Origin of the sequence: Mycolicibacterium madagascariense (genome assembly GCF_010729665.1) — a bacterium.
GTDB classification, from domain to species: domain Bacteria; phylum Actinomycetota; class Actinomycetes; order Mycobacteriales; family Mycobacteriaceae; genus Mycobacterium; species Mycobacterium madagascariense.
The window spans coordinates 5477031-5533106 of record NZ_AP022610.1 but is presented as its reverse complement, the minus strand read 5'-3'; the positions used below and the strand labels follow the sequence as shown (position 1 = coordinate 5533106).

59 protein-coding genes (2 of these 59 running past the window's edge) are annotated in these 56076 nt (G+C 70.1%); 35 read left to right on the top strand and 24 right to left on the bottom strand.

What is annotated here, in order from left to right; all coding sequences use genetic code 11:
• Positions 1-1895 carry the 3' portion of an alpha/beta hydrolase family protein gene (locus G6N60_RS26325; RefSeq protein WP_163742920.1) on the top strand. Its footprint begins 562 nt before the window's first position, so only the last 1895 of its 2457 coding nucleotides appear in the window; its start codon lies beyond the left edge, outside the window; its stop codon occupies positions 1893-1895.
• Positions 1896-1938: 43 nt separating this feature from the next.
• Positions 1939-2370, top strand: coding sequence for an SRPBCC family protein (locus tag G6N60_RS26320; RefSeq protein WP_163742917.1), 432 nt, complete (start codon positions 1939-1941; stop codon positions 2368-2370).
• 1 nt (position 2371) lies between these two features.
• Here G6N60_RS26320 and G6N60_RS26315 read toward each other — a convergent pair whose 3' ends face one another.
• A complete protein-coding gene (locus G6N60_RS26315) occupies positions 2372-3655 on the bottom strand; it encodes a PQQ-dependent sugar dehydrogenase (protein WP_163742914.1) in 1284 nt (427 codons plus the stop codon).
• Positions 3636-4397: a pirin family protein gene (locus tag G6N60_RS26310; RefSeq protein WP_163742912.1), complete on the bottom strand. Its 762-nt coding sequence runs from the start codon at positions 4395-4397 to the stop codon at positions 3636-3638. Before G6N60_RS26310 ends, G6N60_RS26315 begins: the two co-directional genes overlap by 20 nt.
• Positions 4398-4467: 70 nt before the next feature.
• Here G6N60_RS26310 and G6N60_RS26305 point away from each other — a divergent pair, with 70 nt between their 5' ends.
• Together G6N60_RS26305 and G6N60_RS26300 are read left to right on the top strand one after the other, a co-directional pair.
• Positions 4468-4929, top strand: a complete 462-nt coding sequence (locus tag G6N60_RS26305; RefSeq protein WP_163744597.1) for a MarR family winged helix-turn-helix transcriptional regulator — start codon at positions 4468-4470, stop codon at positions 4927-4929.
• 9 nt (positions 4930-4938) lie between these two features.
• Positions 4939-5715 (top strand): SDR family NAD(P)-dependent oxidoreductase, encoded by a 777-nt coding sequence (locus G6N60_RS26300; protein WP_163742910.1) that lies wholly within the window; start codon positions 4939-4941, stop codon positions 5713-5715.
• 4 nt (positions 5716-5719) lie between these two features.
• On the opposite strand, the gene G6N60_RS26295 is transcribed toward G6N60_RS26300, so the two are convergent.
• The gene (locus G6N60_RS26295) at positions 5720-6580 is read right to left on the bottom strand and encodes a hypothetical protein (RefSeq protein ID WP_179969747.1); all 861 of its coding nucleotides are present in this window, start codon (positions 6578-6580) and stop codon (positions 5720-5722) included.
• Between the two features lie 116 nt (positions 6581-6696).
• Here G6N60_RS26295 and G6N60_RS26290 point away from each other — a divergent pair, with 116 nt between their 5' ends.
• The 14 genes from G6N60_RS26290 to G6N60_RS26225 all read left to right on the top strand — a co-directional run bounded on the left by G6N60_RS26290 (position 6697) and on the right by G6N60_RS26225 (position 19105).
• Entirely contained in the window at positions 6697-8538 is a 1842-nt protein-coding gene (locus G6N60_RS26290) for a CocE/NonD family hydrolase (RefSeq protein WP_372511075.1), read from the top strand.
• 102 nt (positions 8539-8640) lie between these two features.
• Positions 8641-9480 carry an alpha/beta hydrolase gene (locus tag G6N60_RS26285; RefSeq protein ID WP_163742905.1) on the top strand — a complete coding sequence of 280 codons (840 nt, stop codon included), beginning with the start codon at positions 8641-8643 and terminating at the stop codon, positions 9478-9480.
• Positions 9477-10544: an alpha/beta hydrolase family protein gene (locus tag G6N60_RS26280; protein WP_163742904.1), complete on the top strand. Its 1068-nt coding sequence runs from the start codon at positions 9477-9479 to the stop codon at positions 10542-10544. Before G6N60_RS26285 ends, G6N60_RS26280 begins: the two co-directional genes overlap by 4 nt.
• An 88-nt stretch (positions 10545-10632) precedes the next feature.
• The gene (locus G6N60_RS26275) at positions 10633-11382 is read left to right on the top strand and encodes a DUF2786 domain-containing protein (RefSeq protein ID WP_163742902.1); all 750 of its coding nucleotides are present in this window, start codon (positions 10633-10635) and stop codon (positions 11380-11382) included.
• 6 nt (positions 11383-11388) lie between these two features.
• Complete coding sequence (locus G6N60_RS26270) at positions 11389-11877, top strand: TIGR04338 family metallohydrolase (protein WP_163742900.1); 489 nt, start codon at positions 11389-11391, stop codon at positions 11875-11877.
• Positions 11878-11897: 20 nt separating this feature from the next.
• On the top strand, positions 11898-12566 hold the full coding sequence (locus G6N60_RS26265; protein ID WP_163742897.1) for an O-methyltransferase: 669 nt from the start codon (positions 11898-11900) through the stop codon (positions 12564-12566).
• Between the two features lie 2 nt (positions 12567-12568).
• On the top strand, positions 12569-13276 hold the full coding sequence (locus tag G6N60_RS26260) for a dienelactone hydrolase family protein (RefSeq protein WP_163742895.1): 708 nt from the start codon (positions 12569-12571) through the stop codon (positions 13274-13276).
• A gap of 63 nt (positions 13277-13339) precedes the next feature.
• Positions 13340-14266: a DUF4129 domain-containing protein gene (locus G6N60_RS26255; protein WP_246241057.1), complete on the top strand. Its 927-nt coding sequence runs from the start codon at positions 13340-13342 to the stop codon at positions 14264-14266.
• The gene (locus G6N60_RS26250) at positions 14263-14748 is read left to right on the top strand and encodes a hypothetical protein (RefSeq protein ID WP_163742893.1); all 486 of its coding nucleotides are present in this window, start codon (positions 14263-14265) and stop codon (positions 14746-14748) included. Before G6N60_RS26255 ends, G6N60_RS26250 begins: the two co-directional genes overlap by 4 nt.
• Positions 14745-15710 carry an AAA family ATPase gene (locus G6N60_RS26245; protein ID WP_163742891.1) on the top strand — a complete coding sequence of 322 codons (966 nt, stop codon included), beginning with the start codon at positions 14745-14747 and terminating at the stop codon, positions 15708-15710. Before G6N60_RS26250 ends, G6N60_RS26245 begins: the two co-directional genes overlap by 4 nt.
• A gap of 26 nt (positions 15711-15736) precedes the next feature.
• The gene (locus G6N60_RS26240) at positions 15737-16969 is read left to right on the top strand and encodes a DUF58 domain-containing protein (protein ID WP_163744591.1); all 1233 of its coding nucleotides are present in this window, start codon (positions 15737-15739) and stop codon (positions 16967-16969) included.
• Positions 16970-16973: 4 nt separating this feature from the next.
• Positions 16974-17405, top strand: coding sequence for a hypothetical protein (locus G6N60_RS26235; protein ID WP_246241055.1), 432 nt, complete (start codon positions 16974-16976; stop codon positions 17403-17405).
• A 27-nt stretch (positions 17406-17432) separates the two neighbouring features.
• Positions 17433-18236, top strand: a complete 804-nt coding sequence (locus G6N60_RS26230) for an acyl-CoA thioesterase (protein ID WP_163742888.1) — start codon at positions 17433-17435, stop codon at positions 18234-18236.
• Positions 18237-18265: 29 nt separating this feature from the next.
• Positions 18266-19105, top strand: a complete 840-nt coding sequence (locus G6N60_RS26225) for a rhomboid family intramembrane serine protease (protein WP_163742886.1) — start codon at positions 18266-18268, stop codon at positions 19103-19105.
• On the opposite strand, the gene G6N60_RS26220 is transcribed toward G6N60_RS26225, so the two are convergent.
• Complete coding sequence (locus tag G6N60_RS26220) at positions 19102-19497, bottom strand: heme-binding protein (protein ID WP_163742884.1); 396 nt, start codon at positions 19495-19497, stop codon at positions 19102-19104. The genes G6N60_RS26225 and G6N60_RS26220 overlap by 4 nt on opposite strands.
• Positions 19498-19800: 303 nt before the next feature.
• Between G6N60_RS26220 and G6N60_RS26215 the strand changes: the two genes are divergently transcribed.
• Together G6N60_RS26215 and G6N60_RS26210 are read left to right on the top strand one after the other, a co-directional pair.
• Positions 19801-20742 carry an esterase family protein gene (locus tag G6N60_RS26215; RefSeq protein ID WP_246241326.1) on the top strand — a complete coding sequence of 314 codons (942 nt, stop codon included), beginning with the start codon at positions 19801-19803 and terminating at the stop codon, positions 20740-20742.
• Positions 20743-20787: 45 nt separating this feature from the next.
• The gene (locus G6N60_RS26210; RefSeq protein ID WP_163742879.1) at positions 20788-21216 is read left to right on the top strand and encodes a type II toxin-antitoxin system Rv0910 family toxin; all 429 of its coding nucleotides are present in this window, start codon (positions 20788-20790) and stop codon (positions 21214-21216) included.
• Here G6N60_RS26210 and G6N60_RS26205 read toward each other — a convergent pair.
• From G6N60_RS26205 to G6N60_RS26195, 3 genes are all read right to left on the bottom strand, one after another.
• The gene (locus G6N60_RS26205) at positions 21179-21787 is read right to left on the bottom strand and encodes an SOUL family heme-binding protein (RefSeq protein ID WP_163742876.1); all 609 of its coding nucleotides are present in this window, start codon (positions 21785-21787) and stop codon (positions 21179-21181) included. The genes G6N60_RS26210 and G6N60_RS26205 overlap by 38 nt on opposite strands.
• Positions 21788-21851: 64 nt before the next feature.
• Complete coding sequence (locus G6N60_RS26200) at positions 21852-22787, bottom strand: LysR family transcriptional regulator (protein WP_163742874.1); 936 nt, start codon at positions 22785-22787, stop codon at positions 21852-21854.
• Positions 22788-22845: 58 nt separating this feature from the next.
• Positions 22846-23397: a hypothetical protein gene (locus tag G6N60_RS26195; protein WP_163742872.1), complete on the bottom strand. Its 552-nt coding sequence runs from the start codon at positions 23395-23397 to the stop codon at positions 22846-22848.
• A 175-nt stretch (positions 23398-23572) separates the two neighbouring features.
• On the opposite strand from G6N60_RS26195, the gene G6N60_RS26190 reads away from it, so the two are divergent.
• From G6N60_RS26190 to G6N60_RS26175, 4 genes are all read left to right on the top strand, one after another.
• Positions 23573-24562: a LacI family DNA-binding transcriptional regulator gene (locus tag G6N60_RS26190; RefSeq protein WP_163742870.1), complete on the top strand. Its 990-nt coding sequence runs from the start codon at positions 23573-23575 to the stop codon at positions 24560-24562.
• A gap of 82 nt (positions 24563-24644) precedes the next feature.
• Positions 24645-25859 (top strand): cytochrome P450, encoded by a 1215-nt coding sequence (locus tag G6N60_RS26185; RefSeq protein WP_163742868.1) that lies wholly within the window; start codon positions 24645-24647, stop codon positions 25857-25859.
• 59 nt (positions 25860-25918) lie between these two features.
• Positions 25919-26188: a hypothetical protein gene (locus G6N60_RS26180; RefSeq protein WP_163742866.1), complete on the top strand. Its 270-nt coding sequence runs from the start codon at positions 25919-25921 to the stop codon at positions 26186-26188.
• Positions 26189-26248: 60 nt separating this feature from the next.
• Positions 26249-27142: a DMT family transporter gene (locus tag G6N60_RS26175; protein WP_163744587.1), complete on the top strand. Its 894-nt coding sequence runs from the start codon at positions 26249-26251 to the stop codon at positions 27140-27142.
• 143 nt (positions 27143-27285) lie between these two features.
• Here the strand turns inward: G6N60_RS26175 and G6N60_RS26170 are convergent, their stop codons facing one another.
• Positions 27286-28212, bottom strand: coding sequence for a class I SAM-dependent methyltransferase (locus G6N60_RS26170; RefSeq protein WP_163742864.1), 927 nt, complete (start codon positions 28210-28212; stop codon positions 27286-27288).
• Between the two features lie 186 nt (positions 28213-28398).
• Between G6N60_RS26170 and car the strand changes: the two genes are divergently transcribed.
• Positions 28399-31890, top strand: a complete 3492-nt coding sequence (gene car, locus G6N60_RS26165) for a carboxylic acid reductase (protein WP_163742862.1) — start codon at positions 28399-28401, stop codon at positions 31888-31890.
• A 66-nt stretch (positions 31891-31956) separates the two neighbouring features.
• On the opposite strand, the gene G6N60_RS26160 is transcribed toward car, so the two are convergent.
• The 3 genes from G6N60_RS26160 to G6N60_RS26150 form a co-directional block, all read right to left on the bottom strand.
• A complete protein-coding gene (locus G6N60_RS26160) occupies positions 31957-32814 on the bottom strand; it encodes a hypothetical protein (RefSeq protein WP_163742859.1) in 858 nt (285 codons plus the stop codon).
• Positions 32815-32967: 153 nt separating this feature from the next.
• Positions 32968-33384 (bottom strand): TIGR03668 family PPOX class F420-dependent oxidoreductase, encoded by a 417-nt coding sequence (locus G6N60_RS26155; RefSeq protein ID WP_163742857.1) that lies wholly within the window; start codon positions 33382-33384, stop codon positions 32968-32970.
• Positions 33381-33998: a hypothetical protein gene (locus tag G6N60_RS26150; RefSeq protein WP_163742855.1), complete on the bottom strand. Its 618-nt coding sequence runs from the start codon at positions 33996-33998 to the stop codon at positions 33381-33383. The genes G6N60_RS26155 and G6N60_RS26150 overlap by 4 nt, the downstream gene beginning before the upstream one ends.
• Positions 33999-34141: 143 nt before the next feature.
• Here G6N60_RS26150 and G6N60_RS26145 point away from each other — a divergent pair, with 143 nt between their 5' ends.
• From G6N60_RS26145 to G6N60_RS26135, 3 genes are all read left to right on the top strand, one after another.
• Positions 34142-35029, top strand: a complete 888-nt coding sequence (locus G6N60_RS26145) for an ABC transporter permease (RefSeq protein WP_163742853.1) — start codon at positions 34142-34144, stop codon at positions 35027-35029.
• Positions 35030-35097: 68 nt separating this feature from the next.
• Entirely contained in the window at positions 35098-35787 is a 690-nt protein-coding gene (locus tag G6N60_RS26140) for an ABC transporter permease (RefSeq protein WP_246241324.1), read from the top strand.
• Positions 35784-36830 carry an ABC transporter ATP-binding protein gene (locus tag G6N60_RS26135; RefSeq protein WP_163742849.1) on the top strand — a complete coding sequence of 349 codons (1047 nt, stop codon included), beginning with the start codon at positions 35784-35786 and terminating at the stop codon, positions 36828-36830. The genes G6N60_RS26140 and G6N60_RS26135 overlap by 4 nt, the downstream gene beginning before the upstream one ends.
• Before the next feature lie 10 nt (positions 36831-36840).
• Here G6N60_RS26135 and G6N60_RS26130 read toward each other — a convergent pair whose 3' ends face one another.
• Both G6N60_RS26130 and G6N60_RS26125 read right to left on the bottom strand, forming a co-directional pair.
• Complete coding sequence (locus G6N60_RS26130) at positions 36841-37410, bottom strand: orotate phosphoribosyltransferase (protein ID WP_163742847.1); 570 nt, start codon at positions 37408-37410, stop codon at positions 36841-36843.
• 24 nt (positions 37411-37434) lie between these two features.
• Complete coding sequence (locus G6N60_RS26125) at positions 37435-38247, bottom strand: HugZ family pyridoxamine 5'-phosphate oxidase (protein ID WP_163742844.1); 813 nt, start codon at positions 38245-38247, stop codon at positions 37435-37437.
• Between the two features lie 103 nt (positions 38248-38350).
• Here G6N60_RS26125 and G6N60_RS26120 point away from each other — a divergent pair, with 103 nt between their 5' ends.
• Complete coding sequence (locus tag G6N60_RS26120; protein WP_163742842.1) at positions 38351-39652, top strand: maltokinase N-terminal cap-like domain-containing protein; 1302 nt, start codon at positions 38351-38353, stop codon at positions 39650-39652.
• A 1-nt stretch (position 39653) separates the two neighbouring features.
• On the opposite strand, the gene G6N60_RS26115 is transcribed toward G6N60_RS26120, so the two are convergent.
• Positions 39654-40727 (bottom strand): cellulase family glycosylhydrolase, encoded by a 1074-nt coding sequence (locus G6N60_RS26115; protein WP_163742840.1) that lies wholly within the window; start codon positions 40725-40727, stop codon positions 39654-39656.
• Positions 40728-40885: 158 nt separating this feature from the next.
• Between G6N60_RS26115 and G6N60_RS26110 the strand changes: the two genes are divergently transcribed.
• Positions 40886-42700 carry an ArnT family glycosyltransferase gene (locus tag G6N60_RS26110; RefSeq protein WP_246241052.1) on the top strand — a complete coding sequence of 605 codons (1815 nt, stop codon included), beginning with the start codon at positions 40886-40888 and terminating at the stop codon, positions 42698-42700.
• On the opposite strand, the gene G6N60_RS26105 is transcribed toward G6N60_RS26110, so the two are convergent.
• The 3 genes from G6N60_RS26105 to G6N60_RS26095 all read right to left on the bottom strand — a co-directional run bounded on the left by G6N60_RS26105 (position 42680) and on the right by G6N60_RS26095 (position 44764).
• A complete protein-coding gene (locus G6N60_RS26105; protein ID WP_163744585.1) occupies positions 42680-43420 on the bottom strand; it encodes an ABC transporter permease in 741 nt (246 codons plus the stop codon). The genes G6N60_RS26110 and G6N60_RS26105 overlap by 21 nt on opposite strands.
• A gap of 73 nt (positions 43421-43493) precedes the next feature.
• Positions 43494-44312 carry an ATP-binding cassette domain-containing protein gene (locus tag G6N60_RS26100; RefSeq protein ID WP_163742836.1) on the bottom strand — a complete coding sequence of 273 codons (819 nt, stop codon included), beginning with the start codon at positions 44310-44312 and terminating at the stop codon, positions 43494-43496.
• The gene (locus tag G6N60_RS26095) at positions 44309-44764 is read right to left on the bottom strand and encodes a MarR family winged helix-turn-helix transcriptional regulator (protein WP_163742834.1); all 456 of its coding nucleotides are present in this window, start codon (positions 44762-44764) and stop codon (positions 44309-44311) included. The genes G6N60_RS26100 and G6N60_RS26095 overlap by 4 nt, the downstream gene beginning before the upstream one ends.
• A 73-nt stretch (positions 44765-44837) precedes the next feature.
• Between G6N60_RS26095 and G6N60_RS26090 the strand changes: the two genes are divergently transcribed.
• Positions 44838-45203: a hypothetical protein gene (locus G6N60_RS26090; RefSeq protein ID WP_372510958.1), complete on the top strand. Its 366-nt coding sequence runs from the start codon at positions 44838-44840 to the stop codon at positions 45201-45203.
• A gap of 72 nt (positions 45204-45275) precedes the next feature.
• Here the strand turns inward: G6N60_RS26090 and glgX are convergent, their stop codons facing one another.
• From glgX to G6N60_RS26055, 7 genes are all read right to left on the bottom strand, one after another.
• Entirely contained in the window at positions 45276-47384 is a 2109-nt protein-coding gene (gene glgX / locus G6N60_RS26085; protein WP_163744583.1) for a glycogen debranching protein GlgX, read from the bottom strand.
• 280 nt (positions 47385-47664) lie between these two features.
• Positions 47665-48216 (bottom strand): isochorismatase family protein, encoded by a 552-nt coding sequence (locus G6N60_RS26080; RefSeq protein WP_163742829.1) that lies wholly within the window; start codon positions 48214-48216, stop codon positions 47665-47667.
• Between the two features lie 7 nt (positions 48217-48223).
• Complete coding sequence (locus G6N60_RS26075) at positions 48224-49540, bottom strand: hypothetical protein (protein WP_170312604.1); 1317 nt, start codon at positions 49538-49540, stop codon at positions 48224-48226.
• A 16-nt stretch (positions 49541-49556) separates the two neighbouring features.
• Complete coding sequence (locus G6N60_RS26070; protein WP_163744581.1) at positions 49557-49982, bottom strand: hypothetical protein; 426 nt, start codon at positions 49980-49982, stop codon at positions 49557-49559.
• Positions 49983-50032: 50 nt separating this feature from the next.
• Complete coding sequence (locus G6N60_RS26065; RefSeq protein ID WP_163742825.1) at positions 50033-50212, bottom strand: hypothetical protein; 180 nt, start codon at positions 50210-50212, stop codon at positions 50033-50035.
• 2 nt (positions 50213-50214) lie between these two features.
• Positions 50215-52047, bottom strand: coding sequence for a hypothetical protein (locus G6N60_RS26060; RefSeq protein WP_163742823.1), 1833 nt, complete (start codon positions 52045-52047; stop codon positions 50215-50217).
• Positions 52048-52212: 165 nt separating this feature from the next.
• Positions 52213-53595, bottom strand: coding sequence for an acyl-CoA dehydrogenase family protein (locus G6N60_RS26055; protein ID WP_163742821.1), 1383 nt, complete (start codon positions 53593-53595; stop codon positions 52213-52215).
• A gap of 91 nt (positions 53596-53686) precedes the next feature.
• On the opposite strand from G6N60_RS26055, the gene G6N60_RS26050 reads away from it, so the two are divergent.
• The 4 genes from G6N60_RS26050 to G6N60_RS26035 all read left to right on the top strand — a co-directional run.
• Entirely contained in the window at positions 53687-54004 is a 318-nt protein-coding gene (locus G6N60_RS26050) for a hypothetical protein (RefSeq protein WP_163742818.1), read from the top strand.
• 9 nt (positions 54005-54013) lie between these two features.
• Positions 54014-54469: a PPOX class F420-dependent oxidoreductase gene (locus tag G6N60_RS26045; protein WP_163742816.1), complete on the top strand. Its 456-nt coding sequence runs from the start codon at positions 54014-54016 to the stop codon at positions 54467-54469.
• A gap of 125 nt (positions 54470-54594) precedes the next feature.
• Entirely contained in the window at positions 54595-55830 is a 1236-nt protein-coding gene (locus tag G6N60_RS26040) for an MMP alpha-(1->4)-mannosyltransferase (protein WP_163742814.1), read from the top strand.
• Positions 55824-56076: the beginning of a class I SAM-dependent methyltransferase gene (locus G6N60_RS26035; RefSeq protein ID WP_163742812.1), read on the top strand. The gene runs 464 nt beyond the window's last position; only the first 253 of its 717 coding nucleotides appear in the window; it begins with the start codon at positions 55824-55826; its stop codon lies beyond the right edge, outside the window. Before G6N60_RS26040 ends, G6N60_RS26035 begins: the two co-directional genes overlap by 7 nt.

Genomic DNA, 56076 nt, shown 5'->3' with positions numbered 1-56076 from the left:
CGTTCGCGCTGCTGAAGATGCTGGGTCTGGACCTGGGCTGGACGCCCGCACTGCCGAATTCGGTGGCGGCCGAGATCAACGGCACCCCCTACCTTCAGCTGGGCGTCAAGGGCGCGTTGGATCTGGTGCTCGGCAAGGTCAACACCCTGCTGGCGGGCGATCCGCTGAACATCCCGCTGGCGGCGCTCTCGACGTCGCTGCAGGGTGTGGTGGACGGTCTGACGAATGGCCTGCCCGACGTCATCGACGCCCGCGTCATCCCCACCGTGGGGGTCGGACTCGGCGCATTCGCCGCAGCGATGGCCTACAAACAGGTGTTGGCGCAGTTGGCATCTCAGCCCGGCGGGGCGGCCTACACCGGAACCGATCCGGTGCTCGGCAGCTTGACCGTGCTGCCGCTGATCCTGATCAACAACCCGGGCCGTCCCGACGGCGGCGCCATTGCACGGTTCGGCGCGCTCGCGTCGCTGCTCGGCATCGACTCGGTCAACCCGACCACCCACCTGACGGGCAGCATCAACCCCAACAACCCTCTGGGCAGCGTCGACCCGCTCGGCCTCACGCTCGGCGGGGCGAACGTGCTGCCGGTGCTCGTGGACGCCACCTACGAGTACCAGCCGCTGTCGGATCTGGCGTCCTGGCCCAACGCCTTCACCCTCCTCAACAACCTGGCGGCGGGACTGTCACCCACCTACATGTTGCGCGGCCTCAGCCTCGCCGGCCTCGACACCCAGCTGACGAACCAGATCAGCACCGCGCTGGGCAACGCGACCGCGCTGAATCCGTTGGCGCTCAACCTCTACGTCACGCTGCCATCGGCGACGCTGCCCCTGCTGGAGCCGCTCTATCTCGCCTCCGACGCCCTCAACCTGGTCGGGGTCAAGCCGCTCGCCGACTTCGCCACGCACCTCGCCAATGCGCTGGCGCCTGCCCTCACGACCCTGGTCAACCTCGGCTACGCCGACACGACGTTGGATCCGCAGACCGGTCTCTACGTCCGCGACTTCAGCACGGCGGGCACCGAAACCCCGTTCCTGTCGTTCCCGGACGTCAACTTTCCCAAGGCCCTGAGCGACAGCTTCAATCAACTGGTCAGCGGCTTCCAGAAGGAGTTCTTCAGCGGCAACCCGACCCCGGGTGGACCGAACGTCTTGAAGAACCTCGTCGACGCGCTACTCAACGGCAGCCTGCTCAGCGGCGGCGTGACGACCGGCGCGGCAGGCACCTCCGGCGGCACGGTCACCAATCCCCTTGGGGGACTTGGCTCTCTGCTCGGCGGACTGCTCGGTGGACTGGGTCTCGTGCAGCACACCGCGACCACCGCGGTGACGACGGCGGCCACCACGTCGGCGAGCAGCGTCCCACAGGCCAACGCCAAGCTGCTCAGCGTCGCCCCTGCCGGAACGGAGAAGACGGCCGACACGACCCCGACGACCCCATCCACGACCGAAACCCCGTCCACGACCAAAACCACGTCCACGACCCCGTCCACGACCAAGACCCCGTCGACGACGGCCACCACAGCCGACCCCACCACGACGAAGACCGCAGAGTCGACGACCGCCACCGATCCGGATGCGGACACGTCCGCCGGGAGCACGGCCGCGGACGGCGCCGACAAGGGCACCAAGGGCCCCAAACACGCCAAGCCAGACGGAGATTCCGCGTCGACGTCGACCGACGCGTCGACGAGTCCGAAGCACGCCAAGGGACCCAAGCACGCCAAGCCGTCCGGCGGGGACCAGGACGCCACCACTGCCGGGACGTCGGCGTCCGATGCGACGTCGGGCGGCACGACGGGTGCCGGCAAGAAGGCGAAGGGCACGGGTCATGCGGACGCCGGCGCGTCGTCGGGCAGTGCGGGAGGCAGTGCGGCGGGGGGCAAGGCGGCCTGAGCGCGCTGGCTTGAGGTCCTCGGCGCGGGGGTAACCCTTCGCCATGCCCTCCGTGCAACGAACCTTCTCCGTCGCGTGCCCGCCGGACCGCGTCGTCGACTACCTCAAGGACTTCGGGAACGCCGAGGAATGGGACCCCGGCACCCAGTCCTGCACCCGCGAGGGGACCGGCCCGATCGAGGTCGGCGCCACCTGGCACAACGTCTCGAAGATCTTCGGCGTGACGGCGAAGCTGACGTACCGGCTCGACCAGCTGAGCAACCGCACGCTGGTGTTCGTCGGGGAGAACGAGTCGTCGAAGTCGACCGACACCATCACCGTCGACGCATCCGGTGCCGGTTCGGTGCTCACCTACCGCGCGGATCTGGAGATGAAGGGTGCGGCCAAACTGATCAGCCCGGCAATGAAGCTGGTGTTCGAGAAGCTGGCCAACGACACCGAGAAGCAGCTGACGTCGGTCCTCGACGCCCTCTGACTCACTTCCCCGGCGGCGCCACCCGGTAGATCGCGTCCGCGGCGTCGTCGGTGACATACACCGCGCCGTCCGGTCCGACGACGGCGTCGACAGGACGGCCCCAGCGCGATCCGTCCGCGGCCTGGAATCCGCCGACGAGCGTCTGCTGGTTGCCCAGTTGACCATTCGCATACGGGAAGAACGACACCTCGGGCGCGCGGGGCGGCTGCCGGTTCCAGGAGCCGTGCACGCCGACGAGTGCGCCGTGCGCGTAGGGCTCGGGCAGTGCGCCGTCCACGAAGCTCATCCCCAGCGGTGCGGAGTGCGCGCCGAGGCTCTGCTCGATCGGCGGCAGCGCGGCACAGTCGAGCTTGGTGCCGTCGGGGTTGTCCTGGACGTCGCGGATGAGTCGCAGATTCGCCGGCCCGCCATCGGGATTGCAGTAGGGCCAACCCAATTCGCGCCCCGGGGTCAGCTTGGCGACGGATTCCGGGGGATGGTCGTTCACGTAGTCGGGGACCACCTTGCCGTAGGACGGGCCCGGGTCGGGCACCTCGACGTTGTCTCGATTGTTGACCGCCGTCCACACCGCGCCGTCGGGGGCGACCGCGAGGCCGGTGCCGTTGCGGACACCCGTCGCGAACGGTGCGTAGGGCCCTCCGCCCGGGGGGACCCGCATGATGGTGGCGCGGGGCGGGGTGGCCGTGCGGTCGGCCGCGGAGACGTTGCCGGTCGAGCCGATCGAGAAGTACACCGCGCCGTCCGGCCCCACGGCCACGCTCTTGAGCGCGTGGGCGTACGCGCCCCCGAGTTCGGGGCTGCGCGCATCGGGGAGATTGCCCGCGACCGTACGGGGACGCAGCGCCTTCTGATCGACGTAGTCGAAGGCGTCGATCTGATCGCTCTCGGCGACGTACAGCGTGGACCCCGCGAAGGCCAGCCCGTGCGGCTGGTGCATCCCGTCGATGAGGACCTGCAGCTGAGGTCCGCCACCCGTCGGCTGCACCCTGATGACCTGACCGGTACTGGGCACCGACACCAGCAGCTCGCCGTCGGGGGCCCACACCGCCAGGCGCGGCTTGGGCACCCGTGCGAACACCGACATCGTCCAACCCTTGGGCACCAACGCCTTTCGGGGCTCGTCGAACGGGGCCGCGCCGAGGTCGTCGGGAACCTGGACCGTCACCTCCGACAATCCGGCCGGCGTGCCGGCGCTCGGACTCGACGCCTGTGGGGCTCCCGACGAGCATCCCGCCAACAGCAGGACGCCGAGGGCGCCGAGGGCCTTACGCCGCCAAGCTCGCATGCATCTCCCAGACGAGGATTTCGGAGGGTTCGGTTGCGGTGATGCGTTGTCCGCCGGATGCGGTGAGCCGGACGGCGTCGCCCTCGTGCAGCGGGCCTGCCCCCTCCAGCACGACCTCGCCGCGGGCGACGAACAGGTGCAGGTACGGCGCGTGCGGCAGCTCGGTGCCGTCGCCGGGTTCCAGCCGCGCGCCGTGCAGCGCGGCGTGGCGGTTGCTGATCGTGATGGCCGCCTGACCGGCGTGCGCGGGCCTGCCCGACGCGATGGTGACGAGCCCGCCGCGCAGTAGCTCGTCGTCGATCTCGAGCTGCTTATACCCGGGGGCGATGCCGGCCTCGTCGGGCACGACCCACATCTGCACGAAGTGCACCGGCTCGGAATGCGACGGGTCACCCGTCAGCGTCCACGCGTCGTTCTTCTCCGAGTGCAGGATGCCGCGTCCGGCCGACATCCGTTGCGCCAGACCGGGATAGATCACTCCCGAATGACCGGTGGAGTCCTGGTGCACCAGCGAGCCGCGCAGCACCCAGGTGACGATCTCCATGTCGCGGTGCGGGTGGGTCTCGAATCCCGCGCCAGCCCTCACCGAATCGTCGTTGTTGACCAACAGCAGCCCGTGGTGGGTATTGGTGGGGTCGTAGTTGCCGCCGAACGAGAACGAGTGCTTGGAGTCCAGCCAGGAGAGCGTGGTGGCGGCGCGGTCTGCGGCACGCCTGATGTCGACGATGTCGGTGGTGGTCATGGGAGCTCCTCGAGGAATGTCCGACAGCCTAGGTGGCTGCCGCTGGACACGACAACTTAGATGATGTGTCATATATTCCATGTGGCTGTCGGACGACGAACAACGCGTATGGCGCACGTACCTCTCGATGAGCGCGGCGCTGCAGACCGAGATGAACCGGCAACTGCAGCGCGACTGCGGGCTGTCACTCGCCGACTACGACGTGCTGGTCGCCTTGGACGAGCAGGATGCCTGCCGGGTCAACGAACTCGGCGAGCGGCTGGGCTGGGAGCAGAGCCGGCTCTCGCATCAGCTGCGGCGGATGCAATCCAGAGAATTGATCGCCAAACGGGGGGCCGGTGAGGATCGCAGGGGCGCGACCGTCTCGTTGACGGCGGCGGGGCGGGCGGCGCTCGCGGCCGCGGCACCGGGGCACGTCACCCTGGTGCGCGACGTCGTGTTCGCCGGTGTCGGCCCCACTCAGCGCAGAGCTCTGGAGCGCTGGATGACTCAGGTGCTGGGGCGGCTGCGCGACGTTGCCGGCGACGCTTAGTCTGTCGCCGTGGACATCAACGGAGCTAGCGCAATCGTCACCGGTGGCGCGTCGGGTATCGGCGCGGCCACCGCACGTCAACTGGCAGACAGGGGCGCGCGCGTCGTCGTCGCCGACCTGAACGCCGAACGTGGTCAGGAACTGGCCCACGAGATCGGCGGCGTGTTCGTCAGCGTCGACGTCACCAACACCGGCCAGATCGAGGACGCCGTCAACACGGCGGCCGACCTCGGTCCGCTGCGCGCACTGGTGAACTCGGCGGGCATCGGCTGGGCACAGCGCACCATCGGCAAGGACGGCGAGTTCTCGTCGGCGCACGATCTCGACGCCTACAAGAAGGTGCTCGCCATCAACCTGGTGGGCACGTTCGACTGCATCCGACTGGCGGCGACCGCGATGGGCCGCAACGAGTTCACCGACACCGGCGAGCGCGGCGCCATCGTCAACATGACGAGCGTGGCGGCGTTCGACGGTCAGATCGGCCAGGCGGCCTACTCGTCGTCCAAGGGTGGCGTCGTCGGGCTGACGCTGCCGGTGGCCCGCGATCTGTCCGCAGTGGGCATCCGGGTCAACACCGTGGCGCCGGGCCTGATCGACACCCCGATCTACGGCGAGGGCGAGGCGTCCGAGGCGTTCAAGGCCAAGCTCGGGGAGTCGGTGCTGTTCCCGCATCGCCTCGGCAAGCCGGCGGAGTTGGCCTCGATGGTCCTCGAGCTGATCACCAACTCCTACATGAACGCCGAGGTCGTCCGCGTCGACGGCGGCATCAGGATGCCACCGAAGTAGCGCCTCAACCCATCCGCAGACCGCGGCGGCGCACCCACAGCAGCGCCAGGACGGTACAGCCGAGCCACACCCCGAGCGCGATCCCGAGGTGCACGAAGCTCTTCGATTCGCGGCCGAGCACCCGGCCGACCAACGAGGGCGCCTGCCGCCAGAGGACGCGGTGCCCGACGCCGTCCATCGGATCGGCGACGTAGTACAGCGCGTACGGCAGGACGAGCGCCGAGAGCCAGCCGGCGATGCGGCGTCGGTCGCCGCGCTGGCGCCAGCGGCGCACCATCGGTTCGGCGCTGACCGGGAGCAGCACCGAGACGAGGTTGCCGACGCCGATCCAGGACACGATCGGCACCGCGACGTTGGGGATCGTGTAGGTCAGGCGCGAGACCTTCTCGAACCACAGTGTCATGCCGACCGCCGCCACCAGGGTCGGCAGGCCGACGAGCACCAGCAGGGTCAGGTTCTTGACGAGCAGGATGCGGCCCATCGACGTGCCGTCGGCGATGGCCTGCAGCACGCGGTAGTGATCGGCGCCGAGCAGGTTCGTCGTGGTGACGTCGGCCAGGATGAACGACGAGAAGTAGGTGCCGACCAGGACGACCCAATCCTGGTGGCGGCCATGGACGGTCAGCGGTTGGACGACCAGCCAGGCGGCGGCCAGGAACAGGTTGGCCACCACGCCGAGCAGCCACGTGCGCGGCGGGGTGAACGCCCAGCGGATCTCGGAAAGCACTGCGGCCCAAAGGCTTTGATTGAAGTCCCCGGCGGCTCGGATGGCCGCGGCGGGACGGGGAGCCGACGCGCGGACGGCGCTGCGCAGGGCCTCGCGCACCCGAGGGTGAGCCGCGATTCGAGGCTCCAAGGCGTCCATCCCATCAGTGCGATTGCTCCGACCTTAGCGGGGTGCAGGCTTTGCCAGCACGTTCCCAGCTTCGGCGGGTGGCCGTGCCCGACGGTCGGCGGGCGCCGTGGGGTTAGCGTGAACGGGTGCGCGCGCCTACGGTCCGGATCGCCGCGTGGGTGCTGGCCGTCGCTCTCGTCGCCGGCGCCTGCTCGTCGACGAACACCGCGGCCCGACCCTGGCCACCGGACCCCGGCCGCGGCCCGTGCCCGGTCGCCAAGCAGACCGACGTCCCCGCCACCATGCGCGACGGCACGGTCCTGCGGGCCGACGTCTACCGGCCGAAGACCTCCGAAGCGGTGCCGGTGATCCTCATGCGCACCCAGTACGGCAAGGACGGCGCCCAGGCCGGTGACCGATATCAGCCGCCGGACTGGTTCGCCTCGCACTGCTACCTCGTCGTCGTGCAGGACATCCGCGGTCAGGGCGCGTCCGGCGGGACGTTCAGCGAGTTCACCCACGACCAGGCCGACGGCTACGACTCCGTCGAGTGGGCGGCGGCGCTGCCGGGGTCCGACGGCAAGGTCGGGATGTACGGCTCGTCCTACGTCGGTGCGACGCAGTGGCTGGCCGCCGTCACCGCGCCACCCCACCTGGTCACCATCGTGCCGGCGAACACGGCGTCGGACTACTACGACGGCTGGACCTACGAGGGTGGTGAGTTCCGGCTGGCGTTCGTCCTGCCGTGGGCCATGGAGACGATCGCCACGACCGCGGCGAAGAACCGCAACGACGCCGCGACGGTGCACGAATTGGCCGCTGCGACAGCCGATCCCACGCGGTGGCTGAACTACCGCCCGTTCAAGGACCTCCCGCCCCTGCAGCCGAACGATCCGGCGGTGGCGCCCTGGTACTTCGACTGGATCCGCCACTCGACGCGCGACGACTTCTGGAAGCAGTTCAGCATCCGCGACCGCTACCCCAAGGTGACGGTGCCCGTGATGCACTTCGAAGGCTGGTATGACGCGTTCCTGGCCGGCGGCGTCGAGAACTTCGCCGGCATGGTGGCCCACGCCGCGAACGCCACGGCCCGCGCCAACCAGCGGTTGATCATCGGGCCGTGGGATCACGTCGACTGGGGTCGGCCGGAGTCGACGCCCGCCCCGCAGCTCAAGGCGATCGGCCCGGTCGCGAACAGCCCCATCAACGAGCTGATGCTCGACTGGTACGACCACTTCCTCAAGGGGAGGGACAACGGCGTCGCCACCGGTGCGCCGCGGGTCGACTACTTCCTGATGGGCGCCAACCAGTGGAAGACCGCGTCGGGCTGGCCGCTGCCGGGAACCCGCCCGACGACGTACTACCTCTCGGGCCCCGGCGGCATCGCCGACCGCAAGGGCCGGTTGGACACCGCCGCCCCGCCCGCGGCGGACGCCCCCGACGGGTACACCTACGACCCGCGATTCCCCGCGCCCAGCCTCGGCGGGCACTCCTGCTGCGGCGCGCTGACCGGACCACAGGGGCCCTACGACCAGACCCCCGTCGAGCAGCGTTCCGACGTCCTCGTCTACACCAGTGACCCGCTGCCGCACGACACCGAGGTAACCGGATCCACGACGGTGGACCTGTGGGCTCGATCGTCGGCTCCCGATACCGACTTCACCGCGAAGGTGGCCGTCGTCAAGCCCGATGGCGAGGTCGTCAACCTGAACGACGGCATCGTGCGGACGTCCTACCGCGGCTCCCCGTCGCCGACCCAGCCGACCGCGTACCGGATCGACGTCTGGCCGACCAGTTATCTGTACCGCGCCGGTGACCGCATCCGGGTGGAGATCTCCAGCAGCGACTATCCACAGTTCGCCCCGAACCCGAACACCGGCGAGCCGTTCGGTCAGAGTGCCGCCAGTGTCGTTGCGACACAGACGATCCTGCACGACGCCGCGCATCCGTCGAGCGTCACGCTGCCGGTGATCCCCCCGAGCGGCTAGTCCGCGCGCTCCTCCGGGGCGGGGGCGCCGAGCGGGTGGCCACAGGGCGAACAGCGCGCCTTCGGCGCTGAGATCGCCCAGCCCGCCCGCTAGTCTCCCCTGATGGCCACGACCCGCAGCGAGAACAGCTTCGACGGAGTCGGAGGCGTCCGGATCGTCTACGACGTGTGGACCCCCGACGTCGCCCCGACCGGTGTGGTGATCCTGTGTCACGGATACGCCGAGCACGCCGGGCGCTACCACCACGTGGCCCAGCGCTTCGGCGCGGCCGGGCTGCTCACCTATGCGCTGGACCTGCGCGGACACGGCCGGTCGGGCGGCAAGCGGGTGTATCTGCAGAACATCTCGCAGTACACCGACGACTTCCACCACCTGGTCGGCATCGCCACCGCGGCGCATCCCGGCCTGGGGCGCGTCGTGCTCGGCCACAGCATGGGCGGCGGTGTCGTCTTCACCTACGGCGTGGAGCATCCCGACGACTACGCCGCCATGGTGCTGTCCGGACCCGCGGTGTACGCCCAGGAGGGCGTGTCCCCGGTGATGATTGCCGTCGCCAACGTCCTCGGCGGCATCCTGCCGGGGCTGCCGGTCGAGAACCTGCCGACCGACGCGGTCTCGCGCGATCCCGAGGTGGTCGCCGCCTACCGGGCCGACCCGCTGGTGCACCAGGGCAAGTTGCCCGCGGGCATCGCCAAGGCGCTCATCGGGGTCGGGTCGACGATGCCGCAGCGCGCCGCCGCGATCACCGCGCCGCTCCTCGTCGTGCACGGGGGTCAGGACAAGCTGATCCCGGTCGACGGCAGCCGTCGCCTGGTGGAATGCGTCGGCTCGGCGGACGCGAATCTGAAGGTGTACCCCGACCTCTACCACGAAGTGTTCAACGAACCCGAACGCGACGTGGTGCTCGACGACGTGGTGTCGTGGATCGAGGTGCACCTGTGACGAGGGTGCGCAGGGGGCTGTGGCTGGCTCTCGTGGCGCTGCTGCTCGCGGGTTGCGGGTCGGGCGGCGGGGGCAACGCCGTCAGCAGCACCGCCGCGGCGCCACGGCACGGCTGGGTCGAGGATGACGTCACGTTCGTCGCCGACGGTCTGACCGTGCACGGGACCTACCGGCACGACGTGGACACCCCGCCGGGCCCCGCCGCGCTCCTGCTCTCCGAGAGCGGGAACACCGACCGCAACGGCGACAACGCCGTCGCCGGGCCGATCGGCAACATGCGGCAACTCGCGGAGTACCTGTCCAGCAAGGGCATTGCGACGCTGCGCTACGACAAGGTCGGTACGGGCAAGACCGGCCTCGGCCCCTACGCGGCACGGCCGGCCGACGTCGGCAGCGCCGTCTACACCACCGGAGCCAAGGCGGCGGTCCGCTACCTGGCGGCCCAACCGAGCACCGACCGGACGCACGTCTCGGTGTACGCGGTCGGGGAGGGCGGCGTGCACGCCATGGCCCTGGCCACCGACACCGCCGCGGACGCCCCGAAGATCCACTCGCTCGGACTGCTGCAACCACTCGCCGGCCGCTACCTCGACATCATCACCAACCGCGTGCGGTCCAGCGTCGCCGCCGACGTGAAGGCCGGCGCCAAGACGCCACCGCAGGCCGACGACGTCATCAAGGCCTGGTTGGCGGCCGTCGACGAGGCCCGCACCAAGGGCACCGCACCCGCCAAGCTGCCGGAGGGCCTCGGCGCCATCCTCAATCCTGGCAACGTCAAGGCCGTCGTCGAGGCCGACGCGATCGATCCGCTCGCGCTGGCGGCACGCCTGCCCGCGGGGATGCCGGTCCTGGCCACCTGTTCGGACTCCGACACCCAGGCGATGTGCCCCGCCGAGCAACCGCTGTTCGACGCCCTCGCCCACACCGCGCTGACGGTCGTCCGGCTCACCGGCGTCAACCACGTGCTGCGCGACGACCCGACCGACAACGTGGGTAACTACGCGAAGCAGGCCCCCCTGTCTCGGCAACTCGTCACGGCGCTGGACGGCTTCGTCGGCAGGTAGTTGCTGGCCGGAAGGAGTCGGAGGGGTTCCCTAGGGTGGGGCCCATGAGTGAGAGCGAGAAGGGCCAGCGAGCGGAGCGGGATCGCGCATGAGTGACGACAAGATGTTGGCGCGCATCGCCGCCCTCCTGCGCCAGGCGGAGAACACCGACAACCCGCACGAGGCCGAGGCGTTCATGTCGGCCGCCCAGCGGTTGGCGACCACGACGTCGATCGACCTGGCCGTCGCGCGGGCGCACTCCAAGGAGCGCAGCCCCGCGCAGGTGCCGGTGCAGCGCACCATCACGATCGGCGAGGCAGGCAGCAAGGGCCTGCGGACCTACGTGCAGCTGTTCGTGGCGATCGCCGTCGCGAACGACGTCAAGTGCGACGTCGCCTCGAATTCGACGTTCGTGTACGCCTACGGGTTCGCCGAGGACATCGATGCGACGCACGCGCTGTACGCCAGCCTGGTGGTGCAGATGGTCAAGGCCTCGGACGCGTACATCGCGACCGGTGAGCACCGCCCGACGCCCACCATCACGGCCCGGCTGAACTTCCATCTGGCGTTCGGAGCGCGCATCGGACAGCGGCTGGCGGAGGCGCGCGAGGAGGCCAGGGCGGCCGCGACGACGGGGCGCGATCAGCAGCCGGGTACGGCGATTGCGTTGCGCAACAAGGACGTCGAGCTGAAGAGCTTCTACCGCGAGGCGTCGAAGGCGCGCGGCACGTGGCGGGCCACCAGCGCATCGGCGGGGTACTCGTCGGCGGCTCGCCGGGCCGGGGACCGGGCGGGGCGGCGGGCCCGGCTGGGGCCGAGCACCGAGCTGACGGGTGCGCGCCGCCCCCTGAACCGGTAGCGGCCGATGCCGCGCGACGTTCAGCGCTCCCGGGTCTACGCCGCCGAGCAGTTCGTGCGGACGCTGTTCGACGCCGCCGGCGAGCGCGGTCGTTCGGTCGAGTTCTTCGGCGCCCAGCTGACGCTGCCGCCCGAGGCCCGGTTCGGTTCGGTGGACTCCGTGCGGCGCTACGTCGACGACGTGCTGGCGCTGCCGTCGGTGCGGACGCGCTGGCCTACCGCACCTCCGCTGGCGGTGCGCGGCCGTCGCGGTGTCACGGCCGCGCACTGGGAGTACGACGGGCAGGTCGCGGCGATCGCCGTGCCCGACCGCGGGGACACCTGGGCGCTGCGCGAGTTGGTGGTCCTGCACGAGGTCGCCCACCACCTGTGTCGTGCCGAACCGCCGCACGGGACGGAGTTCGTCGCGACGTTCACCGAATTGGCCGAGCTGGTGATGGGTCCCGAGGTCGGACACGTGCTCCGGGTGATCTACGCGAAGGAAGGCGTCAGGTGAGCGGCGTTACCGTGGAGTCCATGGCCGAGCCCGATCCCCGTGCCCTCGACGACATGTTCACCCGGCTGCTGCACACCGAGGACGCCGCGCTGACCGCCGCCCGCGAGTCGGCCGTCGCCGCCGGGATGCCGCAGATCGAGGTGTCCGCGCAGCACGCCAAACTGCTGACGCTGCTGGCCAGGAGCACCCGCGCCACCAGGGTCCTCGAGATCGGCACGCTGGCTGGGTACAGCACGATCGCCCTGGCGCGCGGGGTCGGACCCGCGGGTCGCGTGGTCACGCTGGAGTTCGCGCAGGCGCATGCGGACGTCGCCAGGGCGAACCTCGACCGGGCCGGCGTCGGCGATCGGGTGGAGATCGTGGTCGGCGCGGCGCTGGACTCGCTTCCGGTGCTCGCCGACCGCGGGGACCGCTTCGACTTCTTCTTCGTCGACGCCGACAAGGAGAACAACTCGAGCTACGTCGAATGGGCGGTGCGGCTCGCGACGCCCGGCGCGGTCGTCGTCGTCGACAACATCGCGAGGATGGGCCGCGTGCTCGACCCGGCGCCCGACGACGAGCAGGCGACCGCGGTCAAGGAGATGTTCGCGATGATGGGCGCCCATCCGCGACTGGAGACCGCCGCGATCCAAACGGTCGGCACCAAGGGCTGGGACGGTTTCGCGGTAGCCGTGGTGGGAGCCGAATAGCCATGTCCGACATCACCTTTCCCGCCCCAGCCGGACCGCTGCCCGGCTATCTCGCGGTGCCCGACGGCGATGGGCCGTGGCCCGGCGTCGTCGTGGTCCACGATGCTCTCGGGCTGACGGGCGACGTCAGGCGGATCACCGACCGCCTGGCGTCGGCAGGCTATCTGGCGCTGACCCCGGCACTGTTCCGCCGGGGCTTCCGGCCGAAGTGCGTCGTCAGCACCCTGCGCGCACTGTCGACCGGCGCGGGCGTCGCCGTCAACGACCTCGTCGCGGCGCGCGACCACCTCGTCGCCGATCCGCGGTGCACCGGCAAGGTCGGCGCGGTCGGGTTCTGCATGGGCGGGGGCTTCTGCCTGCTGCTCGCCCCGCGCGGGTCCTTCGACGCGGTCGCCCCGAATTACGGTGTGCTGAACGACGATTCGCTCTACGAACCGCTGCGGCACGCGTGCCCGGTGGTCGCGAGCTACGGCGGCAGGGACTGGATGCTGCGCGGTGCCGCGGATCGGGTCGAGCGGGTGCTGACCGAGGGCGGGGTGCCGCACGACGTCAAGGAGTACCCCGGCGTCGGCCATTCGTTCATGAACGACTTCGGGATGCCGGGGCCGCTGCGGCTGGTCGAGGGCATCGCGGGACTGGCCTACTCCGAACCCGAGGCCGAGGACGCCTGGCACCGCATTATGACGTTCTTCGCCCAACACCTCGCCTGACCCGTCGGGGCGCGTAGCGTCGGCCACGTGCAGCCTCGGGGGAGGACACGCAGCATCGCTCCCGTGACCGTCGTGGTCGCGCTGCTGGTCGTGGCCACGGTCGCGCTGCGCGGATACGTCCCCGGTGCCGAGCCGCCCCAGCGCACGCAACCGGGCCAGCACCCCGTCGCGCTCGCCGTCGTGGTCGTTCTGCTCGTCGGTGCGGTGGCCGTCATCGCCGTGGCCGTGATCGCCCGCCTACGCCACCGCACGTCAGCCCCGCCCCGTCCGGCGGGCGCGTCGGACTGGCTGCGCGAAGCCGGTGGTGGCCGACCGACGTGGCGGGTCGCGCTGATCGCCTTCGCGCTGATCCTCGGCTGGCTGCTGCTGACGATGCTGCTCGGCAAGCTGGCCGGCGGACCGTCCTCGCCGTCGAGCGGTCCCGTTCCGGCCGCGCCCACGGCGACGAGCCCGGCCAGCCCCCCGGCAGCGCCGCCCCCGCCCGCGCCGCAGGCGGAACCGTCCCATGCGAACCTGCTCGGCTACTTCTTCGGCGCGACGGTGGTCTTCCTCGGCGTCATCGTGGTCGGCACCGTCGTCGGGTCGAGCCGCCGCCGTCGGACCCAGGGGTCGCCGCTCGGCGCGCCCGCCGACGACGCCGCACCGCGCGTGGAGACGGGCTCGGAGTCCCTCGTGCGTGCGGCGGAGGTCGGTCTCGCCGAGGTCGAGGATCCCAGCCGCGAGCCGCGCAAGGCGATCATCGCGTGCTACGCCGCCATGGAACGCCAACTGGCGCTGCTGCCCGACGCGGCCCCGCGCGACTTCGACACCGCGTCGGAGGTGCTGGCCCGCGCCGTCGAGCACCAGGCCCTCGCACCGGACAGCGCCACCCAGCTCGTCGAGCTGTTCGACGAGGCGCGGTTCAGTCCGCACGTGATGAACGAGGGGCACCGTGACGAAGCGGTCGCGGTCCTCACCCAGGTGCTCGACGAGCTGAGGAGCCGGACGTGAAGAAGCTCGCCATCGTCGCCATCGTTGCCGTGCTCGGCTGTCAGCTGCTGGCGCTGGCGAACCCCGACCGCCGCGTCGCGCTGTGGCTGGGAGCGGTCGCGGCGGCGACCGTCCTGCTCGTCGCGCGCTGGTTCCTGGTGCGCGCGGCCGCGTCGTCGATCGACGACTCCCGCGCCCGTGACCCGGCCGAGTCGCTGCGACGGTGGCTGTCGAAGACCGAGATCCTGATCGCCCGTGCGGACTCGACCCGATCGGACTGGGACAAGTATCTGCGGCCCATGCTGGCGCGGCAGTTCGAGCTCGCGACCGGACGACGAAAGGGCAAGGATCCGAGGGTCTTTCACGCCACCGCACTCGCGCTGTTCGGGGAGCGGCTGTGGCAGTGGGTCGACCCGGACGACGTTTCGCCCACCGGTGCCGGGGAACCGGGTCCAGGACGAGAGGTGCTCGCCGAGGTGCTGCAGCGTTTGGAGGCCATATGAGCCTGCCCGTCACGACGACCGCCGCCCATTGCGAGGCCGTGCTCGACGAGATCCAGCAGGTGGTCGTGGGCCGGCGCCCCGCGCTGGTGCTGATCATGACCGCGCTGCTGGCCGGCGGGCACGTGCTCATCGAAGATCTGCCCGGCCTCGGCAAGACGCTGATCGCCCGGTGCTTCGCCGCGGCGCTCGGGCTGGAGTTCACCCGCGTGCAGTTCACGCCCGATCTGCTGCCCGCCGACCTCCTCGGCTCGACGATCTACGACATGCAGTCGGGCCGGTTCGAATTCCGCAGGGGTCCCATCTTCAGCAATCTGCTCCTCGCCGACGAGATCAACCGCACGCCGCCCAAGACCCAGGCCGCGCTGCTGGAGGCCATGGCCGAGCGGCAGGTGAGCGTCGACGGCATCACCCACCGGCTGCCGGAACCGTTCATCGTGCTGGCGACCGACAACCCGATCGAGTACGAGGGCACCTATCCGCTGCCCGAAGCGCAGCTCGATCGCTTCACCGTCCGCCTCGACCTGCGCTACCTGTCCGAACGCGACGAGGCGGCGATGCTGCGGCGTCGGCTGGACCGTGGCTCGGCCGAGCCGACCGTCGCCCGGGTGGTCGATTCGGCCGAACTGCTGGCCATGCGGGAGGCCGTCGAGCAGGTGACCGTGCACGAGGATGTGCTGCAGTACGTCGTGGCCCTGGCCGTCGCCAGCCGTCAGCACCCCCAGGTCGCGGTCGGCGCCAGCCCGCGCGCCGAGCTCGACCTGGTCCAAATGGCAAGGGCGCGAGCGCTTCTCGCCGGTCGTGACTACGTCATACCCGAGGACGTCAAGGCACTGGCGGTGCCGGCCATGGCGCACCGCGTCAGCCTGCGCCCGGAGATGTGGGTCAGACAGGTCCGCACCACCGACGTCGTGGAGGAGCTGCTGCGTCGACTCCCGGTGCCGCGCACGCGCGGTGCGACGTGATCGAGGCTCGCCACACCGACGTCGAGATGCGTTGGCGCGCTTCGGCACTCGCGCTGTCACTGGCGACGTGCGTGGCCGTGGCCCTCGGCGCGGCGCTGCTCGGGCGCTGGCAGCTGACGGTCTTCGCCGCACCGCTGCTGGGCGCGCTGATGTCGTTGCCATGGCAGCGGCCGGTGCCGAACGTTCAGGTGCATGCCGAGCCCGCGCTGGTGCGCTGCTTCGAGGGCGAGGAGGCGCACCTGGTGGTGTGGGCGACGACCGACGACGGCACGCCGGTCGACCTGACGATCACCACGGCCGCCGGCGCTCAGCTCGAGGCGACCAGGGACGCGGCGGGTCGGATCGAGATCGCGTTGACCGCGCCGCGCTGGGGTCGCTATCCGCTGGTCGCAGGGCTGCGGGTCGCCGGGCGGGGCGGGCTGCTCACCGGCACGGCCGCGGGCCACGTCGCCGCGGCCGACGTCTTCGTCTTTCCCGTCGCGCCGGCACGGGCCACGGCGCTGCCGCGCACCGAGTTGCTCGACCGTCTCGGCACGCATCTGACCCGACACGTCGGCCGCGGCGTCGAGTACGGCGGGATCCGCTCCTACGTGCCGGGTGACCAGTTGCGCACCGTCAACTGGCCGGTCAGCGCGCGCCGCGGCAGCCTGCACGTCACCGAGCGGCTCAGCGAACGGGCGGCCGACGTCGTCGTGGTCGTCGACACCTACGACCAGCCGCCCGGTCCCGCGACCGAGGCGACCGAACGCACGGTGCGCGGCGCGGTACAGGTGGTGCAGAGCGCCCTGCGCAACGGCGACCGGGCGGGCGTCGTCGCGCTCGGCGGATCGCCCCGGTGGTTGGGCGCCGACATCGGACGCCGGCAGTTCTACCGCGTCCTCGACGCGGTCCTCGGGGCGGGCGACGAGCACGAGACCACGACGGGCACCCTGGCTCCCCGCCCGGCCGTCCCGCCCGGGGCCGTGGTCGTCGCGTTCTCGACGCTGCTGGACACCGACTTCGCCCTGGCGCTGATCGACCTGTGCCGTCGGGGTCACGTCGTCGTGGCGGTCGACGTCCTCGACGGTGCGCCGTTCGCCGACCTGGCCGATCCGCTGGTGGGCCGGATGTGGTCGATGCAGCGGTCGTTCATGTACCGCGACATGCGCACGATCGGCGTCGACGTCGTGGTCTGGTCCGAGGCGGGCACCCTGGACCAGGTCATGGGTCTGGTGCCGCGTCGCCGCCGCACCAGGCCGGGCGCTCGGGCGGGGAGGTGACGCGGTGCGGGTGCTGTCCCTGGCGTTCGGCCTGCTGATGGTGGCCGCGGGCGCCGTGCAGAGCAGCGGCCCCGCGCTCCTCGCCGCGGGGGTGGCGCTGCTGGCGGTGCTGGCGGGTGTGGCGTTCCGCGGCGCGGCCGCCGTGGGGGTGCTCGCCACGGCCGGGGCGCTGGCGCTGTCGGCCCCCTCCCCGGTGCTGGCGGCGTTGGCCGGGATGTCGGCGCTGGTCTACCTGATGCTGCGGTACGCGAGCACCGGTGACGCCGCGGCCGTCCTCACGGTGCCGACGATGCTTGGCGCCCTTGGCTTCTCGGCCATCGCCGTGGTGGGGGCGACCGTGCCGCTGAGCCTGCCGTGGGTGCCGCTGATCGCGCCGCTGGCGGTGGTGGCGCTCTACGTGGTCGGGGTCGATCGCTACGTGGGCGACGGCCGGTGACGGGCGGGCCGCTACGCTGGCCCACCGATGACAGGTGTCAAGTCCGAGAAGCCGAGCTGGGTCGCGCGGATGCTGGACTTCCGGCGCGACGGTGACGCCTTCGTCGCGCCGCAACCCGCGGCGGGTCCCAACCGCCGGCTGTTCGGCGGGCTGATCGCGGCGCAGGCGCTGGGGGCGGCGGGCGCGACGGTCGAGCCGGACAAGCATCCGCAGTCGCTGCACCTGTACTTCGTCCGCGGCGGGCAGTACGGCGTCGACGTGGAATTCGACGTCGTCCGCACGCGCGACGGCCGCTCGTTCGACACCCGGCAGGTCACCGCCGTGCAGAACGGTCAGACCATCCTGGAGATGATCGCGTCGTTCCACCGGCCCGAGTCGGGCGCCGACTGGCATCCGAGCACCCCGCCCGGAATCTCCTTCGACGACGCGGTGCCCAAGGAGCCCGACCTCGGGTTCGACGGGCTGTTCGAGTTCCGGGCGCGGCCCACCGACGACTCACCGTTCGTCGTGCCGCCGTTCTGGATCAGGACCAGGCGCCGCATCGAGGACGACCCGCTGCTGCGGGCGTGTGCGCTGACCTTCATGTCGGACTTCGGGCCGGTGCCCGTGGCGCGGCCGGCAGGCGCCCCGCACGACCCCGGCGTCGGCGTCGCCGCCAGCCTCGACCACGCGGTGTGGTTCCACCGGCCGTTCGTCCCGCACGACTGGCACCGCTACGAGGTCACGCGGCTGAACAACAGCGACGCCCGCGGTCTGGTGGTCGGCGCGATGTACGACCGGTCCGGCGCCCTGGTTGCGAACACCACCCAGGAAGCGCTCTGGCGGTTCTAGGTCCCGGCGGGGCTGGAACACTGGTGGTCGTGAGCACTTCCAGCTACCCCACAGCTCCGCCTGCGTGCTACCGCCACCCCGACCGGGGCACGTATGTCAGCTGCACCCGCTGCCAGCGGTCCATCTGCCCCGAGTGCATGCGCTCGGCCGCCGTCGGCCACCAGTGCCCGGACTGCGTGGGCGAGGGCGCCAGGTCCGTCCGACGGCCCAGGACCCCGTTCGGCGGCCGGCCGGTGCACGCACCGTTGGCGACGTACGTGCTGATCGCGGCGAACGTGGTGATGTTCGTGCTGCAGAAGGCGGTACCGGGGTTGCAGCGCGAGCTCATCCTCTGGCCGGCCGGGACGGCGTACTACGGCGAGTACTACCGGCTGATCACGTCGGCCTTCCTGCACGACGGCGTCACCCACATCCTGTTCAACATGTGGGCGCTGTGGGTGATCGGCCCCGCCCTGGAGCGGTGGCTGGGCCGCACCCGGTACGTCGCCCTCTACGCGTTGAGCGCGCTCGGCGGATCAGTGCTGGTGTACGTGCTCACCGCGCCGAACAGCGGCACCCTCGGCGCCTCGGGTGCCATCTTCGGACTCTTCGGAGCGACGTTCGCGCTGGCCCGGCGGCTGAACTTCGACGTCCGCTGGATCATCGGGCTCATCGTGATCAACCTGGGCATCACGTTCGTCGTGCCGGGGATCAGCTGGCAGGGCCACGTCGGCGGGCTGCTGACCGGCGCGGCGGTGGGCGCCGTGTTCGCGTCCACCCCGCGAGCGAACCGCACGCTGGTGCAGACCGCGTTCTCGGTGGCCGTGCTGGTGCTGTTCGCCGCGGTGGTGTGGTGGCGGACCGTCGGCCTGCTGGCCGGCGGGGGCTAGGGCGCTCCGCCGCATCTGTTCTTGATGTCCACCAGGGGCTGGCGGATGCCGGTGATGTCGGCCTTGGTGTCGGGATGCTGGTTGAGGTAGTCCTGCATCTGCTTGGTCACCTGGTCGCGCGGCAGCCCCTTCAGGCTGGTGACGAAGAAGTTGAAGTCGGGGTGGGTGAACAGGTACGCCGACGTCGAGGCGGACACCCCGGCGCGGACGCCCTCGAGATCGGCCGCCGTGCAGTTGGGGGGAGCCTGCGAAGGATCCTGGTTGGCGAAGGCCGACGGCAGCGTGCCGAGCAGCGTGGTGCCAAGCAGTCCGCCGGCGAGGAACGCGCCGCCTGCGATGCGGCGCACGGCCCGTCCGCGGGTCGACGGGAGGGACGATCCAGTGTCTGACATGGACATGCTCCTTCTCTGTTTGCGATGAGTGTGCCGTGCTCACGGGTCCGGCGCTTGACTTATGGGTCAATTCACAGGTTATCGGCGTATACGGCGTCGGCCGCCGAGGGGGTCCACCCGACGCGTCGGCGTGTCGCGGGCGTCGAAACGTCTTGATCACAAGCCGATTACGCCGCGCGTGGGCGGCGGGGTGGGGTTCGCGTGCGCTGTTAGCTTGCCGGGGACGGGATGAGCGAGGGATGGAGACCAGCCGTGATGCCGAGGAGCAATGGGGATCGGTGGGGCCGACGGTGGGCCGCGGTGATGGTCGTCGTCGCGCTGCTGCCCGGACTGCTCGGCACGCTCGGGCTGACGCCGACGGCGGCGGCCTATTCGCGCGACGGCCTGCCCGTCGAACAGCTCCAGGTGCCCTCGCCATCGATGGGTCGCAACATCCTGGTCGAGTTCCAGGGCGGCGGACCCCACGCCGTGTACCTGCTCGACGGGTTGCGCGCGCAGGACGACGCCAGCGGCTGGGACATCAACACCGCCGCCTTCGAATGGTTCTTCCACTCCGGGTTGTCGGTCGTGATGCCCGTCGGGGGACAATCCAGCTTCTATACCGACTGGTACCGGCCCGCGGTCGGCAGCGCCGGCACGTCGACCTACAAGTGGGAGACGTTCCTGACCCAGGAGCTACCCGCCTATCTGGCCGCCAACAAGGGCGTCGCGCCGACGGGCAACGCGGTGGTGGGACTGTCGATGTCCGGTGGCGCCGCACTGAACCTCGCCGCGTACTACCCGTCGCAGTTCGTGTTCGCCGGCTCGCTGTCGGGCTTCCTCAACCCGTCCCAGGGGCTGTGGCCGACGATGATCGGGTTCGCCATGAAGGACGCCGGCGGCTACAACGCCACCGACATGTGGGGCGTGTCGAGCGACCCGGCGTGGCGGCGCAACGACCCGATGGTCAACCTGCCGACCCTGGTCGCCAACAACACCGCGCTGTGGATCTACTGCGGCAACGGCGTCACCTCGGACCTAGACACCCCCGGCGACTTCGGCGTGCAGTACAGCGCGCAGTTCCTGGAGAACATCACGATCAACACCAACAAGGAGTTCCAGAAGCAGTACCTGGCGCTCGGCGGCCGCAACGCCGTATTCAACTTCCCGCCGGACGGCACGCACAGCTGGGGTTACTGGGGTGCGCAGCTGCAGGCCATGAAGCCCGACCTGATCCGGCTGCTGGGCGCCACGCCGGCGCCGTGACCCGAGGGTGGTTGCCCGGCGGACGCATTGGGTAGAGATGCGGGCATGGCCAACGTTGACGTCTCCGTCACCTCGCAGCTCAGCCCCGACAAGGCGTGGAAGCTGGCGTCGGACCTCGGGCGCTTCGACGAGTGGCTGACGATCTTCGGTGGGTGGCGCAGCGCCGTGCCCGACGTCATCGAGAAGGGCACCAAGGTGTCCTCGCTCATCAAGGTCAAGGGCTTCCGCAACACCATCCACTGGGAGGTCACCAACTACGACGAGCCGCACCGCATCGAGATGTGCGGGAAGGGCTTCGGCGGCGTGCAGATCTCGCTGCGGACCGACATCTCCGACGACCACCCCGGCACCGTGTTCCACCTGGTGGCGGATCTCAGCGGTTCGGTCCTCAACGGGCCGGTCGGCGCGCTCGTCGCGCGGGTCATCAAGGGGGACGTCAAACGGTCCGTGGAGAATCTCGCGGCGCTGCAGTGAGCGCGATCGCCACCTCGTTGCGCCGCAGGAACGGCAGCGTCCACGGCGGATCGTAGAACCACGCGACGGCCTCGCCCGTTGCGTCGAAGCCCTTGTCGCGCAACACCTTTCGTATCTGCTCTGTGCGCTCGGCGACGGCCTGCGCGCTACGGTCCCCGCTGAACCGCAGCACCGCGACCGTCTCGGCGGGCACCGTGACCAGCCGGACCCGGTCGTCGTTGGGGGTGGGTAGCTCGCCCATCGCCCACTTCGACGGCATGTAGAACCGAATCACCCAGTCGCCCTTGGGGTCTGGCGCCTGGGCGACCGGAGCCGTCATCGCGATCTTCGCGCTGCCCCGGTTGGAGCCGAAGATGTAACCGGCCAGTCGCCGGAAGCCGGTGCTGCGCGCGGCATCCTCCCCGGCCGTCACCGTCGTCTCCGCGGCGATGCGTTCGCGGTACTCCCGGATCTCGACGCCGTCGCCGAGCGGGGTGGCGGTGTACGGGGGTTCCTCGGTCCCGGTGCGCACGCCGAACACCGACAGCGCGGATTCGGCGACCTGGCGGGGCACCTCGAGCAGAGCGGTCATGCCTGGGTGATTCCCGCCGCGGGGCCAGGCCACACCCGGCAGCCGAGGCATCGTGCCGTCCCCCTCACTGGCGAGGGATTTCGCTGCGACCCGCGCCGTTGGACTGGCCGCGACCGTCGACGAACGCGTCGCTCCACAGTCGCAGAAAGGCGCGCAACGCCGCTCGCGGCGTCTGGTCGGTGCGCCAGACGAGGATCTTGTCGTACCGCACCTCCGGTTCGAGGGGCCGTGCGACGAGGTCCGTGGCGTCCAGCAGCGCGGGGTCTGAACCGGCGCACACGGCAACCCCGACTCCCTGGCGCGCCAGCGCCACCTGCAACCGGGTGTCGTTGACGGCGTAGTCGACGTGCAGCGCCAGACCGCCGGACTCGAACGCGCACTGCAGGATTGGACGCAGTCCGCTGGACGGTGCGTAACTGATGACCGGGACGCCGTCGAGAGCGAGCAGCGGGATCGTCGGCCCGTCGAAGGAGAATCGCTCGTCGTCGAAGACGGCCATCAGCCGATCGGACAGCAAGGTGGCGGAGCCAACCTGGGCGGGCAGCTCGTCGAGCGGGCGCGCGATGACGGCCGCGTCGAGCCGTCCCTGGAGGACCAGGTTGAGGAGCGGGGCGCTGGTGTCCTCCGCCAGCGTGACCTTTACCCCGGGGAACCTGGCGTGCAATTCACCCAGAACGACGGGGACGACGGTGCGTTCGACGCCGCTGACGGTACCGAGATTCAGCTCGCCGGTGACCAGGCCTGCACGTGCGGAGAACTCCGACTTGGCCTCGGCGGCGGCCTCGAGTGCCCGCTTGGCGTGTTCGAGGAGCACCCGACCTCCCGGCGACAGCCGGATGCCACGGGGGAGGCGTTCGAAGAGTTGCTCGCCGAGTTCGCGCTCGAGTGACTGGATCTGCTGACTTATCGACGGTTGGGTGACGTGGCACCTGACCGCGGCACGGGTGAAGGATTCCTCCTCGGCGACGGCGACGAAGTACTCGAGTGCGCGCAGTTCCACGAACACCAGAATGACGGAGCGTCGCCGAAAGGCAATTTCACGCCGCCGAAAGGCAATCTCACGCCGCCGCGGCCGCCCTGGCAGCGCGGGCGATGCTCTCGGCGAACAGTGGCGTCTCCACCCGGTTGTGCCGACCCGACGCGTCCTGTCGGGCCGCCGCGGCCTCCTCGAACGTCTGGCCCTGCTGGGCGATGAACTCCAGGAATCGTTCGGTGGGGTGGGACGTCACGGTGTTCGTGTAGCGGCAGCGCCCGTCGTCGAGGGGTTCCATCAACAGGTCCCAGATGACCTGCTGGGTCGTCCAGCCGCTCGGAGTCAACACGTCCGAGATCGACACCATGTGGCAGTGATGCCGCTCGGCGACCTCGAACCGGTACTGCTGGACCACCAGGCTCGTCCCGATCATCTCCACGTTGATCGACATGGGGGTGCCGTCGTCGTCGGTCGTATAGCCGCAGGCCTTGTGATCGCCCGGCGCGCACCGCTGGTATTCGTGGTCCGGGAGTGTCTTCAGCCAGTCCGCGATGTCGACGTGGTCGAAGGGGGCCGTGACCTCGTGGGTGACGGCCAGGCTGGACAGGACGAGATCGGTACGGACCTTGGTGTTCACGGGCTCCCCTTGCGCGTCAACGGCTTTCGCCGCTCCGGCGACCGACGCCGGTACCACGATCGTCCATCGTCGAGGCCGCGGTGGTCCAATGGCGATGTCCGATCGGTGCCATAGGGACCGCCTATCCCATGTAGGCATCGTGCGCGGACCGCCCCCGACGTGCCACGATGGGCCGATGAGCGTGCGGGGTCCGGCCAGGCCGACGAAGGCCGACGTGGCCCGGCTGGCCAAGGTCTCGACGGCGACGGTCACCTACGTCCTCAATGACGTGGCTGGGCAGACCATCTCCGCGCAGACCAAGGCGGCGGTGCGCGCGGCGGCCCAGGAACTGGGGTACCGGCCCAACCTCGCGGCGCGGAATCTCGCGTCCGGCGGCAGCGGCGTGGTGCTGTACGTGGTGCCGCGAATCTCGTTGGGAGAGTTGCTACTCGAGGTCGGCAGCAGGTTGACCACGGCGCTGGCCCGGCACGGCGTCGTGTTGTCGCTGCAGTTCGAGACCGACGACGGCCGCAACGTCGTGGACGCGGTGGCCAACCTGAACCCCATCGCGGTGACGAGCGTCTTCCCCCTCAGCGGACCCGCGCTCGACGCGGTGACGCAGGCGCGCATCCCGCAGATCCACCTGGGCAGTGCGCAACTGCATGCGATGGGGTCGCTGCACCTGACGATCGGCGAGATGCGGGTGGAGCACCTCGTCGCACGCGGGCACCGGCGGTTGGCGTTCGCGTTCTCCGACGCCGAGCGGCTGCGTCCGCTCGGTGAGTACTGGCTGGAGGGCGTGCGGGTCGCGGCCGCCGCGCGCGGATTGCCCGACGTCGCCGTCGGATCGGTGGCGATGGACGGCACCGACGCCGCCGAGGTCGTCGCCGGCTGGACCGCCGACGGGGTGACGGCGGTGTGCGCACTGAGCGACGAGGTGGCGCTGGTCTGTCTGCACGGCATCCGCCGAGCTGGGTTGCGGTGCCCGGAGGACCTCGCCGTCATGGGTGTCGACGCCACGACACTCGGTGCGGTGAGTGCGCCGCCGCTGACGTCGGTGGCGTTCGACGCCGAGACGATCGTCGACGTCTCCGTCGCGGCGATGATGACCGAGCTGGGCTATCCGTCGGTGCGGGAGCCGAGCAGTGCGAACGTCGCGCGGCTGATCGAACGCGCGTCGACCTGAGTGCGGGGTTGCTCGACGCGTCTCGTCTAGCCGTGTAACTTACGCGAGTAAGTTACTCCCAGCCCCGGAGAGGCGGGCCCCCATGACCCTCGAGGCAGCTAACCCCGGTACGAACGCCGACGTCTACTTCGACCCGTACGACGTCGGCATCAACGCCGACCCGTACCCCGTGTTCGCGCGACTGCGCGAGGAGGCGCCGCTCTACTACAACGCCCAGCACGACTTCTATGCGGTGAGCCGCTACGAGGACGTCAACCGCGGCATCGTCGACCACGGCACCTTCAGCTCGGCGAAGGGCGCGATCCTCGAACTCATCCGGGCCGACTTCCCGATCCCGTCCGGCGTGCTGATCTTCGAGGACCCGCCGATCCACGACATCCACCGCAAGCTGTTGGCCCGGATGTTCACCCCGCGCAAGATCGCGCTCCTCGAACAGCGCATCCGCGACTACTGCGTGGAGAGCCTGGACGCCGTGGTGGGCGCGGGCCGGTTCGACTTCGTCGCCGACTTCGGCGCCGTCATGCCGATGAAGACCATCAGCGCGCTCATCGGCATCCCCGAGGCCGACCAGGTGGCGGTGCGCGACCACGTCACCGGCCAGATGAAGACCGAGGCGGGCAAGCCGATGAAGGCCGCCGAGGAGGGACTGGTGTCCGGCGACATCTTCGCCGACTACATCGACTGGCGCGTCGACAACCCGTCCGACGACATCATGACCGAGTTGCTCAACGTCGAATTCGCCGACGAGACCGGCACCACCCGCAGGCTGACCCGCGACGAACTCCTCATCTATCTCAACGTGGTCGCGGGAGCGGGCAACGACACCACGACCCGGCTCATCGGCTGGGCGGCGAAGGTGCTGGCCGAACACCCCGACCAACGGCGTCAGCTCGTCGACGACCCGACCCTGATCCCGCGCGCGGTGGAGGAACTGGTCCGCTTCGAGCCGCCGGCTCCCCACGTGGCGCGCTACGTCACCCGCGACGTCGAGATCCACGGGCAGACCGTGCCGCAGGGCGCCATCATGATGATGCTCATCGGCGCGGCCAACCGCGACCACCGCCAGTTCCCGCCCGACGGCGACGTGTTCGACATCCACCGCGAGCAGCGGGCGCACCTCGGCTTCAGCGTCGGCGCCCACTACTGCCTCGGTTCCTCCCTGGCGCGCCTCGAAGGCCGCGTCGCACTGGAGGAGATCCTCAAGCGCTTCCCCGAGTGGGAGGTCGACCTGGCGAGCGCGGTGTTCTCGACGACGTCGACCATCCGCGGCTGGGAGAGCATGCCCGCCATCATCTGACCGCGTTCGCTAACCTGGTGCCGACGGGCGACGTCCGCGGACGCGAGGAGCATCACAGGATGGCCATTCGAGTACTGCCCTACCTCACCCTCGAGGTCGACGAGCGGCTGCGCCGTCGCGTCAGAGACGCCGCCGATCGCTTCCGGATCAACGTCCGCTCCTACCTCTTGAGCGCGGCCGACGACGTGGACACCGCGGGGGAGCGGGTGCGCCACCTGTGCGACGCCGCCGTCGACCGGGTCGACACCGTGGTCGCCAGGGTGGGCGATCGCATCGACCCGCCGTCGCGCGTGCACGACGAGCGGCCCGCTGGGGTCGAAGCGCGCTAGCGACACCTCTACGGTGTAGGGGTGAGGGGGTTCCCAGACCGACGAAGGGTGCACGGGACGGTGTTGGGCCACGGACTGACGGTCCTGTTCGCGCTCTGTTCGGCCGTGTGCATGGCCGTCGGCATCGTCGTCCGGCAGCGCGCCACCATGGACGTGCCGTCGGATCAGAGCGTCAGCACGCGCATGTTCGTCACGCTGCTGCGGCGGCGGATTTGGTGGGCTGGGACCGGCGCGGCCGTCGCCGGCTACGTCTTTCAGGCGCTCGCCCTGGTCAAGGGATCGCTCATCCTGGTGCAACCGCTGCTGGTGTCGGCGCTGCTGTTCGCGCTGCCGCTGAGCGCGAAGCTCTCCGGCCGCCGCGTCACCCGTCGGGAATGGTTGTGGGCCGGTCTGCTCACCCTCGCGTTGGCGCTGTTCGTCCTGCTGGCGCGTCCCGGTCCGCCCGACCGCCCCGCCTCGACGACGGTGTCGGTGCTCGTCATGGCCGGCTGCGGGGTGGCGATCGTCGCGTTCGTCGTGATCGCCCGACGGCTGAGCGGCTCACCGCGGGCCGTGCTCTTCGCCGTCGGCGTCGGCGTGTTGTTCGGCGTGGTCGCCGTGGTGACCAAGGTCGTCATGCACCTGCTGAACCAGCGCGGTGCGCTCGGCTTGCTGGCCACCCCGGCGCCCTACGCGCTGATCGTCCTGGGCGTCGTCGCCACGCTGCTGCAGCAGTCCGCGTTCCACGCCGGCGCGCTGCAGACGTCGGTGCCCACGATGCTCGTGCTCGAACCCGTCGTCGCCGTGATCCTCGGCGCCGTCCTGCTTGGCGAGGCACTCGACGTCAGCGGCGCCGAGCTGATCGCGCTGGTCCTCGCGGTGGCCGCGATGACGGCCGCGGCGTTCTCCCTCGGCCGCGGCGAGGGCGCCTACCACGCCGAACTGGAGATGGAAGCCGCGCGCTCGCCGGTCTGACCTCTCCCCAAGAGCATGCCCACACGCGACTACGAGCGCGTCGCACACCACGGCTGTGCGTTCGGGCCCGAGCGCTCGATCCACGACCCTGGTGTCGAACACGCAGTGAGCGCCCACAACGGCATGCTCACTGCCGGGCCGCGTCAGCCCAGGGTCGACGTGAAGTAGGTGACGCCGTTCATCGTCTGCCGGGCGTCATCGGTCTCCGGGATGGGGTCGAACCCGTTGCTGGCCAACAGATCGGCCATCGGCGTCGCGACCGACGTCCAGCCGCGCGCGCCGAGGTACTCGCCGACGTCGTGGCGTTCGCCCTCGTAGCCGAGCTCGGTGAAGTCCAGGTCGAAGCCGTGCTCGCGCCACTTGGCGGTCGCCTCGCGCATGCGCTGGCGCGATTCCTCGGGATCCATGTCCGAGGTGTTCGGCACGGCTTCGCTGCCGAGGCGGGTGCCGGACGCGCCGAGCGCGGTCACGGCGTCGAGCAACCGGTCCTGGGCCTCCGGCGGGAGGTAGCCGTACAACCCCTCGGCGATCCACGCCGAGGGTTGCGCGGGGTCGAAGCCCGCCGCGACGAGCGCCGTCGGCCAGTCCTCGCGCAGGTCGATCGCGACCGTGCGCAGCTCGGCCTTGGGCTGGGCGCCGAGGCCGGCCAGCGTCGTCGTCTTGAATTCGATGACCTCGGGCTGGTCGATCTCGTAGACCGTCATGCCCGGGGGCCAGTCGAGGCGGTAGGCGCGGGCGTCGAGGCCGGAGGCCAGGATCACGGCTTGCCTGATGCCGGCCGCGGCGGCGTCGGAGAAGAACTGGTCGAAGTAGCGCGTGCGGGCGGCCATTGCGGCGGGCATCTGCGAGAGGCCCCACGGGGTGCCCTCGTCGTCGACGTCGGACGCGGTCAGCTCGCCGGTCGCCCACCGAGTGAGGAAGTCCACACCGACCGCGCGCACCAAGGGTTCGGCGAACGGGTCGTCGATCGCGCCGTCATTCGTGGCGATCGCTCGGGCCGCCGCGACCATCGTCGCCGTCGTCCCGACGCTGGTAGCCAGGTCCCAGGTGTCGTCATCGGTCCGTGTCATCGTCGGATCCTCTCGGTCGGGATTATTTAGCCACCATAACAAACGGGCCAGGCGTGGCCTCCCTCACAGTGAATTACCAGGTCAGAGATATGGGCATATCTTTAGTTTTGCTAACGTTGCGGGAGGGTAGAGGGGCAACGAGGCCCCGGCCAACAGCTCCAGAAGTCATGTACGTAGGGATGAATCATGTCGACTGATACTCGCGAAGCGCGCCTCGAGCGCCGCATCGCCGACCTGTACTCCGACGACGAACAATTCGCCGCCGCCAAACCCGACACCGCCGTCAGCGAAGCGGCCGGGAACCCCGACCTGAGGCTGCCCGACGTCGTGCGCACCGTCATGGAGGGCTACGCCGACCGGCCCGCCGTCGGACAGCGGGCCGTCGAGTTCGTCTCGGCCGACGGTCGCACCGTCGCGGCGTTGCAACCCCGGTTCGACACCGTCAGCTACGGACAGCTGTGGACGCGCGTGCAGCAGTTCGCCGCCGCGCTGCGCGACGACCCCGTGCGCCCCGGTGACCGCGTGGCCATCCTCGGGTTCACCAGCGTCGACTACACCGTCGTCGACATCGCCTGCTCGCAGCTCGGCGCCGTGTCGGTGCCGCTGCAGACCAGTGCGCCCCAGTCGCAGCTGCAGCCGATCGTCGCGGAGACCGAACCGTCCCTCGTCGCGTCGAGCATCGACTACGTCGACGACGCGGTCGAGATGATCGTCAGCGGCGAGCACGCCCCCGCCCGCCTGGTGGTGTTCGACTTCCTGCCCCAGGTCGACGACCACCGCGACGCCCTCGAGGCCGCCGCGGCGCGTCTTCGGGACTCCGGCGTCGTCGTCGAGACGATGGCCGACGTGCTGGCCCGCGGCAGCTCGCTGCCTGCGCCGGAATCCGTCGTCGGCGAGGGGGAGGACCCGCTGGCCCTGCTCGTCTACACCTCCGGCAGCACCGGCGCCCCCAAGGGTGCGATATACCCCGAGAGCAAGGTCGCCAACATGTGGCGCGCGGCGGCCAACGCGCACTGGGACGAGAGCCAGGGCATGGTCCCCGCGATCACGCTGGCGTTCCTGCCGATGAGCCACGTCATGGGGCGCGGCGTGCTGTACGGCACGCTCGCCAGCGGTGGCACGGTCCACTTCGCCGCCCGCAGTGACCTCTCGACGTTCCTCGAGGACCTCGCGCTGGTCCGCCCCACGCAGATGAACTTCGTGCCCCGCATCTGGGACATGCTCTACCAGGAGTACGTGAGCGAGGCCGACCGCTCCGACGGCACCGAGGACGAGGTGATGGCCAGCGTCCGGGAACGGCTGCTCGGGCACCGCTACGTCAGCGCCATCACCGGGTCCGCGCCCATCTCACCCGAGCTCAAGGCGTGGGTCGAGAAGTTCCTCGACATGCATCTGCTCGAGGGCTACGGGTCGACCGAGGCCGGTGCCGTCTTCGTCGACGGTCAGATCCGTCGCCCACCGGTGATCGACTACAAGCTGGTCGACGTCCCCGAGCTGGGCTACTTCGCCACCGACCGGCCGCACCCCCGCGGCGAACTGCTGGTCAAGTCCGAGCAAATGTTCCCCGGCTACTACAGGCGACCCGAGGTGACCGCCGAGGTGTTCGACGCCGACGGCTACTACCGCACCGGCGACGTGGTCGCCGAGCTGGGCCCCGACCAGGTCAAGTACATCGACCGGCGCAACAACGTCCTCAAGCTGTCGCAGGGTGAGTTCGTCACCGTCTCCAAGCTCGAGGCGGCGTTCACCGACAGTCCGCTGGTGCGTCAGATCTACATCTACGGCAACAGCGCCCGGCCCTACCTGCTGGCCGTCGTGGTGCCGAGCGATGAGGCCCAATCTCGTTACGACGCAAGCGAACTCAAGTCGGCGCTGAGCGCCTCGCTGAAGGACGCGGCCCGCGCCGCCGGCCTGCAGTCCTTCGAGGTGCCGCGCGACTTCATCGTCGAGACGGAGCCCTTCACCCTGGAGAACGGTCTGCTGACCGGCATCCGCAAGCTCGCGTGGCCGCGGCTCAAGGAGCGCTACGGCGCGGAACTCGAGCAGCTCTACGTCGACCTCAGCGACGGCCAGGCCGGCGAACTGCGCGCGCTGCGCCAGAACGGTGCTGACCAGCCGGTGCTGCAGACCGTCAGCCGGGCCGCGAGCGCGCTCCTCGGCGCGGCCGCCTCCGACGTGCAACCCGACGCGCAGTTCACCGATCTCGGTGGAGACTCGTTGTCGGCGTTGACGTTCGCCAATCTGCTGCACGAGATCTTCGGCGTCGACGTGCCCGTCGGCGTGATCGTCAGCCCGGCGAGTGACCTGGCGTCCATCGCGGCGTACGTGGAGGCTCAGCGGGCGGGCGGCAGCAAGCGTCCCACCTATGACGCCGTGCACGGCCGCGATGCGACCGAGGTCAATGCCGCCGATCTGACGCTCGACAAGTTCATCGACGCCGACACCCTGGCCGCGACGGCGTCGCTGCCGGGACCCGCGGCGGAGACCAGGACCGTGTTGCTGACCGGTGCCACCGGCTTCCTCGGCCGCTACCTCGCGCTGGAGTGGCTCGAGCGGATGGACCTGGTGGACGGCAAGCTCATCTGCCTGGTCCGCGCCAAGGACGACGCTGCGGCCCGCGCTCGGCTGGACGCCACGTTCGACAGCGGTGACCCAAAGCTGTTGGAGCACTATCGTTCGCTGGCCGCCGAGCACCTCGAGGTGTTCGCCGGCGACAAGGGCGAGGCCAACCTCGGGCTCGACGACGACACGTGGCAGCGGCTCGCCGACACCGTCGACCTCATCGTCGACCCGGCCGCGCTGGTCAACCACGTGCTGCCGTACAGCCAGCTCTTCGCGCCGAACGTGCTCGGCACCGCCGAGCTCATCCGCATCGCGCTGACGACGAAGATCAAGCCCTTCGTCTACGTGTCGACGATGGCCGTCGGCGCGGGCATCGACCCCGCCGCCAACACCGAGGACGCCGACGTCCGCGTCGTCAGCGCGACGCGGAAGATCGACGACAGCTACGCCAACGGGTACGGCAACAGCAAGTGGGGCGGCGAGGTGCTGCTGCGCGAGGCCAACGAGCACTACGGCCTGCCCGTGTCGGTGTTCCGCTGCGACATGATCCTGGCCGACACCACCTACGCCGGACAGCTCAACCTGCCCGACATGTTCACCCGCATGATGCTGAGCCTCGTCGCGACCGGCATTGCGCCGCAGTCGTTCTACGAGCTCGACGCCGACGGCAACCGGCAGCGCGCACACTACGACGGCCTTCCCGTCGAGTTCATCGCCGAGGCCATCTCGACGCTGGGCGTCGGCGTGCGCGAGGGATTCCAGACCTACCACGTCATGAACCCCCACGACGACGGCATCGGCATGGACCAGTTCGTGGACTGGCTGGTCGACGCTGGCTACGCCATCAAGCGCGTCGACGGCTACGGCGACTGGCTGGCCCGCTTCGAGACCTCGCTGCGGGCGCTGCCGGAGAAGCAGCGCAACGCCTCGCTGCTGCCGCTGCTGCACAACTACCAGAAGCCGGAGCATCCGCTGAACGGGTCGATCGCCCCGACCGAACGCTTCCAGGCCGCGGTGCAGGAAGCGAAGATCGGGCCCGACAAGGACATTCCGCACGTGTCCGCGCCGGTCGTCGTGAAGTACGCGACCGATCTGGAGCTGCTGGGTCTGCTGTAGGTCTCGAGCGCCTCGACTCTGCGCTGGCGGCGGGAATGTGCGAGTAAATCTCGTCCACGACCGCCCTCAGCGCAGAGTCGAGCGTGCGAGCCACGCCCGCTGCACCCGCGCGAGCACGTCGTCGGGCCGAGAGCGCTTGGCCACCCTGATGAGTCGCCAGCCGCGTTCCTCGACGTCTGCCGACCGCACGAGATCGTGCGCGAACTGCACCGGATCGGACCGGTGGTGATCGCCGTCGTACTCGACGGCGATCTTGACGTCTTCCCAACCCATGTCGAGGTAGTAGCGCCGTTGGCGGTCGGGGCTCAGCACCGGTATCTGGGTATGCGGCCTGGGGTGCCCGGCGCCGATCAGCAACAGTCGCAGGGCCGTTTCCCGCGGCGAGGCAGCCCCGGCGTCCATCAAGTGGACTGCCGTGCGCAGCTGAGGCAGTCCGCGGGCTCTCGGGTGCGCGTCCGCCAACTCGAGGACGGCGGCTTCGGCGAGCCCATTCGTCGCCGCGGCGAGCGCATCGAGGCGGGCCACGGCGCAGCCCAGCGATCCTCGTCTGCCGAGATCGAAGGCCGTCCGTTCCGGCGTCGTGACGGTGAGACCGGCGATCGACGTCGACTCGTTCTCCAGCAGCAGGTCTGCGCGGGTCGTTACGCCACGGGGCGCGCGGGCATTGTGCCAGATCAACTCGACGGGCACGTCGTCGTCGATCCACTTCGCGCCGTGCAGCGTGGCCGCCGCCAACCCAGCGACCACCGCTTCGCGGCCGGACCACAGCCATGCCGCGTGCGTCCGCTGGGACAGTGACGGGTCCGCGCGCTTGTCGAGGTAGACGTTGGGGGCGATCGCACGGTAGTACCGCCGGAGTTCGTGACGGGTCATGGCACCGGACGCCACGGCCTCCGATCCGATGAACGGGTGCTGACTCTCCATGTCGGCAGACTGCCGACGACGCCCGACGAATTGGCCGGCGATGGAGGCGATTTCGTCGAGGCTGTGGATGAAGCCAGCGTCGACTCTGCGTCCTTGGCGCACGAGTGCGAGTAGCCAACGCGAAAGGTCGCCCTCAGCGCAGAGTCGAGCGTGTCAGGCGTGCCACGACGACCATCGCGTGACCGCCACGGCGATCACCGCGCCGTCGAGTGCGACGCGTTCGTACTGCGGATACTTCCGTCGCAGGGCGGCGTAGCCGGTCGCCATGTGCTCGCCGCCGTGGTGCACCGTCGCGAGTCCGTCGGCACGCACCCACCACAGCTGGGTCCAGTCGGCGTCGTAGTGGTCGACGAGCAGGCTCACCCGTGGGTGGGCGGCGATGTTCGCCAAGCGCCTCAACCGCTGGGTGGTCTTGGGCTTGGCGTCGACGGCGGTGTAGACGGTCGCCTGCCCGTCGACGGTCCGGACGGTGAACACCACGGGCACGGCGTGCGGCGCTCCATCCGCCCCGACGGTGCAGAGCACGGCGGTGGGCGCCGTCGCGAATCGCTGAACGGCGTCGAACGTCACGGCCGCTTGAGGCCCGGCATGTTCGGGTGCACGCTCAGCGGCGCCCTGGTCACGTTGATCTCGGGTTTGCGGGTGGTCGGTGGCGTGGAGCGCTCGACGACCGGCGCCCTGGTCACCACCTCGGAGACCGTGGGCGGCGGTGGTGGTGGCGGAGGCGCGACGGGTGGCGGCGGAGGAGCTTCGGCCGACGTCACGACGGGCGCCGTCGCGGTGGTGGGTGCGGTCGAGGCATCGGGGATCGGTCCCGGCGCGCTGCCGGCGCCGGAGCCGCGGAACGCCAGCAACACGACGGACACGACGAGCGCGACCGTCGCCATCGACACTGCGGCCAACACTGCGCGGTTGTGGCCGGTGCGGTACCAGGGCGCCTGCACGGGCCGGAAGTTCCACGTGCTCGCATTGAACGCGTCGAAGGTGGGCCCGGCGTCGTCGGGCGGAGGCGGGCTCCACCCGGGGTCGCTGAAATCCTCGTCGAGCAGGTAGTCGAATTCGGCGTCGGTCCGCGTGGCGTCGACGCCGTGCTCGGCTGGGCGAACGCCGAGGTCATCCGTGTCGACGGTGCCGTCGACAGGATGGTCCAGCGTCGCTTCCCCCGAGGCCTCTTCGTCAGCCACCCCATGATGCTAGGCGGCGACCAGCACTGTCGTGTGACCACCTGGCAAATCCGTTCGGCGCGTCGGGCAGGCGTCGATGCCCGCTCGCCGCGTGCCCCACCGGTAGGGTTCGGAGCCAACCGACTCCCGCAGAAGGATCGCCCATGACTTCGCCACCCACGAAGGCACGGTCGGCGGCTGCAGTGGTCCGCGGCCGCGTCGCCGATGCGCTTCCCCTGCTGCCGTTCTTCGCGATCGTGGGGATCTTCCTCATCGTCCCGACGGTGACCGTCGTCGTCAGCGCGGTGACGGCCGACGGCCGGTTCTCGACGAGCCGCATCGCCGCGCTGTTCTCCGACACCGCGCTCACCGCGCTGGGCCGCAGCGTGTTCCTCTCCGGCAGCACCGCTCTGCTCGGCGCCGTCTTCGGGGCCCTGCTCGCCTGGCTGATCGTCACGCGCCCGGCGTCGTCGACGATCCGGCGCTTGGTGCTGTCGCTGTGCAGCGTGCTCGCCCAATTCGGCGGCGTGGCACTGGCTTTCGCGTTCCTGGCCACGCTGGGGCTCAACGGCGTCCTCACGCTGTGGGTGCAGCAGCACCTCGGCTGGAACCTGGCGGGCTCGGGGTGGTTGTACGACCTGCCCGGATTGGTGTTGGTGTACACCTACTTTCAGATCCCGCTGATGGTCATCGTGTTCCTCCCCGCGCTGGAGGGGCTGCGTGCACAGTGGCGCGAAGCGGCCGTCAGCCTCGGGGCGTCGACGTGGCAGTACTGGCGCGCGGTGGCCGTACCCCTGCTGACGCCGGCGTTCCTCGGGGCGCTACTGCTGTTGTTCGCCAACGCCTTTGCCGCCTACGCGACCGCCGCGGCGTTGGTCAGTCAGGGCAGTCCGATACTGCCGCTGCTGATCCGGGCTGCGCTCACCAGCGAGGTGGTGCTTGGCCAGTCGGGCTTCGCGTACGCGCTCGCGCTCGAGATGATCGTCGTGGTGGCACTGGTGATGGGCGCCTACGGTCTGCTGGTGCGGCGGACGTCGCGGTGGCTGCGGTGACGGCCCGCGTCGCGCGCGCCGCGCTGTGGGTCGGATTCGGGATCTTCTTCCTCTTCCCGCTGTACGCGATGGCCGACTTCTCCACCCGCAATCTGCTCGGGGGCGGCAGGACGCTGCAGGCGTGGGGCAACCTGCTGTCCAACGAGGCGCTGTATCGCGCGATCGTCACGTCGCTGCTGCTGGCGGTGCTGACCGTCGTCGCCATGCTGGTCGTGCTGGTGCCGACGATGATCTGGGTGCGGTTGCGGACGCCGTGGGCCAGGGGCCTGGTGGAGTTCCTGTGCCTGCTGCCCCTGACCATTCCGGCGCTCGTGGTGGTCGTCGGGCTGAAGAACGTCTACCTGTGGGTGAACTATCTGCTCGGCGAATCGGCCCTGACGCTGACGTTCGTCTACGTCGTGGTGGTGCTGCCCTTCTCCTACCGGGCGATCGACGGCGCGCTCTCGGCGATCGACCTCCGCACGCTGTCGGAGGCCGCGCGTTCGCTCGGCGCGGGCTGGGTCGCCACCATCCTCCGCATCGTGGTGCCCAACATCTGGTCGGGCATTCTGTCGGCGGCGTTCATCTCGGTGGCGGTCGTCCTCGGCGAGTACACCATCGCCTCGCTGTCCGGCTTCGACACGCTGCCGATCGAGATCGTCGCGCTCGGCAAGTCCGACGGCCCCACCTCGGTCGCCGCGTCGCTCGCGACGCTGCTGTTCGGATTCGTTCTGCTACTGGCACTTTCACTGGTCACCCGACGAAGGAGGCGGACATGAGCCCGGCGGGCGTCGCGGTCGAGCTGACCGACCTCACCAGAACCTACGGCGCGGTGAAGGCGCTCGACGGGTTGAACCTGCGGATGGAACCCGGCGAGTTCGTGGCGCTGCTCGGACCGTCCGGCTGCGGCAAGACCACGGCGCTGCGCATCCTCGCCGGTCTCGACGAGGCCACCTCCGGCACCGTCACCGTCGACGGTCGAGACCTCACCTCCGTGCCCGCCAACAAGCGCGACATGGGCATGGTGTTCCAGGCCTACAGCCTCTTCCCGCATCTGACCGCGGCGCAGAACGTGGCCTTCGGACTGAAGATGCGGGGCGCCGGCAAGGCCGACCGCAGCACGCGCGCGGCCGAAATGCTGGAGCTGGTAGGGCTTTCCGAGCACGCGGACAAGTACGCCTCGGAGATGTCGGGTGGTCAGCAGCAGCGGGTGGCGCTCGCGCGGGCGCTGGCGATCCGGCCGCGGGTCCTGCTGCTCGACGAGCCGCTCTCGGCGCTCGACGCCAAGGTGCGCAGCCAGCTCCGCGACGAGATCCGCCGGGTGCAGCTCGACGTGGGCACGACGACGCTGTTCGTCACCCACGACCAGGAGGAGGCGCTCGCGGTGGCCGACCGGGTGGGGGTGATGAGCAGGGGGCGCCTCGAGCAGCTCGCGACGCCCGCCGAGGTCTACGCCAATCCGGCGACGCCGTTCGTCGCGGAATTCGTCGGGCTGAACAACAGGGTGCCCGCCACCGTGTCGGCGGGCCGGGCGAGCGTGTTCGGCACCGAGGTGACGACGCTGGCCGGGTCGATCGGGTCGGGGGAGGGCACGGCGCTGGTGCGCCCGGAGTCGATCACGCTCACCGCCGACGACGCGGGTGCGGCGACCGTGCGGTCCGTCGCGTTCCTCGGGCCGATCTCGCGGGTCTACGTCGAGCTGCCGGGCGGCGCGGTGGTCGACGCGCAGCTCGCGAGTGCACCGGCGCGGGACTTCACCCCGGGCCAGCGCGTCGCCGTGGGGACGTCGGCCACCGAGGTGCTCGTCGTCCCCGGGCCGTGATCGCGAACGCTCAGACGTCCTTGACCGGTTCGATGCCGAGATCGCGGTAGGTCACCAACGCCGCGAACGGGACGTTGCGCCGCGCGAACCGCCCCGCCGCGACGTCCCCGCGGTCGACCATCGGGATCACGCCGCTGACGACCGCCCCCGCCGCCACCGCCCGGTCGAAGGCGATCTCGGTGGATCCGCCGGTGCTGATGACGTCGTCGACCAGCAGCACGCGGGTGCCCGGCTCGAGACGGGTGCCCTCGATCCACTGCTCGCGGCCGCGCTGCTTCTGCTCCTTGCGCACCGAGAACCACGCCTTGCCGGTCACCATGGCGATGCCGTGGGCCAGCGGATCGGCACCCATGGTCAGGCCGCCGACGGCGTCGAACTCGATGCCCGAGCGCGCGGCCAGATCGGCGACGGCCCGGCTGACGATGGTCAGTCGCTCGCCGGTGTCGATGGCGTACTTGCCGTCGATGTAGTCATGGCTCAGCTGGCCGCTGGCCAGTCTGAACGGCTCCTCGCGGCGCTCGTACCCGCGGGTGCGAATGAGGTCGAACGCGGCTTGCCAGGTATCGGGGCGGTCGGGCACGCAGCGATCGTAGGACACGGCCGCTCAGCCCTGCCGCGCCCGCCGGGTCAATTCGACCGTGGCCGGCCGCAATTGGTCGTAGTCGTCGATCCGCTCGGCGTAGGAGATGCGGGGGTACGCGAGGCCGCGCGGGGTGGTCACCTTGAGGTCGAGCCCGTACCGGTCGGCCCCCGTGCACGTGGCGGCCGTGGCGTCGGGGTAGCCGCCGAGGTTCCTGGCCATGGCGAGGAGCGCCTCGGCGTGGTCGGCGTTGAGGTGGGCGATGGCCCCCGCGGCGATCGCGAGGACCGGATCCGGTTGCGCCGCAGCGTAATCCGCACCGCTGGCCGAATCCATCCGCCCGTAGCCGCCGACCCAGCGGACCCGGTCGACCCGCAACACCCAGAGGGTGAAGTCGCTGTAGTCGAGGTAGTACTTCGCCGCGGGGACGGCGTCGAGGTGCGCCTGACGGGCGGCGGCAAGTTCGTCGCCGGTGGGCCGCTCGACCACGCCCGCCAGGGTGATCCGCGAGTTGGCCAGCGGGTCGCTGTCGGTGGCGGCGGCGACGATGGCGATGCTGGCGCGCGGGTCACCCGCCAGGTTGCGGCCGTGTTCGGCGAGATTCGACACGCACAGCACGGGTGCGCCGCCCAGCAGTCCGTAGGTGACGAACGACGCCCACGGATCACCGGCCGCGGTCAACGTCGCCAGGGTGCCGGTGTTGGTCGACGCCGCAATCGTGCGGGCCTCCTCGGCGGCCGACGGGCGCGTCGAGGCGGCGGAAGGTGCGGTCAGCGGGGGTGGGATCGACGGCGCGTCGCCGGGGTCGCCATGGTCGCGCAGGTCACCGGATGCCACGTCAGCACCTTACCGCGGGGTCGTGCCACGTCATACGGCCTGAATCCGGGGTGCGCCCGCGCACTGATTCAAAGCCGTGGGCCGTGGGTAGCTTTGAAGACTGATGACTCAGTCGACGCAGCTCCCATTCGACCAGTGGCTTCCCACTCAGCGGTGGTACGCGGGACGCGGCCGCACCCTGACCGACGTCCGGGTCGGTGAGACGGTTCCCCTGCGCGACGATCTCGACCTGCTGCTCCTGGACGTCCACTACGCCGACGCCGCCTCCGCCCGCTACCAACTCCTGGTGCGCTGGGCCGACGGTCCGGCGGGGAACACCGCCGTCATCGGCAGCGTCGGCGACCGCACGGCCTACGACGCGCTGTACGACCCCGCGACGGCGCAGTACCTGCTGTCCCTCGTCGACGAGTCGGCGTCGGTCGGACCCTTGCGATTCATCAGGGAACCGGACGCGCACCTGCCGACGCACGCCGAGGGCCGGGTCATCGGCGCGGAGCAGAGCAACACCAGCGTGGTGTTCGACGACGCGGCGATGTTCAAGGTGTTCCGCCGCGTCACCCCCGGCATCAACCCCGACATCGAGCTCAACCGCGAACTGGCCCGCGCGGGCAACCCGCACGTGGCGCGGCTGCTCGGATCCTTCGAGACGACGTTCGACGGCGAGTCCTACTCGCTCGGGATGGTCACCGAGTTCGCGGCCGGGTCGTCGGAGGGCTGGGACACGGCGACCGCGAGCACCCGCGACCTGGCGGGCGCCAACGGGGGCACTGACTTCGTCGCGGAGTCCCGTCGGCTGGGGGAGGCCGTCGCCTCGGTGCACCGCACGCTGGCCGATGCCCTCGGCACGACGCGCGTGCCGTTCCCCGTCGACACGCTGCTGCAGCGGCTGCACGCCATCGCGGCCACGGTGCCCGCCGTCGAGCAGTACCGACCGCTGATCGAGGAGCGCTACCGCAAGCTCTCCGAGGAGGTGCTGACCGTGCAGCGGGTGCACGGCGATCTGCACCTCGGGCAGGTCCTGCGCACGCCGGACCGCTGGCTCGTCATCGACTTCGAGGGCGAACCCGGCCAGCCGCTCGAGGACCGGCGCAGGCCGGACTCCGCGCTGCGCGACGTGGCGGGTGTGCTGCGCTCCTACGAATACGCGGCCTACCAGCGCCTCGTCGAGGGGGACGGCGAACCCGACGAGCGGCTCGAGGAGCGCGCCAGGGCGTGGGTGGACGCGAACTGCGCGGCGTTCTGCGACGGCTACGCCGCCGCGGCGGGGAGCGATCCGCGGGACTCCGCAGGCCCGCTGGCCGCCTACGAACTCGACAAGGCGGTGTACGAGGCGGGCTACGAGGCGCGGTACCGCCCGACGTGGCTCCCCATCCCGATGGCGTCGATCGCGCGCCTGGTCGGCTGAGCTAGGCGAAGGCCCGTACGGCGTCCACCGCCGGCTTGGGCGTCCAGTCGGTGCGGTAGATGCCGAGGGTGTCCAGGTCGTTGCCGCTGCCGGTGTTGCGGTCCCTGGTGGTGTAGATGTACGCCGGACCGGCGCCGGGCAGCGTGCGCCACTTCGTCAGGAAGTCGGTGATGTAGGCGGCCTGGGTCGCCTCGTCGACCGAGGACGTCGGCTCGCCGTATTCGGTGGCCCAGATCTTCTTGCCGCCGTCGCCGTTGCCGACCATCGCCTGGCGCATGCCGTCGTACTGCGACAGCGGTGAGGCGAACACGCTGCCGCCCTCGGAGAACTTGGTCGTGTACTGGTAGGGGTGCAGCGACAGGGCGTCGAAGGAGCCCTTCGCGCCCGCGGCGTACATCTGGTTCACGAACGCCACCGGGTCGAGGGTGAGGGCGCCGAGGGAGAAGACCGATCCCAGTACGCCGCCGATGACGGTCGCCGACGGGTCCGCGGCCTTGATCTTCGGGTAGGCCGCCTTCAGCAGATCCGCGTACTTGGCCGGCTCCGGCCCCTGGGGGCCCGACGTCCAGGACAGCACCGAGTTCGGTTCGTTCCAGATCTCGTAGGCCGACACCCGGCCGCGGTAGCGCGCGGCGACGGCGCCGGCGAAGTCGCCGTAGGTGTCCACCGACGCGGGCGGGCTGGTCGCGGGGGCCGAGCCGGGGGCCGTCGCCCACGCCGGCGCGGAGGTGATGCCGCCGAGTACCGACATGCCGCGGGCGTTGGCCGCGTCGACCATGAGGTCGACCTGACCCCAGTTGAACGTGCCGGGGTTGGGCTCGACGTCCAGCCACGGAATGAACAGTCGCACCGTGCGAACGCCGTCGCCCTTGATGAGGTCGAGGGTCCGGTTGACGTCGTCGGGTGAGTAGCCGTACATGTCGGAGTCGGCGATGCCGACGGTGCTGCCCGACGAGTTGATCGCCGCCTTGGCGATCGCCACGGTGCGCGCCTGCGGGTGGAGGACGACCGCCGCGGTCGCTGCGACGGCGGCCACCGTCGCCGCGGTGGCGATGATCTTGACGACGTTGCGCACGCTTCCCCCTCTTGGGCCGAGCCGAGGTCATGAACGTAGCAAAGACCCGTCCGAGAGACGTCGCCGTGCACCGGGTAGGGCGTTACGGCGCAGCGACCATCAGCAGGCTCACCGTCTGCGCACAGGTTGCCCGAATCTCGCGGTGCCTCACTGTGTGGGTGACGCAGACCGTCGAGGCATGGGAGCCGTCCACCCAACCCCTGGGGGTGGAACCCCAGCCGCGGCGGCCCTCCTTCTTCACCGCGGAACGCGTCCGCCTGGCAATTCTCCTGCTGGCGACCGCCGTGCTGTACCTGAGGAACGTCACGGTCAACGGCATGGCCAACCAGTACTACGCGGCGGCGGCGCAGGCCGGCTCGCAGGACTGGAAGGCGTTGCTGTTCGGCGCGGTCGACGTCAACGGGTTCATCACGGTCGACAAGCCGCCGCTGTCGTTGTGGGTGATGGGGCTCTCGGGTCAGGTGTTCGGGTTCAGCAGCGCCAGCATGCTCGTACCGCAGGCGTTGATGGGCGTGGCCGCCGTGGCCCTGACCTACGGCGCGGTACGTCGGATCAGTGGACCGTGGGCCGGTCTGCTGGCCGGTGCCACGCTGGCCGCGACGCCGGTGGCGGCACTGCTGTTCCGCTTCAACGATCCGGACGCGGCGATGGTGCTGCTGATGACGGCAGGCGCGTACGGCACGGTGCGTGCGCTGCAGTCGGGCCGGGGACGGTGGCTGGCGTTCGCGGGTGTGGCCCTCGGACTGGCGTTCCTCGCCAAGATGCTCGAGGGCGTCATGGCACTGCCGGTCTTCGCCGCGGTGTACCTGGTGGCGGCGCCGGTGCGGCTGCGGGTCCGGATCGGGCATCTCGCCGGTGCGGCCGTCGCGTTCGTGCTGTCGGCGGGGTGGTACGTCGTCCTGACGATGGCGTGGCCCGCGGCGTCGCGGCCCTATCTCGGCGGGTCGACGGACGACACGTTCATGAACCTCGTCCTGGGTTACAACGGAATGGCCCGGGTGGTGGGCCGCGGTCACGGCGCCGAGATGCGATCGCAGGGCCCGCTGCGCCTGCTGTCGGGCGAGTTCGGCTACGAGATCGGCTGGCTCGTCCCGGCCGCGGTCCTGGCCACGGTGGCTGCGGTGCTCGCGCGGGGCAGGGCGCCGCGCACGGACCTGGTACGGGCGGGCGCGCTGTTGTTCGGCGGGTGGTTCCTCCTGGTGGGGACGGTGCTGTCCGTCATGCACGGCACGGTCCACCCGTACTACAGCCTGTCCATCGCGCCTCCGGTCGCCGCGGTGGTCGCGATCGGTCTGCAACAGGCGTGGTCGCGGCGGGAGGATCTGCGGTGGCGGGTCGTCGCGGCGGCGATCCCGCTGTCGGCGGGCCTCTGCGGGTGGTGGCTGCTCGGTGGCGGCGCACTGTCGGCGCCGTGGCTGAGGTGGGCGGTCCTGCTACTCGCGGTGGTGTCGTCGGTCGCGGTGGTCTGGCCGGCGGCGCCGCGGCGCGTGGCGCTGGCCGCCGCGGTGCTGGCGGCGCTGGCGGGCCCGGCGGCCTACACGGTGGCGACGGTCGGCGTGGGACACGAGGGCATCGGGCCCTCGGTCGGGCCGTCCCGGCACGCGGTCGTGGAGGCGAGACCGTCGGACAATCCGAGGCTCGACGCACTCCTGGAGGCCACCGACACCCCGTGGTCGGCGGCCATCGAGCGGTCGACGTCGGCGGCCGGACTCGAATTGTCCACGGGCACAGCGGTCATGGCGATCGGCGGCTTCGCGGGCACCGACCCGGTGCCGACGCTGCCGCAGTTCCAGGACTACGTCGCCCGACACCAGGTGACGTACTACCTGACGCCGAAGACCTCGGCGCCGGCGCGGGGCGCGCACGCGGACATCCTGTCGTGGGTGCGGACGCACTTCCGCGCCACCGAGGTCGGACCGGTCACGGCCTACGACCTACTCGAGCCCCTGCCGTCACCTGACGAGACGCCGTAGCAGCGTCGACGCGGTGACGACGCCGAGCGCCGCGGCGAGCACCAGCACGCCGACGTCGACCCAGGTGTCCCCGGCGATCCCCAGCAGCAGCGCGCGCAGCGCATTCACCTCGTAGCTCAGGGGATTGACCGACGAGAGCCACCGCAGCCACGACGGCATGACGTCGACCGGATACAGGGCGTTGGACGCGAAGAACAGCGGCATCGTGATGGCCTGACCGATGCCCATCAGCCGATCGCGGTTGCGCACCAGGCCCGCCAAAGTCATTGACAGACAAGCGAAGAACGCTGACCCGAGGACGACGACGGCCATCGCCGCCAGGATCCGCAGCGGGTTGGCGGTCAGGTGGATGCCCATCAGGTAGGCGATCAGCATGACGCCGACGACCTGGGCGATCGACCGCACACCCGCCGCGAACGCCTTGCCGGTGATCAGTGCCGACGGCGGTGCCGGCGTCACCATCAGCTTCGCGAGGATGCCCGCGTCGCGATCCCACACGATCTGGATGCCGTAGAAGATCGAGATGAACAGCGCCGACTGCGCGATGATGCCCGGGGCGAGGAACGCGAGGTACGGCACGTTGCCGGTGTCGATGACGTGCAGCCGCGAGAACGTCTGCCCAAAGATCAACAGCCACAAGGCGGGTTGCACCATGCGCGTGAACAGCTCGGTGCGGTCGTGGGAGAGCTTCTGCAGCTCGACGAGTGCGAAGGCGCCCATGCGGCGCAGCAGTCCGTTCACCCGTCGGACGCCCCGCGGGGCTCTGACCAGTTCGACCGTTACGGAGGTCCCATCAACCGACACGGCGGGCCACCTTTCTGCTGGAACGGATCTCGCGCAGTCCGCGCCTGGTGGAGTCCTCGGTCAGATCCGACCCGGCGAAGTGCCGGAACACGTCCTCCAGCGTCGGATTCGGCGAGGCGTCGGAGCTCAGCGCGGCCTTGAGCTCGGCGGGGGAGCCGACGGCCTGCAGCACGCCGTGGTGCATGAGGGCGACGCGATCGCACAGCGCGTCGGCCTCCTCCATGTAGTGGGTGGTCAGCAGCACCGTCATGCCGTACTCGGCCTGCATGTCGGCCACCTGTGACCACACCCCGTCGCGCGCAATGGGATCCAGGCCGACGGTGGGTTCGTCGAGGATCAGCAGCGAGGGCCGGTTGACGAGTGCCTGGGCGAGCTCCAGCCGGCGCACCATGCCGCCGGAGTAGGTGCCCGCGAGGTTGCCCGCCACGTCGAGGAGGTTCATCGCCGACAGCGCCTCGTCGACGCGGGCCCGCCGGTGCTTGCGGGGGACGTCGTACAGCCGGGCGAAGAGGTCGACGTTCTGCCGTCCCGTCAGGGCGGCCTCGATCGAAAGCTGTTGTGGCACATAGCCGAGATTGTGTCTGATGTCCATCGTGTCGCGGCGGGCGTCGAGCCCGAACACGCGCACCTGGCCGTCCTGCACGGGTGTGAGCGTGGTCAGCACCCGGACGACGGTGGTCTTGCCCGCACCGTTGGGGCCGAGCAATCCCATGGTCTCCCCGGCGCGGACCTGCAGGCTCAGGTCGTGCACCGCGGTGAAGTCGCCGTAGTGGTGGGTGAGGTTCCTGCAGTCGATCGCAGCGGTCATGCGTCGTCCTCCTCGCGCAGCAGTCGGGTCAGTTCGGCCAGCACGGCGATGCCGTCGCCGAGGCGGTCGCGCTGCTCGGCGTCGAGCCGGTCGAGCGCGGTGCGCAGCGCGGCGCGGCGGACGGCCCGCGATTCGTCGGCGAGGCGCTGGGCGGGTTCGGTCAGCCGGAGCCTGCCCACGCGGCGGTCGTCGGGGTCCACGGTGCGTACCAGCAGGCCGTCGCCGGACAGTCGCGACACCAGCGTGGAGGCGGTGTTGGCGGCGAGGCCGAGTTCGGTGGCGGCCTCGCGCACGGAGATCCCCGGTTGCCGTCCGACGAGGCGGAGCAGTTCGGCGTGCGATTCCGGCAGTCCCGTGCCGATGCGCGGGGCGCCCCCCGACCGCCTGGCCTGCCGACGAAAGCGGCCGACGGTGCCCAGCAGCTCGGCGGCGAGATCGGTGCGGGTGTCCATCGCACCACGATACCTCTGTTGCAGAGCTAAATGTCGTCGGTCGCGGTGTTTGACCGCTCAGGCGTCGGGCAACATGGGCGACATGTCCACTTCCGATTTCGACGACTTCCCGCTGTCACAGTCCGAGGAGCTCGACTCCGACGAGATCCGCAACGACGACGGTGACGACGTCGCCGATCCGCCGGAGCGGTGGGTCCCGGCCAAGGACGACGAGAACCTCGACGAGCGACTGGCCGAGGAGGTGCCCGACGTCACCGCCGAGATCGGCGCCGAGGACGAGGGAGCGACCGAGGCGCACGACGCCGACGGGGGTGGCGGGCTCGAACTCGAGAGCGACGACGAACTCGACAGTCTCGACCCCGACGTGCACGGCATCACCAAGGGTCAGATCGACGGCACGCCCGAGGACGGCGAGTCGTTCTTCGACATCGTCGAGTAGCCGGCGCGTCGAGACTGCGGTGAGATCGCGATCCTCGCCCGTGACGCGATCTCCCCGCAGTCTCGACGGGCCTTAGTCCTGCGCCGCCTGCAGCACGATGACCGAGCGCGCCTCGACCGTGAGGCTGGCGTTGGCGGGCACGGGTCGCGAGCCCTCCATGACCGCACCCTCGACGGTGTAGATCACCGGCTGCCACGCCGACCCGAACTCCTTGGGCGGCAGCGTGAAGTCGATGGGTTCGTGGTGGGCGTTGAAGCACATCACGAACGAGTCGTCGGTGACGCGCTGGCCGCGCGCGTCGAGGTCGGGGATGCCGTCGCCGTTGAGGTACACGGTGATCGACTTGCCGAAGCCCGAACCCCAGTCCTCGTCGCTCATCTCCGAGCCGTCGGGGGCGAACCACGAGATGTCCGGAATGCGCTCCGAGCCACGGATGCGCACCGGCAGACCGTCGAAGAAGCGGCGGCGGCGGAAGACCGGGTGGGCCGCCCGCAACGCCGACACCGACCGGGTGAACTCGATGAGCGACTCGTCGGCGGTCGACCAGTCGATCCAGGTGATCTCGTTGTCCTGGCAGTAGCCGTTGTTGTTGCCGCCCTGGGTGCGGCCCAGCTCGTCGCCGTGACAGATCATCGGCACGCCCTGGCTGAGGATGTTGGTCGTGATGAAGTTGCGGACCTGCTGGCCGCGGAGCGCGAGGATCTCCGGGTCGTCGGTCGGGCCCTCCACCCCGCAGTTCCACGACTTGTTGTTGGACTCGCCGTCGTTGTTGTCCTCGCCGTTGGCCTCGTTGTGCTTCTCGTTGTAGGACACCAGGTCTCGTAGCGTGAAGCCGTCGTGGGCGGTGACGAAGTTGATCGACGCGACGGGCCGCCGCGCGGTGTGCTCGTAGAGGTCGGCCGAGCCGGTGAGGCGGGAGGCGAACTCGCCGAGGCTGGCGTCCTCACCGCGCCAGAAGTCGCGCACGGTGTCGCGGTACTTGCCGTTCCACTCCGTCCACTGCGGGGGGAAGTTGCCGACCTGGTAGCCGCCGGGGCCGACGTCCCACGGCTCGGCAATGAGCTTCACCTGGCTGACGGTCGGGTCCTGCTGGACGAGTTCGAAGAACGTCGACAGCCGGTCCACGTCGTAGAACTCCCGCGCCAGGGTGGACGCCAGATCGAACCGGAACCCGTCGACGTGCATCTCGGTGACCCAGTAGCGCAGCGAATCCATGATGAGCTGAAGGGCGTGCGGACTGCCGGCGTTGAGGCTGTTGCCGGTGCCGGTGTAGTCCATGTAGTAGCGCTTGTCGTCGTCGACCAGGCGGTAGTAGGCGGCGTTGTCGATGCCGCGCATGGACAGCGTCGGGCCCATGTGGTTGCCCTCGGCGGTGTGGTTGTAGACCACGTCGAGGATCACCTCGATGTTGGCCTCGTGCAGCGTGCGCACCATAGTCTTGAATTCCTGGACCTGACCACCCGGCGTCGAGCTGGCGCCGTACTTGGAGTCGGGAGCGAAGAACCCGATCGTGTTGTAGCCCCAGTAGTTCGCCAGGCCCTTGTCGATCAGGGTGGAGTCGTTGGCGAAGTGGTGCACCGGCATCAGCTCGATCGCCGTGATCCCAAGATCCTTGAGGTGCTCGATGATCGCGGGGTGCGCGATGGCGGCGTAGGTCCCGCGGCTGCGCTCGGGGATGTCGGGGTGCGTCTGCGTCAGACCCTTGACGTGGGCCTCGTAGATGATCGAGTCGGCGTACTCGTGCTGCGGCGGGCGGTCGGTGCCCCAGTCGAAGAACGGGTTGATGACGACCGACTTCGGCATGCTGGCCGCGGAGTCCTCGTCGTTGCGGCTGTCGGGGTCCCCGAAGTCGTAGCCGAACAGCGATTGATCCCACTTGAACGTGCCGTCCACGGCCTTCGCGTAGGGGTCCAGCAGCAGCTTGTTGGGGTTGCAGCGCTGCCCGGACGCCGGATCGTAGGGGCCGTGGACGCGGTAGCCGTACCGCTGTCCCGGCTCGACGTCGGGGACGAACCCGTGCCAGATGTAGCCGTCGACCTCGGGCAGCTTCAACCGGGTCTCGGTGCCGTCGGCGTCGAAGAGGCACAGCTCGACGAACTCCGCGGCCTCGCTGAACACCGCGAAGTTGCTGCCCGAGCCGTCGTAGGTGGCGCCCAGGGGATAGGCCTTGCCCGGCCACATCTCCCACTGGACGGCATCCGTTGCGGGGGGGTCGGGCTGCACGGCCGGGATGACGGCAGGCGTGGCGGTGTCCTTGGAACTGGCGGCGGGGGTCAAGATGCACCCTTCTGGAGAGCTGGAACGTGGATCACGCCGAGAGTACGGCGCGGGTGCGGGCGGAAGCAGGGCGGGCGCGGCGGCCGGAACGACGGTATGTCACCGCGGTCACCGGCGCTGAACTGCCCCGTTATCGGGAAACCTAAACTGACGCCGACGACAGTGTGGGAACCATCACCGGCCCTCAGGCAATTGCGACTCCGGAGGCACGCAGCGACTCCACGGCCTCGGCGGTGGTCGTCGGGGACACGCCCGCGGTGAGGTCGAGCAGGACCCTGGTGGCGAAACCCTCGGCCACCGCGTCGGCGGCCGTCGCGCGCACACAGTAGTCGGTGGCGATGCCGACGACGTCGACCGCATCGACGTCGTGGTCGCGCAGCCACTGCGCCAGCGACGTGCCGTGCTCGCAGTGGAACCCCTCGAAGCCGCTGTAGGCCGCCGAGTAGTGGCCCTTGTGGAAGACGTCCTCGAACGCGGACGGGTCGAGCCCGTCGTGGAACTCGGCGCCCGGCGTCCCGGCCACGCAGTGCCGCGGCCAGGTGTCCCGGAAGTCGGGGTCCTCGGAGAAGTGGTCGCCGGGGTCGACGTGGTAGTCCATCGTGGCGACGACGTGGTCGTAGTCGTGGCTGGCGAGCAGCTCGGTGATCCGCCGCGCCACCTCGGCGCCGCCGTCGACGGCGAGCGAGCCGCCCTCGCAGAAGTCGTTCTGGACGTCGACCACGATCAGAGCCCGCATCGTTCGATTATCCCCCGAACAGCAGATACAGCCCAGTGAAGGTGTAGCCGACCATCACCAGCATCATCGCCAGCTGGCCGGTGACCTGATGTCCCCTCGGCAACAGCCGCAGCGCGCGGTCGTGGGCGGCGAACACGCCCGCGATGTGACCGCCGACCACGAAGCACACCTTGAGCGTCGCGAGCACCGACGGGTGCGAGGACAGGAAGTAGTCCGCCTGCACCCCGGGCGTCAGCCCGAACCAGCCGCGGTCGAGCGGATCGAGCAATCGCAGCACGGCCACCTGACCCCGCTCGAGCAGATAGGTCAGGTAGTGCGCGAACACGTAGCCGATGACGATCGGGATCAGTGAGTGCGCCATCAGGCCGGGCAGCTCCCGGCGCCGCCGGGCGTCCACGCCGCCGGTGGCGCGCGCGGCCAGCCAGAACGTCGTCGCCACGACGGAGGCGAACACCAGCAGCCCGACGCTGCGCACCAGGACGGTGATCGCCAGCGACGGGCCCGCCAGCCCGTCGACGTAGTTGCGCCACTGCGGCATCGCCGAGAAGCTGTCGAACGCCGTCGAACCCAGCAGCACCGCGAGCACGGCGACCGTGCCGGGGCGCACCGGCAGCGACGGCAGGTGGTCGAAGGGGTTGCCGATCGCGATGCGGCCGTCGGGGTTGCGCCGCAGCGGTGACAGCCGCGACGCCACCACGCCGTAGACCTCGAAGGGGTCGGCGCGCGCCGTCCACCGCGTGCCGAACGCCAGTGCGCCGGCGAGGGTCAGCACCACGTAGACCGATAGCCACGTCTGCACCGCGGGGAGCGATCCCGGGTCGGGGCTCGCGAGTTCCAGCCACACGAACGCGAACAGTCCGAAGGCCGCGGGCCAGTAGCCCAGCCGCTCGGGATACGTCGCGGGCGGGCGCCGTCGCGACCACGGCAGCAGGCGGTAGACCGTGCGCACCGGCGACACCGCCCGCCACACCGGGCCGACGGCCAGCGACACCGCGACCAGCCCGACCCACATCAGCACGTAGAAGACCCCGGGCAGCGCGTTGTCGCCATTCTGCGGGCCGAACACCGCGGCCAGCGCCACCCACGCCGCGAGCAGCAACCCCGCGACGGCCGCCGTCCAGCGCACCGCAGGCGCGTCGACGACCGTCGTCACCCAGGAGGGAAGCGGGCGACCGGGCCGGCCGGTGTCGAACCGCGACGTCTTCCACGCCAGCACCACGACGGCGAACGTGAACGTCAGCGCCCACGCCCCGCCGATCAGGGCGTACGTGTACGGAATCGGCAGGTCGTTTGAGCCGCCCAGCCCGTGCGCGAGGACGGTCACCACGCGGTTCGAGCGATCACTGCACCTGAAGCGTGGCGATCGTGCGGTTGAGGCCGTGCAGCTCGACGTCGACGTTGCCGGGCACCGTCACGGTGAACTGGAACATCTGGTTGGGCTTGGCCGCCACCGTGAACTCGTGCTCGGGGTTGGAGTGGACGTGCAGCTGGTCGGCCGCATCGCTGTTGATGGCGAACACGATCGGTTCGCCCACCTTGGCCTTGACCTGCTCGTTGGTCGGCGTCACCGTGCCGTCCTTGATGGTGACGTCGACGACCACCCGCTCGGTCGGGCTCTGCTGGTCCGACATCTGCGGCACGCCGGTGTTCGACGGCGCCGCCGCGGAGGAGGTGCTCACCGCACCGCCCGAGTCGTTGGATCCGCATCCGGCGACGAGCAGCGCCGCGGCGGTCAGGGCAACGAGGGTTCTCGAGTTCGTCGTCATCACGGTGAACATCATGGTCGGCCGCGGCGCGATCCTCACGCTGATTCGCGTCACGGCAGTGTGTTCTCCGCCTCCGCCTCCGCCTCCGTGTCCGCGTCCTCCTCGTCGGCGTTGCGCCGGTCCCGCACCGCCACCCAGATCACGACGCCGACGACGACGATCGCGGGCGCGAACGCCGGGATCGCCAACAGCAGCGAGTGGTCGGCGAGGATCTCGACGTCGCCGGGCATCGTCACGCCTGTCCCGACGGCTCGAACTCGGTCTTGCTCCGGGTCGGTTCGGCCTTGTTGAGCCGGCCCGCACCCCAGGAGAGGCCGGCGATGAGGGTCAGCGTGCAGACGAGCACCACCAGGCACGCGACGAGCCACAGCGACTGCGGAACGTCGGGGTTGCGTTCGCGCTGCAGGATGGTGATCTCGGGCCCGAACGGCCGCGTCATCGACGTCAGCGCCGGAATCTCGGCCGCGCCGATGCCGGGGTCGCCGTGCAGGTAGATCGGCACGGCGGTCATGATGCGCCCGTCGTGCACGCGCAGCAGGGTCTTCCACTGGCCGGACACCGGCATCGGCGTGGTCGAGCGGTAGTGCCCGGGTCCCAGCTTCTGCAGGTGGTCGACGAACATGCCGCGGTCGTGGGCGAGCCCGCCCTGCCAGCCGAGTACCGACACCCAGTTGGGGTCGTCACTGATGAGGTTCGGCGGGTTGATGCGGATGTCGGCGGTGACCATGCGCTGGTCGCCGATGGGGGGCGCCTCGGTCAGCGCGAACGTCGCGGTGGCGTTCTGGGGGACCTCGTAGCGCAGCCCGTTGGCGGTGCTGCCGCCGATGGCGAGCACTGCGAGGACGACGAGCCCGATGCTGATGCCGCGCCGCGGCAGCTGCTGGTTGGTCACGACCATGCCGATCATCGCGCCGCACGCGCCCACCAGGACGGCGACGGGGATGGCCATCGCGAGGGCCTCCGGCCAGATGCTGGCGGGCCACGGGTAGTCGTACACCGCGTCGATCCAGAACGACTCCAGGTACAGCCCGACCGTCGCGATGCCGAGACCGCTGACCATGCCGAACACGATGGGGCGCTTGATGATTGGGGTGAGCGCGAGCAGCTCGATGACCACCGCGGGTCCGAGGTAGAGCGCGAACCAGTTGATCGGCGATCCGAGGAGGGGGCCGACGATGACGGCGACCAGGCCGCGCAGGGCGATCGCCAGCAGGGCGGCGACGAGCGCGGCGCCGCGGCCGAGCATGATGCGGGCGGCCACCAGTGCCAGCGCGGCCGCGGCGGCGATCAGCATGGGCTCGAACACCTGGCGGAACTGCATGACGCCGAAGTCGAATTCGATTTGGAAGACCGACATTCCGATGACCAGACCGGCGAATGCCAGGTACTGGATGAACTTGATGCCGGGACCGTCCTTGGGGCGCTCCTCCCCGACCGCCCGGCGCCCCTCGTGCTCGAGCAGCAGCGCGGTGAGGGTCGAGAAGCCGGCGCCACCGATCATCATCAGGTGGGTGGGTCCCCACAGCGTGACGTCCTGGCCGAAGATGCGGTGCCAGATGTCGTCGAGCGGGAAGCCGATCAGCGCGTAGAGCCCGCAGCCGGCCATCAGCACGCCGCCGACGGGGGCGTACCAGTGCTTGGTGATGCGGATCGCGGCGGGCCCCGGCTTCTCGTAGGGCAGCACGCACGCCAGGCAGCCCGCGACGAACAGCACGAAGAGACCGAACAGGATGAAGTAGTGCGCCGGGTTCGCCCGCGGACCGGGGTCGCGGCCCTTGCCGATGTGCAGGCTGACGTCCCAGATGAACCCGAACAGCGCGGTGATGATGGTGGTGATGAACAGCGCGATGGGCAGCGCGACCCACGCCGGCCGGTGGAACTTGCGGCCCGCCCACTCGCCCAGATCGTGCAGCCAGGTGATCCTGCGCATGCGGTGCTGGTAGCCGATCCACAGCAGGCCCGCGCCGACGACCATCGCGGCGATCGACATGCCGATGACCTGATCGAGCGCGGCACCCCCGCCCTCGGTGCCCTGAGCTACGTACTGCACCGACTGCATGGTCATCTGCGTCCTCCCCACCTGCCGAGTTCCTGGCAACTGTCCTGACCCGCCGTTGATGTTGCCAGACACCGCCAAGCCGAAACCAGGGGTACCGGGTAATTACCTGCGCTAACGGCCGGTGGCGGGGCGATTCGGTCCCCGCGGGGCGCTTCGCCCGTCGCGGTCATCTCACCGACGGGGTGGCTGCAACACCTTCATCGCCATCTGCATGACGGGGCGCGGGACGCGCTCGCGCAGCGACATCGCCCGGTCGGCGGCGCGGGTGCGCGCCGGGGTGCCGCGGCCGAACATGGCGTTGAACGGGCCGCCGGTCGGTTCGAGGTCGACGTGCATCGGTGGTGCGCCGTCGGCGGCGCCGAGGGCGTGGGAGATCACCACGCGCTGGATCTCGCTGGTGCCCTCGAAGATGGTGTACAGCTTGGCGTCGCGGTACCACTTCTCGACGGGGTGGTCGCTGATGTAGCCCCAGCCGCCCATCGTCTGGATCGCCCGCTCGGTGGTCTCGACGGCCGTCTCGCTGGCCATCAGCTTCGACATCGATCCCTCGCCGCGCTCGAACGGCACGCCCGTGGCGGCCATCCACGAGGCCCGCCAGGTGAGCAGCCGGGCTGCGTCGATCTTGGTGGCCAGGTCGGCCAGCGGGAACGCGATGCCCTGGTTGGCGATGATCGGACGGCCGAACGCCTCCCGACGATTGGCGTATTCGGTGACGTATTCCAGTGCGGCCCTTGCGATTCCGAGGGCCTGAGCGGCGACCATCGGACGCGTCTGCTCGAACGTGCCGAGCGTCGCCGAACCCGAGTGCTTCGCGCCCTCGACGATCTCGCGCGCCTTGGCGAGCTTGTGGTCCAGCTTGTCCTGGCCGCCCAGCAGATTGGCGCCGGGCACCCGCACGCCGTGGAACTTCAGCTCGGCGGTGTGCGATGCCCGGCAACCCAGCTTGTCCAGTTTGCGGACCAGTTCGAGCCCCGGCGTGCCGCCCGGGACGATGAACAGCGCCTGCCCGCGGTGGCCAAGCTCCTGGTCGACGACGGCGTTGACGACGTGGACGTTGGCGATGCCGCCGTTGCCGATCCACATCTTGTGCCCGTCGATGATCCAGTCGTCACCGTCGCGGCGTGCGGTGGTGCGCAGATTGCGCACGTCGCTGCCGCCCTCCGGTTCGGAGATGGCGAGGGCCGCCAGCTTGAGGTCACCGGGCGTGCCGAAGCACTCCGGCGCCCACTGCAGCATCTGCTCCGGCGTCGCCGCCTGGCCGATCGCCGACAGGGCCAGCGCCGGCATGACGATCGCCAGTCCGATGCCGGCGCACCCCCAGAACAGCTCCTCCATGAACATGGGGAGGGACAGGCCGGTCGGGTCGCCGATCAGGTCGCGATAGAACAGCGGGCTGTAGAAACCCCTGGCGGCGGCCTCCTCGAGGACCGGCCACGGGAACTCCTGGCGCTGGTCGTACTCGCGGGCAACGGGGCGGACGACCTCCTCGGCGAACTCGTGGGTCCGGCGGGCGAGGTCGTGCTGGGCAATGGTGGGGGTGAGATCGAAGCTCATGATGCCTCCGCGGTTTCAGTACACATGTGTTCACTGATACCCGCTCGGGAGGGGCCTTACTCGATCGCGCGTTCGAACATATGATCGAAACGTGGGCGAGCTTCAGTCGATCGGCTATCACGGTCAGCCCATGCCGCAGGCCTTCCGCCGGGTCGATCCACCCGTTGCCGTCCTGGTCGACCTGGCGGCGGTGTTTCCCCGCGAACCGCACCGCTCCGGCGGTTACCACCCCGCCGGCCTGCAGATGCATTCCGTCGTCGAGGGCAGGCTGAGCTGCTGGGGGCTGTGCGAGCAGGGCTTCTGGTGGGGGTTGGTCACATACGACATCGCCTACGGCGCCAGCCGCAAGGCCGTCACGCACTGGATCCCGTCGTGGACGCTCAAGCGCCGGGCCGAACCGCGGCCGTAGAGTTCACCCATGGCCCGCAAGCTCGCTACCGCTGACACCGTCGACCTGGCCGCGCTCCTGGACTTCGTCCGACCCCGGCACCAGATGGTGCTGACGACGTTCCGGTCGGACGGGTCGCTGCAGAGTTCGCCGGTGACCGGCGGGGTGGACGAGGACGGCAGGATCGTCATCGCCAGCTACCCCCAGCGAGCCAAGTCGGCGAACCTGCGCCGCGATCCGCGCGCGAGCGTGACCGTGCTGTCCGACGAGTTCCACGGGGCCTACGTCCAGGTCGACGGCGACGCCGAGGTCATCGACGTACCCGACGCGGTCGAACCGCTCGTCGACTACTTCCGCGCGATCGCCGGGGAGCACTCGGACTGGGACGAGTACCGGCAGGCCATGATCGACCAGGGGAAATGCCTGATCCGGGTGACCCCGACCCGCTGGGGTCCGGTGGCCACGGGCGGCTTCCCGCCGAATTGAGGGCCGGGCGGCGGGCCTCGTGTGATAGTCAGACGGGGTGGCCGCGTTGCGGCTGCTAGCTTGTCAAACTATAGTCTGGACACATGTCCAGAGCGCAGATTCCGACTCTGGCCGTGGTGAAGTAGATGCGAATTGCCCTGCTGTCTTACCGAAGCAAGACGCATTGTGGTGGGCAGGGCGTCTACGTCCGCCACCTGAGTCGCGGTCTCGTCGAACTTGGCCACGACGTCGAGGTGTTCTCCGGTCAGCCGTATCCCGAGGGGCTCGACCCGCGGGTACGACTGACGAAGGTGCCCAGCCTGGACCTCTACCGCGAGCCCGACCCGTTCCGGATTCCGCGGCCCAGCGAGATCCACGATCGGATCGACCTGTTGGAGCTCGCGACGACGTGGACCGCCGGGTTCCCCGAGCCCAAGACGTTCTGTCTGCGGGTGGCCCGCATCCTCGCCACGCGGCGCGACGAGTTCGACGTCGTGCACGACAACCAGAGCCTCGGCGACGGTCTGCTGGCGATCGCGGATTTGGGCCTGCCGGTGGTGGCGACGGTCCACCATCCGATCACCCGCGATCGCGTGGTCGACGTCGCCGCCGCCAAGTGGTGGCGAAAGCCGTTGGTGCGCAGGTGGTATGGCTTCGCCGAGATGCAGAAGCAGGTGGCCCGCCGGATTCCGGAACTGTTGACCGTCTCGTCCTCCTCGGCCGTGGACATCGCCGACGACTTCGCGGTCGCGCCGGGACAGCTGCACGTCGTGCCGCTCGGGGTGAACACGGATCTGTTCCGGCCCAGCGACGTTCGCGTGCGCAACCGCATCATCGCGATCGCCAGCGCCGACGTGCCGCTCAAGGGTGTCAGCCACCTGCTGCACGCGGTGGCCCGGTTGCGCGTCGAGCGCGATCTCGACGTCCAGCTGGTGTCCAAGCTCGAACCCAACGGTCCCACCGAGAAGCTCATCGCCGAACTCGGCATCTCCGACATCGTGCACAGCTCGAGCGGTTTGAGCGACAGGGAGCTGGCCGACCTGCTGGCCTCCGCCGAGGTCGCGTGCATACCGTCGCTGTACGAGGGGTTCTCGCTGCCCGCGGTCGAGGCCATGGCCAGCGGGACGCCGATCGTGGCGAGCCGCGCCGGAGCGCTGCCCGAGGTGGTCGGTGACGACGACGTCTGCGCCCGCCTGGTGCGGCCCGGCGACGTCGACGACCTGACCAGGGTGCTCGGCGAGCTGCTCGACTCTCCGCTGGAGTTGCGCCGCCTCGGCGCCAACGGACGTCAGCGCGCGGTCGAGGTCTTCAGCTGGGAATCGGTTGCCGCACAAACGGTGTCGGTCTACGAACGCGCGATGAAACGAGTGGGGACATGCTGACCGTGGACTTCGACCGGCTCGGCGTGGTCGAGGGCAGCAGCGTGATCGACGTCGGCTGCGGTGCGGGCCGGCACTCGTTCGAGGCGTTCCGGCGCGGTGCCGACGTCGTGGCCTTCGATCAGGACGCGGCCGAGCTCAACAACGTCGACGCGATCCTGCAGGCCATGCAGGACCAGGGCGAGGCGCCCGCGTCGGCGAAGGCCGAGGCCGTCAAGGGCGACGCGCTCGACCTGCCCTACGGCGACG

Coding starts and splice junctions, on each gene's coding strand:
- G6N60_RS26320 (WP_163742917.1), top strand. CDS start 1,939: ATGCCCTCCGTGCAACGAACCTTCTCCGTCGCGTGCCCGCCGGACCGC.
- G6N60_RS26315 (WP_163742914.1), bottom strand. CDS start 3,655: ATGCGAGCTTGGCGGCGTAAGGCCCTCGGCGCCCTCGGCGTCCTGCTG.
- G6N60_RS26310 (WP_163742912.1), bottom strand. CDS start 4,397: ATGACCACCACCGACATCGTCGACATCAGGCGTGCCGCAGACCGCGCC.
- G6N60_RS26295 (WP_179969747.1), bottom strand. CDS start 6,580: ATGGACGCCTTGGAGCCTCGAATCGCGGCTCACCCTCGGGTGCGCGAG.
- G6N60_RS26285 (WP_163742905.1), top strand. CDS start 8,641: ATGGCCACGACCCGCAGCGAGAACAGCTTCGACGGAGTCGGAGGCGTC.
- G6N60_RS26275 (WP_163742902.1), top strand. CDS start 10,633: ATGAGTGACGACAAGATGTTGGCGCGCATCGCCGCCCTCCTGCGCCAG.
- G6N60_RS26270 (WP_163742900.1), top strand. CDS start 11,389: ATGCCGCGCGACGTTCAGCGCTCCCGGGTCTACGCCGCCGAGCAGTTC.
- G6N60_RS26265 (WP_163742897.1), top strand. CDS start 11,898: ATGGCCGAGCCCGATCCCCGTGCCCTCGACGACATGTTCACCCGGCTG.
- G6N60_RS26260 (WP_163742895.1), top strand. CDS start 12,569: ATGTCCGACATCACCTTTCCCGCCCCAGCCGGACCGCTGCCCGGCTAT.
- G6N60_RS26245 (WP_163742891.1), top strand. CDS start 14,745: ATGAGCCTGCCCGTCACGACGACCGCCGCCCATTGCGAGGCCGTGCTC.
- G6N60_RS26240 (WP_163744591.1), top strand. CDS start 15,737: ATGCGTTGGCGCGCTTCGGCACTCGCGCTGTCACTGGCGACGTGCGTG.
- G6N60_RS26230 (WP_163742888.1), top strand. CDS start 17,433: ATGACAGGTGTCAAGTCCGAGAAGCCGAGCTGGGTCGCGCGGATGCTG.
- G6N60_RS26220 (WP_163742884.1), bottom strand. CDS start 19,497: ATGTCAGACACTGGATCGTCCCTCCCGTCGACCCGCGGACGGGCCGTG.
- G6N60_RS26215 (WP_246241326.1), top strand. CDS start 19,801: ATGGTCGTCGTCGCGCTGCTGCCCGGACTGCTCGGCACGCTCGGGCTG.
- G6N60_RS26210 (WP_163742879.1), top strand. CDS start 20,788: ATGGCCAACGTTGACGTCTCCGTCACCTCGCAGCTCAGCCCCGACAAG.
- G6N60_RS26205 (WP_163742876.1), bottom strand. CDS start 21,787: ATGACCGCTCTGCTCGAGGTGCCCCGCCAGGTCGCCGAATCCGCGCTG.
- G6N60_RS26190 (WP_163742870.1), top strand. CDS start 23,573: ATGAGCGTGCGGGGTCCGGCCAGGCCGACGAAGGCCGACGTGGCCCGG.
- G6N60_RS26185 (WP_163742868.1), top strand. CDS start 24,645: ATGACCCTCGAGGCAGCTAACCCCGGTACGAACGCCGACGTCTACTTC.
- G6N60_RS26180 (WP_163742866.1), top strand. CDS start 25,919: ATGGCCATTCGAGTACTGCCCTACCTCACCCTCGAGGTCGACGAGCGG.
- G6N60_RS26170 (WP_163742864.1), bottom strand. CDS start 28,212: ATGACACGGACCGATGACGACACCTGGGACCTGGCTACCAGCGTCGGG.
- car (WP_163742862.1), top strand. CDS start 28,399: ATGTCGACTGATACTCGCGAAGCGCGCCTCGAGCGCCGCATCGCCGAC.
- G6N60_RS26160 (WP_163742859.1), bottom strand. CDS start 32,814: ATGGAGAGTCAGCACCCGTTCATCGGATCGGAGGCCGTGGCGTCCGGT.
- G6N60_RS26145 (WP_163742853.1), top strand. CDS start 34,142: ATGACTTCGCCACCCACGAAGGCACGGTCGGCGGCTGCAGTGGTCCGC.
- G6N60_RS26140 (WP_246241324.1), top strand. CDS start 35,098: ATGGCCGACTTCTCCACCCGCAATCTGCTCGGGGGCGGCAGGACGCTG.
- G6N60_RS26135 (WP_163742849.1), top strand. CDS start 35,784: ATGAGCCCGGCGGGCGTCGCGGTCGAGCTGACCGACCTCACCAGAACC.
- G6N60_RS26120 (WP_163742842.1), top strand. CDS start 38,351: ATGACTCAGTCGACGCAGCTCCCATTCGACCAGTGGCTTCCCACTCAG.
- G6N60_RS26105 (WP_163744585.1), bottom strand. CDS start 43,420: ATGGGCGCCTTCGCACTCGTCGAGCTGCAGAAGCTCTCCCACGACCGC.
- G6N60_RS26100 (WP_163742836.1), bottom strand. CDS start 44,312: ATGACCGCTGCGATCGACTGCAGGAACCTCACCCACCACTACGGCGAC.
- G6N60_RS26095 (WP_163742834.1), bottom strand. CDS start 44,764: ATGGACACCCGCACCGATCTCGCCGCCGAGCTGCTGGGCACCGTCGGC.
- G6N60_RS26090 (WP_372510958.1), top strand. CDS start 44,838: ATGGGCGACATGTCCACTTCCGATTTCGACGACTTCCCGCTGTCACAG.
- glgX (WP_163744583.1), bottom strand. CDS start 47,384: ATGTGGCCGGGCAAGGCCTATCCCCTGGGCGCCACCTACGACGGCTCG.
- G6N60_RS26080 (WP_163742829.1), bottom strand. CDS start 48,216: ATGCGGGCTCTGATCGTGGTCGACGTCCAGAACGACTTCTGCGAGGGC.
- G6N60_RS26070 (WP_163744581.1), bottom strand. CDS start 49,982: ATGACGACGAACTCGAGAACCCTCGTTGCCCTGACCGCCGCGGCGCTG.
- G6N60_RS26065 (WP_163742825.1), bottom strand. CDS start 50,212: ATGCCCGGCGACGTCGAGATCCTCGCCGACCACTCGCTGCTGTTGGCG.
- G6N60_RS26060 (WP_163742823.1), bottom strand. CDS start 52,047: ATGACCATGCAGTCGGTGCAGTACGTAGCTCAGGGCACCGAGGGCGGG.
- G6N60_RS26055 (WP_163742821.1), bottom strand. CDS start 53,595: ATGAGCTTCGATCTCACCCCCACCATTGCCCAGCACGACCTCGCCCGC.
- G6N60_RS26045 (WP_163742816.1), top strand. CDS start 54,014: ATGGCCCGCAAGCTCGCTACCGCTGACACCGTCGACCTGGCCGCGCTC.
- G6N60_RS26040 (WP_163742814.1), top strand. CDS start 54,595: ATGCGAATTGCCCTGCTGTCTTACCGAAGCAAGACGCATTGTGGTGGG.